Annotated in this window: 51 protein-coding genes and 1 tRNA gene (2 of these 52 only partly in view); 16 read left to right on the top strand and 36 right to left on the bottom strand. The window is 62.2% G+C overall.

Annotated elements, in window-relative coordinates; translation table 11 throughout:
* The 4 genes from EOD43_RS04265 to EOD43_RS04250 form a co-directional block, all read right to left on the bottom strand.
* Positions 1-1,595, bottom strand: partial view of a membrane-bound PQQ-dependent dehydrogenase, glucose/quinate/shikimate family gene (locus tag EOD43_RS04265; protein ID WP_127741406.1) — the 5' portion only. 781 nt of this gene lie to the left of the window's left edge; 1,595 of the gene's 2,376 nt are visible here — the first part of the coding sequence; it begins with the start codon at positions 1,593-1,595; its stop codon lies beyond the left edge, outside the window.
* Between the two features lie 23 nt (positions 1,596-1,618).
* Positions 1,619-2,206, bottom strand: a complete 588-nt coding sequence (locus EOD43_RS04260) for a nuclear transport factor 2 family protein (RefSeq protein ID WP_164857086.1) — start codon at positions 2,204-2,206, stop codon at positions 1,619-1,621.
* A 4-nt stretch (positions 2,207-2,210) separates the two neighbouring features.
* Positions 2,211-4,379: a TonB-dependent receptor gene (locus EOD43_RS04255; protein WP_127741402.1), complete on the bottom strand. Its 2,169-nt coding sequence runs from the start codon at positions 4,377-4,379 to the stop codon at positions 2,211-2,213.
* 128 nt (positions 4,380-4,507) lie between these two features.
* Entirely contained in the window at positions 4,508-5,335 is an 828-nt protein-coding gene (locus EOD43_RS04250; protein WP_164857085.1) for a helix-turn-helix domain-containing protein, read from the bottom strand.
* Between the two features lie 111 nt (positions 5,336-5,446).
* Between EOD43_RS04250 and EOD43_RS04245 the strand changes: the two genes are divergently transcribed.
* From EOD43_RS04245 to EOD43_RS04235, 3 genes are all read left to right on the top strand, one after another.
* Positions 5,447-6,553 (top strand): helix-turn-helix transcriptional regulator, encoded by a 1,107-nt coding sequence (locus EOD43_RS04245; RefSeq protein ID WP_127741398.1) that lies wholly within the window; start codon positions 5,447-5,449, stop codon positions 6,551-6,553.
* A gap of 415 nt (positions 6,554-6,968) precedes the next feature.
* On the top strand, positions 6,969-7,865 hold the full coding sequence (locus tag EOD43_RS04240) for an ArdC family protein (RefSeq protein WP_127741396.1): 897 nt from the start codon (positions 6,969-6,971) through the stop codon (positions 7,863-7,865).
* Complete coding sequence (locus EOD43_RS04235) at positions 7,862-8,575, top strand: hypothetical protein (protein ID WP_127741394.1); 714 nt, start codon at positions 7,862-7,864, stop codon at positions 8,573-8,575. Before EOD43_RS04240 ends, EOD43_RS04235 begins: the two co-directional genes overlap by 4 nt.
* A gap of 473 nt (positions 8,576-9,048) precedes the next feature.
* On the opposite strand, the gene EOD43_RS04230 is transcribed toward EOD43_RS04235, so the two are convergent.
* The 16 genes from EOD43_RS04230 to EOD43_RS04150 all read right to left on the bottom strand — a co-directional run bounded on the left by EOD43_RS04230 (position 9,049) and on the right by EOD43_RS04150 (position 24,452).
* On the bottom strand, positions 9,049-9,672 hold the full coding sequence (locus EOD43_RS04230) for a DedA family protein (protein WP_127741392.1): 624 nt from the start codon (positions 9,670-9,672) through the stop codon (positions 9,049-9,051).
* Positions 9,673-9,740: 68 nt separating this feature from the next.
* On the bottom strand, positions 9,741-10,238 hold the full coding sequence (locus EOD43_RS04225) for a hypothetical protein (protein ID WP_240653070.1): 498 nt from the start codon (positions 10,236-10,238) through the stop codon (positions 9,741-9,743).
* Positions 10,235-10,690, bottom strand: coding sequence for an MgtC/SapB family protein (locus EOD43_RS04220; protein WP_127741390.1), 456 nt, complete (start codon positions 10,688-10,690; stop codon positions 10,235-10,237). Before EOD43_RS04220 ends, EOD43_RS04225 begins: the two co-directional genes overlap by 4 nt.
* Positions 10,683-11,450 carry an HAD-IIB family hydrolase gene (locus EOD43_RS04215; RefSeq protein WP_127741388.1) on the bottom strand — a complete coding sequence of 256 codons (768 nt, stop codon included), beginning with the start codon at positions 11,448-11,450 and terminating at the stop codon, positions 10,683-10,685. The genes EOD43_RS04220 and EOD43_RS04215 overlap by 8 nt, the downstream gene beginning before the upstream one ends.
* A gap of 148 nt (positions 11,451-11,598) precedes the next feature.
* Positions 11,599-14,097 (bottom strand): heavy metal translocating P-type ATPase, encoded by a 2,499-nt coding sequence (locus EOD43_RS04210; protein ID WP_127741387.1) that lies wholly within the window; start codon positions 14,095-14,097, stop codon positions 11,599-11,601.
* The gene (locus tag EOD43_RS04205; protein WP_127741385.1) at positions 14,094-14,696 is read right to left on the bottom strand and encodes a cation efflux transmembrane domain-containing protein; all 603 of its coding nucleotides are present in this window, start codon (positions 14,694-14,696) and stop codon (positions 14,094-14,096) included. The genes EOD43_RS04210 and EOD43_RS04205 overlap by 4 nt, the downstream gene beginning before the upstream one ends.
* Positions 14,693-15,379 carry a ZIP family metal transporter gene (locus EOD43_RS04200; protein WP_127741383.1) on the bottom strand — a complete coding sequence of 229 codons (687 nt, stop codon included), beginning with the start codon at positions 15,377-15,379 and terminating at the stop codon, positions 14,693-14,695. Before EOD43_RS04200 ends, EOD43_RS04205 begins: the two co-directional genes overlap by 4 nt.
* Entirely contained in the window at positions 15,367-15,747 is a 381-nt protein-coding gene (locus EOD43_RS04195; RefSeq protein WP_127741381.1) for a hypothetical protein, read from the bottom strand. The genes EOD43_RS04200 and EOD43_RS04195 overlap by 13 nt, the downstream gene beginning before the upstream one ends.
* Positions 15,741-16,631 (bottom strand): bestrophin family protein, encoded by an 891-nt coding sequence (locus EOD43_RS04190; protein ID WP_127741379.1) that lies wholly within the window; start codon positions 16,629-16,631, stop codon positions 15,741-15,743. The genes EOD43_RS04195 and EOD43_RS04190 overlap by 7 nt, the downstream gene beginning before the upstream one ends.
* Positions 16,632-16,656: 25 nt before the next feature.
* Entirely contained in the window at positions 16,657-17,007 is a 351-nt protein-coding gene (gene fliE / locus EOD43_RS04185; protein ID WP_127741377.1) for a flagellar hook-basal body complex protein FliE, read from the bottom strand.
* Between the two features lie 53 nt (positions 17,008-17,060).
* Entirely contained in the window at positions 17,061-17,438 is a 378-nt protein-coding gene (locus tag EOD43_RS04180; protein ID WP_127741375.1) for a hypothetical protein, read from the bottom strand.
* Positions 17,435-17,923 (bottom strand): SRPBCC family protein, encoded by a 489-nt coding sequence (locus EOD43_RS04175; RefSeq protein WP_127741373.1) that lies wholly within the window; start codon positions 17,921-17,923, stop codon positions 17,435-17,437. The genes EOD43_RS04180 and EOD43_RS04175 overlap by 4 nt, the downstream gene beginning before the upstream one ends.
* A gap of 55 nt (positions 17,924-17,978) precedes the next feature.
* Entirely contained in the window at positions 17,979-21,218 is a 3,240-nt protein-coding gene (locus tag EOD43_RS04170; RefSeq protein WP_127741371.1) for an efflux RND transporter permease subunit, read from the bottom strand.
* A gap of 3 nt (positions 21,219-21,221) precedes the next feature.
* Entirely contained in the window at positions 21,222-22,391 is a 1,170-nt protein-coding gene (locus EOD43_RS04165; RefSeq protein ID WP_127741369.1) for an efflux RND transporter periplasmic adaptor subunit, read from the bottom strand.
* A complete protein-coding gene (locus tag EOD43_RS04160; protein ID WP_127741367.1) occupies positions 22,391-23,665 on the bottom strand; it encodes a TolC family protein in 1,275 nt (424 codons plus the stop codon). The genes EOD43_RS04165 and EOD43_RS04160 overlap by 1 nt, the downstream gene beginning before the upstream one ends.
* 556 nt (positions 23,666-24,221) lie before the next feature.
* On the bottom strand, positions 24,222-24,452 hold the full coding sequence (locus tag EOD43_RS04150; protein ID WP_164857084.1) for a hypothetical protein: 231 nt from the start codon (positions 24,450-24,452) through the stop codon (positions 24,222-24,224).
* A 431-nt stretch (positions 24,453-24,883) separates the two neighbouring features.
* Here EOD43_RS04150 and EOD43_RS04145 point away from each other — a divergent pair, with 431 nt between their 5' ends.
* The 5 genes from EOD43_RS04145 (at position 24,884) to EOD43_RS04125 (ending at position 30,187) form a co-directional block, all read left to right on the top strand.
* Positions 24,884-25,090 carry a hypothetical protein gene (locus tag EOD43_RS04145; RefSeq protein WP_127741363.1) on the top strand — a complete coding sequence of 69 codons (207 nt, stop codon included), beginning with the start codon at positions 24,884-24,886 and terminating at the stop codon, positions 25,088-25,090.
* A 125-nt stretch (positions 25,091-25,215) separates the two neighbouring features.
* Positions 25,216-25,686: a hypothetical protein gene (locus tag EOD43_RS04140; protein WP_127741361.1), complete on the top strand. Its 471-nt coding sequence runs from the start codon at positions 25,216-25,218 to the stop codon at positions 25,684-25,686.
* A gap of 614 nt (positions 25,687-26,300) precedes the next feature.
* Positions 26,301-26,882: an RNA polymerase sigma factor gene (locus EOD43_RS04135; RefSeq protein ID WP_240653069.1), complete on the top strand. Its 582-nt coding sequence runs from the start codon at positions 26,301-26,303 to the stop codon at positions 26,880-26,882.
* A gap of 1 nt (position 26,883) precedes the next feature.
* A complete protein-coding gene (locus tag EOD43_RS04130) occupies positions 26,884-27,876 on the top strand; it encodes a FecR family protein (RefSeq protein WP_127741359.1) in 993 nt (330 codons plus the stop codon).
* Entirely contained in the window at positions 27,836-30,187 is a 2,352-nt protein-coding gene (locus tag EOD43_RS04125; RefSeq protein WP_240653222.1) for a TonB-dependent receptor, read from the top strand. The genes EOD43_RS04130 and EOD43_RS04125 overlap by 41 nt, the downstream gene beginning before the upstream one ends.
* Positions 30,188-30,228: 41 nt before the next feature.
* On the opposite strand, the gene EOD43_RS04120 is transcribed toward EOD43_RS04125, so the two are convergent.
* The 4 genes from EOD43_RS04120 to EOD43_RS04105 all read right to left on the bottom strand — a co-directional run bounded on the left by EOD43_RS04120 (position 30,229) and on the right by EOD43_RS04105 (position 34,776).
* Complete coding sequence (locus EOD43_RS04120; RefSeq protein WP_127741355.1) at positions 30,229-31,395, bottom strand: glycosyltransferase family 2 protein; 1,167 nt, start codon at positions 31,393-31,395, stop codon at positions 30,229-30,231.
* 19 nt (positions 31,396-31,414) lie between these two features.
* Positions 31,415-32,641 carry a Rossmann-fold NAD(P)-binding domain-containing protein gene (locus EOD43_RS04115; RefSeq protein WP_127741353.1) on the bottom strand — a complete coding sequence of 409 codons (1,227 nt, stop codon included), beginning with the start codon at positions 32,639-32,641 and terminating at the stop codon, positions 31,415-31,417.
* A 125-nt stretch (positions 32,642-32,766) separates the two neighbouring features.
* Positions 32,767-34,149: a lipopolysaccharide biosynthesis protein gene (locus tag EOD43_RS04110; protein WP_127741351.1), complete on the bottom strand. Its 1,383-nt coding sequence runs from the start codon at positions 34,147-34,149 to the stop codon at positions 32,767-32,769.
* A gap of 108 nt (positions 34,150-34,257) precedes the next feature.
* The gene (locus EOD43_RS04105) at positions 34,258-34,776 is read right to left on the bottom strand and encodes a hypothetical protein (RefSeq protein WP_127741350.1); all 519 of its coding nucleotides are present in this window, start codon (positions 34,774-34,776) and stop codon (positions 34,258-34,260) included.
* A gap of 459 nt (positions 34,777-35,235) precedes the next feature.
* Between EOD43_RS04105 and EOD43_RS04100 the strand changes: the two genes are divergently transcribed.
* The gene (locus EOD43_RS04100) at positions 35,236-36,054 is read left to right on the top strand and encodes a hypothetical protein (RefSeq protein ID WP_127741348.1); all 819 of its coding nucleotides are present in this window, start codon (positions 35,236-35,238) and stop codon (positions 36,052-36,054) included.
* Positions 36,055-36,183: 129 nt separating this feature from the next.
* On the opposite strand, the gene EOD43_RS04095 is transcribed toward EOD43_RS04100, so the two are convergent.
* Positions 36,184-36,259: transfer RNA gene (locus tag EOD43_RS04095), tRNA-Thr, on the bottom strand.
* Positions 36,260-36,393: 134 nt separating this feature from the next.
* On the opposite strand from EOD43_RS04095, the gene EOD43_RS04090 reads away from it, so the two are divergent.
* The 3 genes from EOD43_RS04090 (at position 36,394) to EOD43_RS04080 (ending at position 43,143) form a co-directional block, all read left to right on the top strand.
* Complete coding sequence (locus EOD43_RS04090; RefSeq protein ID WP_127741346.1) at positions 36,394-37,635, top strand: PAS domain-containing protein; 1,242 nt, start codon at positions 36,394-36,396, stop codon at positions 37,633-37,635.
* A 258-nt stretch (positions 37,636-37,893) separates the two neighbouring features.
* Positions 37,894-42,537 (top strand): NAD-glutamate dehydrogenase, encoded by a 4,644-nt coding sequence (locus EOD43_RS04085; protein ID WP_127744614.1) that lies wholly within the window; start codon positions 37,894-37,896, stop codon positions 42,535-42,537.
* Between the two features lie 6 nt (positions 42,538-42,543).
* A complete protein-coding gene (locus tag EOD43_RS04080) occupies positions 42,544-43,143 on the top strand; it encodes a YdeI/OmpD-associated family protein (protein WP_127741344.1) in 600 nt (199 codons plus the stop codon).
* Positions 43,144-43,147: 4 nt separating this feature from the next.
* On the opposite strand, the gene EOD43_RS04075 is transcribed toward EOD43_RS04080, so the two are convergent.
* Both EOD43_RS04075 and EOD43_RS04070 read right to left on the bottom strand, forming a co-directional pair.
* Positions 43,148-43,669 (bottom strand): hypothetical protein, encoded by a 522-nt coding sequence (locus EOD43_RS04075; RefSeq protein WP_127741342.1) that lies wholly within the window; start codon positions 43,667-43,669, stop codon positions 43,148-43,150.
* A gap of 158 nt (positions 43,670-43,827) precedes the next feature.
* Positions 43,828-44,388, bottom strand: coding sequence for a YqgE/AlgH family protein (locus EOD43_RS04070; protein WP_127741340.1), 561 nt, complete (start codon positions 44,386-44,388; stop codon positions 43,828-43,830).
* 25 nt (positions 44,389-44,413) lie between these two features.
* Here EOD43_RS04070 and EOD43_RS04065 point away from each other — a divergent pair, with 25 nt between their 5' ends.
* Both EOD43_RS04065 and EOD43_RS04060 read left to right on the top strand, forming a co-directional pair.
* Entirely contained in the window at positions 44,414-45,379 is a 966-nt protein-coding gene (locus EOD43_RS04065) for a glycosyltransferase family 2 protein (protein ID WP_127741338.1), read from the top strand.
* A gap of 186 nt (positions 45,380-45,565) precedes the next feature.
* Positions 45,566-47,014: an AMP nucleosidase gene (locus EOD43_RS04060; RefSeq protein ID WP_127741336.1), complete on the top strand. Its 1,449-nt coding sequence runs from the start codon at positions 45,566-45,568 to the stop codon at positions 47,012-47,014.
* Positions 47,015-47,104: 90 nt separating this feature from the next.
* Here EOD43_RS04060 and EOD43_RS04055 read toward each other — a convergent pair whose 3' ends face one another.
* The 3 genes from EOD43_RS04055 to EOD43_RS04045 form a co-directional block, all read right to left on the bottom strand.
* A complete protein-coding gene (locus tag EOD43_RS04055) occupies positions 47,105-48,307 on the bottom strand; it encodes a GGDEF domain-containing protein (RefSeq protein WP_127741334.1) in 1,203 nt (400 codons plus the stop codon).
* 265 nt (positions 48,308-48,572) lie between these two features.
* Positions 48,573-50,432, bottom strand: coding sequence for a M2 family metallopeptidase (locus tag EOD43_RS04050; protein ID WP_127741332.1), 1,860 nt, complete (start codon positions 50,430-50,432; stop codon positions 48,573-48,575).
* A gap of 90 nt (positions 50,433-50,522) precedes the next feature.
* Positions 50,523-51,335: an SDR family NAD(P)-dependent oxidoreductase gene (locus tag EOD43_RS04045; protein WP_127741330.1), complete on the bottom strand. Its 813-nt coding sequence runs from the start codon at positions 51,333-51,335 to the stop codon at positions 50,523-50,525.
* 85 nt (positions 51,336-51,420) lie between these two features.
* Between EOD43_RS04045 and EOD43_RS04040 the strand changes: the two genes are divergently transcribed.
* The gene (locus EOD43_RS04040; protein WP_127741328.1) at positions 51,421-52,065 is read left to right on the top strand and encodes a TrmH family RNA methyltransferase; all 645 of its coding nucleotides are present in this window, start codon (positions 51,421-51,423) and stop codon (positions 52,063-52,065) included.
* 9 nt (positions 52,066-52,074) lie between these two features.
* Here the strand turns inward: EOD43_RS04040 and EOD43_RS04035 are convergent, their stop codons facing one another.
* Positions 52,075-52,485, bottom strand: a complete 411-nt coding sequence (locus tag EOD43_RS04035; RefSeq protein WP_164857082.1) for a BLUF domain-containing protein — start codon at positions 52,483-52,485, stop codon at positions 52,075-52,077.
* Positions 52,486-52,577: 92 nt separating this feature from the next.
* Positions 52,578-53,978 carry an APC family permease gene (locus EOD43_RS04030; RefSeq protein WP_240653068.1) on the bottom strand — a complete coding sequence of 467 codons (1,401 nt, stop codon included), beginning with the start codon at positions 53,976-53,978 and terminating at the stop codon, positions 52,578-52,580.
* Between the two features lie 152 nt (positions 53,979-54,130).
* Here EOD43_RS04030 and EOD43_RS04025 point away from each other — a divergent pair, with 152 nt between their 5' ends.
* Positions 54,131-54,421 carry a hypothetical protein gene (locus tag EOD43_RS04025; protein ID WP_127741322.1) on the top strand — a complete coding sequence of 97 codons (291 nt, stop codon included), beginning with the start codon at positions 54,131-54,133 and terminating at the stop codon, positions 54,419-54,421.
* Between the two features lie 26 nt (positions 54,422-54,447).
* Here the strand turns inward: EOD43_RS04025 and EOD43_RS04020 are convergent, their stop codons facing one another.
* The 4 genes from EOD43_RS04020 to EOD43_RS04005 all read right to left on the bottom strand — a co-directional run.
* Positions 54,448-55,221: an alpha/beta fold hydrolase gene (locus tag EOD43_RS04020; RefSeq protein ID WP_127741320.1), complete on the bottom strand. Its 774-nt coding sequence runs from the start codon at positions 55,219-55,221 to the stop codon at positions 54,448-54,450.
* Complete coding sequence (locus tag EOD43_RS04015) at positions 55,202-55,645, bottom strand: GFA family protein (RefSeq protein ID WP_127741318.1); 444 nt, start codon at positions 55,643-55,645, stop codon at positions 55,202-55,204. The genes EOD43_RS04020 and EOD43_RS04015 overlap by 20 nt, the downstream gene beginning before the upstream one ends.
* 323 nt (positions 55,646-55,968) lie before the next feature.
* Positions 55,969-56,574 carry a LolA family protein gene (locus EOD43_RS04010; protein WP_127741316.1) on the bottom strand — a complete coding sequence of 202 codons (606 nt, stop codon included), beginning with the start codon at positions 56,572-56,574 and terminating at the stop codon, positions 55,969-55,971.
* Between the two features lie 208 nt (positions 56,575-56,782).
* Positions 56,783-57,671, bottom strand: the 3' end of a protein-coding gene (locus EOD43_RS04005) for a hypothetical protein (RefSeq protein WP_240653067.1). The gene runs 4,163 nt beyond the window's last position; only the last 889 of its 5,052 coding nucleotides appear in the window; its start codon lies beyond the right edge, outside the window; it ends in the stop codon at positions 56,783-56,785.

The raw sequence follows: 57,671 nt of genomic DNA, 5'->3' as shown, positions 1-57,671 counted from the left end.
GGCGAGAAGGGCTGGGTCGCAGCGACGCGGTCGCCGGTGGCCGCCCCCTGCGGCACCGGGCGCTCGACGACCGGGCTGATCGGCCGGCCGGTGCGTCGGTCGAGCAGAAAGAGCTGGCCGCGCTTCGTAGGCTGGAGCAAGGCGGGGCGCACGACCCCGCCGCGCACCACGTCGACGAGCGTCGGCTGCGAGGCGACGTCGGCGTCCCACAGGTCATGATGCGTAGTCTGGGAGGTCCATCGCTCAGAGCCCGTTTCGACGTCGAGCGCAATGACCGCGCTCGAATATCGATCGTCGAGTGCGGTGCGGTGCCCGCCCCAATAATCGGGGGTCGCATTACCTGTCGGAACGAAGACGAGCCCGAGCTTTGTGTCGACGCTCATCGGCGCCCAGCTATTAGGGGTCCCGCGGGTGAAATGACGGCCTCCCTCGGGAAAGGCGTGGTCGGTCGGGTTGCCGGGATCAAACGCCCAGGCGAAGGCGCCGGTCCGCGCGTCGAACGCGCGGACCGGGCCGCCCGGCTCGCCGACGAACTGCCCGTCGCTGACCCGGCCGCCGACGATCACCTTGCCGCGCGCAACCACCGGTCCCGAGCTCACCGCGACATAGCCCGGAATGACAGGGCCGAGCCCGGCGGTGAGGTCGATGGCGCCGCTCGTGCCAAAGCTGCGGCAGGCATGGCCAGTGCGCGCGTCGATCGCCATCAACCGCGCATCGACGGTCGCAAGGTAGAGACGGGTCGCGCACGGCCCAGTCTCGGCGATCCTGGCATAAGCGACGCTGCGACAGGCGAGCGCCGTGTCCACCTTCGACAGGTCGACATGCGGGTCGAAGCGCCACCGCTCGCGCCCGGTTTCGGCATCGAGCGCGATCACCCGGCTCGCGCTCGTGCACAGATAGAGCAGGTCGCCGACCTTGAGGGGGGTGACCTCGAGACGACGCAACGCGGTCCCGGCGGGCGGTGGATAGTCGCCGGTACGGTAGGTCCAGGCGACGTCGAGCTTGCGAACCGTGTCGCGGTCAATCTCGGCCAGGCGCGAAAAGCGCGTGCCGCCCTGGTCGCCGCCATAAGCCGGCCAGTCGTCGCCCGCAGCGTCGGCGGGTAGAACGCGCCGCGCTTCCGTCGCGGGAGCGTTGATCCAGTTGCCGGCCCAACCGGCGATGCCGGTCGATGCCAGCGCGACGAGGATCGTCGCCGGGATCAGAAGCGCGGCGTGCCGCAGCCCGGGACCAGATCGCAGGTAGCGGCGCACCGCCGGGATCAGGAAGCCGCACCCCAGAACGAGCGGGCCACCCAGGCGGGTCAGCAGGATCCAGAAATCGGGACCCGCCTCAATGAGCGCCCACAGCCAAGTGGCGGCGAGGAGCGCTGTATAGACGATCACGCTCCACCGGCTCCCCCGGACGAGTAACGCGCCAGCCCCGATCAGGGCGATCCCGAGGAGCGCGTAATAAGGCGATCCGCCCAGCGTGATCAGCAGCCCCCCCCAACCGACGAGCGGCAGAGCGAGGAAGACGAGCAGCCCGGCGAAGGCGAAGGCCGGGATCCGGCCCACATGAGGGCGCGAGGCGCAGGGTGGGGCGGGAGCCGTCATGATGTCCGATCTCGAGGAGGGGCTTAGGGCGCGGTCGCGATCAGCCCTGCCCGGACACGCTCAGCGGCGAGCGCCTGGAGCCGGTCATTGCCCGTCTCGAACAGGATCACGACGTGCATGGCCGAGATCTTCCAGCCCGAGCGGGTCTTCACGAGGTCGTGCCGGTAGGTGCCCGCGACATTCCAATAAGGCGGGCCCTGGTCGGCGGGCAGATAGTGGCTCATCCAGACCTGGCTCACGACCTCGGCCCGCTTGCCCTCCACCCTTATCACGATATTGCCGATCAGGTGCTGGGTGTGGAGGAAGCCCGGCAGCGTACCCTGGCTCGCGACGACGAACTGTGCGGGGCTCACCCGCTGGCGGATGGGCGGGGTATCTCGGGTAAGCGTGCGATATTCGAGGTCGACCTGGTCGGCGAGGAGCGCCTCGACGCCGCGCCAGTCGCGACTGTCGGTGGCGTTGGCAAGGCCGACCACGACCTCCTCGATCTCCGCGCGGTCCTGGAGCGCCGCCGCCGGCGGCGACGATCGCACCGATGCGGCCGGCAGCCCTGCGGTTGCCAGCAGCGCGACCAGGATCGGCCATGGCCGCTGGCGAATACGCGCGCGCACCGCCTTAATACTCAAAGGTCAGCTGCAGGCCATAGGTGCGCGGTTCACCGTAGATCGCGGCGGGCTGCACCACCCGGAAATGGTGGACATAATAATCCTCGTTGAGAAGGTTCTTCCCAAAGGCGGCAAGCGTCCAGCGCCCGACGCCCAGCGGGATGTCGGTCAGGCTGATCCGGGCGTCGAGCAGCTCGAAGCTCTTGAAGACCAGTGCCCGGTCGCCCGTATTGGCGAAGCGCCGGCTCTGGATGCTGTAATTGACGTAGATTTCCGGGCGGCCGATTCCGGTTTCGGGGAAGGTCTGGGTAACGTTTGCCGTAAAGCTGTTCTTTGGTGCGTTCTGGAACTGGTACCGGTTGGTAACGTCGTTGCCGACCCCATCGAGGATCTCGGTATATTTGGCGTCGAGATAGGCATAGTTGAGCCCGATCGTCATCGAGCGGATCGGGCGTGCGGTCAGGTCGGCCTCGATGCCCTTGATCCGTGCGCCGCCCGCGTTGAAGGTGTCGGTGATCGTCGGGTTCGCCGGATTGGTGATCACGTTGATCTGGATGTCTTTATAGTCATATTTGAACGCTGCGAGGTTGAGGCGAACCTTGCGGTCGATCAGCGCGAACTTGGCACCGATCTCGTAGCTGTCGACCACCTCTGGGCCGAAGCCTTGCGCGAAGCGCGCCGCCGAACTCGCGCGAATGTTGAATCCGCCCGACTTATAGCCCCTGGCATATTTGGCGTAGACGTTGAGATCGTCGGTCTGCGCGTAGCCGATGATCAGGGTCGGGCTGACATTGTCGAAGCTGCGGTCGCCCGACGCGCGGGGCTGGGCCGCCGGCGTCCCGCCGGCAAGCGGGGTCAACGTCCGGTCGAACTGCGCCTTGCGGTCGTCCTTCGACCAGCGCAGCCCGCCGGTCACATAGGCGCCAGGTGCGAACTTGGGCCGATAGGTCGCCTGGCCATAGACTGCCTTGGCATCGTTTCCGATCGCGATGACGCGGTTCTCAGTCGGCGCGAACAGCGACGACTGGCGTTCGACGCTGTCGCCATCCTCGGTGAAATAATAGCCGCCCACGATATAATCGAACGTGCCGTCGGCGAGGGTGCCGAGCAGCTGGATCTCCTGCGAGAACTGGTCCTGATGCTGGAGGTTGGCGACCGATAGCACCGGTGCCGCCGCCAGCAGGCCCGGAAAATAGGCTTGTCGAACATCGTTCGACAGCTTGCGATAGGCGGTGATCGACTTGATCTGGAACGCGGGGCTCACGTTCCAGAAGGCGGTCAGGCCATGGCCCTGGGAGGTCGACCGGTTGGGCGTTAGGTTTGTGCCCGTGGTCGCGACTTTGGGGCGCTTGCCCTGCGCGGGATAGGCCGGGACCACCGCGAGATAAGGCGGCGTATCTTCGGTGTCCGAACGGTCGTAGACATAGGTCAGGCCATAATCGTCGCTCGGTGCCCAGCGCACCGCCGCGCGATAGGCGTCGCGACGCTGGTCGCCGAAGCGCCTCGACCCGATCCCGGGATTGCGCACGAAGCCATCTTTGCTCGCATGGAGATAGCCACCTTGGATAGCGAGCGTCTGGCCTACGGGAAGGTTGAGCGTAGTCCTTGAGCGGAACTGGTCGAAATTGCCGACGGTCAACTCCTGGCGCGCTTTGAAGGTGTCCAGTTCGGGAGGCTTCGTGATGAAGTTGATCGCACCACCCGTCGCGTTGCGCCCGAATAGGGTGCCCTGCGGCCCGCGCAGCACCTCGATCCGCTCGATCTCTGCGATCTCGTTGACCAGTCCCTGAGTGCGCGCGACATAGACGCCGTCGACATAGACTGCGACACTGGGATCCTGAGTGAACTGGTCGTCGCTATTGCCGATGCCACGGATGAAGATGCGCGCGGTGTTCGCGCTGTTGGGATGTGGGCCGACCTGTAGATTGGGCACAGCCCGAGGCAGGTCCGAAATGTCGAAGATGCTCTTATTCTCGATCTGCCGGGTCGAGAGCGCTACAAGCGAGACCGGGGTCTCGAGTTGGCTCTCCTCGCGGCGCTGCGCGGTCACGACGATCTCGCTCAGGCTTCCGTCGTCGTTTGCTTGCGTTTCGGCTTGCGACTGCGCCATTGCGGGCGTCGCGCAGATCGTAATGGCGCTGAGCGCGGCGCGGAACATTAGCTCGGTCTTGTGGCCCATAACATCCCCCCTCTATCGTCGGCTCTGGCCGATCGATCGAGGACAATTTTATGGGATCGGGATCGTCTAACGGCCGATTTGCGGCTTGTTCCGCTATATTGGAAATTTGTGACGGCGCGCGCGGCGCTTCAGGCGGCATCCTTCCAGCGACGACAATGGTCGTAGATGACATGGCGGGTGGTCATCGCGATCTTGCGCGCCGAGGCATCATCGCCGAGCAGGTCATTGCTCAAGATGCCGACGGCCACAGCGACGTCGGTGCCCGGGATCCGCATCGGGCAGGCGACCGAACTGACCGGCATGACATCGTCGCGGCGCGTGATCGCATAGCCGCGCGAGCGGATCCGGCGGACGTCCTCGATTAGTCCCTGCATGACGAAATTGCCCTTGGGTGCGAGACCCATCGCCTGGGTGTGGACCGCTAGGTCGATGATCTCGCTGTTCGAATGGAGTGAGAGCAGGGCGCCTGCGAAATTGGTGGCGGGCTGCCATCCGTGCTCGCCGAAGTTCACGATCGGCCAGGTCTTGTCGGTCTGCGAGGTGGGCGGGGTGCGCCAAGGACCCTGGATCTGCGCGATGCTCTCGAGCCAACAATCGTTCTGCGCGGTCATGATCACCGTGCCCCCAGTCTCAACGCGCAGCCGGTGGAGCATCTTGCGCAATCGGCCGTCGCCAAAGAAGCGGCTCTCAAGCCCGCGCATGAGTGCCATCAGGCGATAAGAGGGCGAATAGCGCCGTGAGTCCTTATTAAAGGCGAGATAGCCTTTGATCGCCATAGTCCTGAGCAATTCGTCGACGCTCGAATTGGGGATGCCGAGGCTCGCGCTGATCTCGCTCGTGCGCGCCGGGCGGCCCGTGCGGATGAAATATTCGAGCACGTCGAACGCCCGCGCCGCCGACCGGGCGGTGAGCTTCTTGGCATCGGCTGTGTTCGACGGACCGCTATCTCGATCCACTGTCCCCTCCGAACTCACCGTGTCTGCCACCCCAGGGCGGCAAACGACTCCCCTAAGCGATGATGATTGCCATGCTCGCGCGCATAGGTAACCTCCCATCTGGGAGGATCAATGGTGACTCCGATCGACGACGCTGCGCATATCATCGCGGCAATCTATGACGGGCCGTTCGAAGATGCGCTCTGGCAAGGCTTTCTTAATGCGCTGCGGCGGCGCATGCGGGCAAGCTATGCGAGCCTCATCTTCCGCCCACTCGACGGCACGCCCGGCAAGCTCATCGAGCTCTGTTCGGGCGCGGCCTCACCACCCCATTTGAAGCAGCTCTATTTCGAGCAATTGTACAAGCGTGACCCCCTGCCCTATCACCAATATCGCAACGACCAGATTTACAGCACGGCCGACCTTCTCGATCCCGCCGACCCGGTCCACCGCGCCTTCCTCAAGGATCTCTTGATCCCCAGCGGGATGGCGTGCCTACGCACGATGCGCGTCACCGAAGAGAGCGGCGTGGGCGCCTGGCTCTCGGTCGCCCGTAGCGGCCCCGATTTTCGTTGCGAGGATGATGCGTTGATCGCATCGCTTGCTCCCCATCTGCGGCGCGCACTGCGAAGCTTCGTCGCGATCGAGCGCGAGCAATTCAAGGCGAGGATGGCGGCCAATGCCATAAGGCGGCTCAATTATGGGTGGGTGGCGGTCGATGCCAAAGCGCAGATTGTCGACCAGGACCAGCACACCGCCACTTTGCTCGAGCAGGTCAGTGCATTCCGCTCGACCGGAGGCAGGCTAGCGCTGGCGGACAGCTCGCTCGACCGGCGCTTCCGCATGACACTCGACCTGATCGCCGACGATGCAGGGGCACGACCACATGCGCTTACCGTCTCGCGCGATCCTTGGATCGACATGCTTCTCGTGCCCGTCCAGCACCGCCAGATTGCATCGTCGGCACGGCCGGTTGCGATCGTCTATGTCCATGCGGATTCCCGCTCGACGGCCAATCGCAGCGAGCAGCTCACCGATCTGTTCGGCCTCTTGCCGAGCGAGGCGCGACTGGCGCTCGCGCTAAGCCGCGGGCTGTCGATCGCGGATGCCGCAAATGCGCTCGGGCTGACGGTCGAAACCGCACGGAATTATTCGAAGAAGATCTACGCGAAGACTGGCGCGCGCGGGCAGAGCGAACTCATTCGGTTCATCCTCGCCAGCACGCTCGCGCTTGCATAAGGGCGAGAGGGCTCGGCTGCCTTGGGGCGCGCTGATGGATTCAGGCACTTCAGATGATCGAGCCTTCGCCTGCCGCTGAGGCGACGCGCTTCACTGCAGTTGCGTATGGCAGCTTCCGACCCGAATGCGCGTTTCCTGCATGGCTGAGCAAACGGCAACTTTCGGGCGCGTGCGTCGAAAGGCTACATGCGCCGCCGCCCAAAACTCTCGGCTTTCAATATTCCTCTTGTTCCCAGGCAGATGTTGAAAGGAAAGCGCCTCCTTCAACATCAACGAGGGAAGCAATCGTTCAGCATATTCATTCGTGCAATTATCCCGCCAAATTGAATATCTAAAATTTCTTCTTTGGCCACTACAGTCATAAAGATCGATCTAGCTTCCACGAACCTCTCCCCGCAATGGTCGGAGAGCGTGGATGAAGGTGGACCTGTATCAACGGATCACAGCGGACATTATCGCTGCGATTGAAGCGGGTGTGGGGACATGCCGGATGCCTTGGCATTTGGGCGCTGGCATCGCAGCGCCTGCCAATGCGCTGACCAATCGGTCCTATCGCGGGATCAACACCCTGCTGCTGTGGGCCGAAGCCAGTCGTCGTGGCTTCACGTCGGGGCGCTGGGCGACTTATCGGCAATGGGCGGAGCTAGGCACGCAGGTGCGCAAGGGCGAGCGCGCGACCAGCGTCGTGCTGTGGAAGCCCATCGATGCGCGGGAAACCGATGACCAGGATAGCGACGGTGAGAGGCAGCGACTGCTGGCGCGTGCCTTCCACGTCTTCAATGCCGATCAGGTCGATGGCTATGCATCACCTGATGTCGGTCTCTCATCCTCGGCTCGGATCGAGGCGGCTGAGGCCTTCTTCCGTGCCCAGCCTGCCGAAATCTGGGAAGGCGGGGACGTCGCCTTCTACGATCCGCGCGCTGACCTCATCTCGATGCCGTCCTTCCGTGCCTTCCGATCGGCCGAGGCTTATTATGCGGTGCTCTCCCACGAGCTGGTCCATTGGTCAGGCGCCAAAGCGCGGCTCGATCGGGATCTGACGGGGCGCTTTGGTTCTGAAGCTTATGCGATGGAAGAGCTGGTCGCAGAGCTTGGTGCAGCCTTCACGGTTGGTCACCTCCAGCTTGGCTGCGAGACGCGCACGGACCATGCTCCCTATATCGCGTCCTGGCTTAGGATCCTGGCTGATGATCCGCGCGCGATCCTGACGGCGGCGAGCAAGGCGCAGGCCGCCGCCGACTATCTGATCGGGCTTGCCAGCGAGGGGTCTGGAGCTTGTGAAGGGGCAGTGCCGCAGAGGCTCGCCGCATGAGCGAGAGCCCCACCAAATATCGGCTGTCCAAGTCGAAGATCGCGGCCTTCGAACATTGTCCGCGGCGGCTGTGGTTGCAGGTGCATCGCCGCCATGTCGGACAGTTCGATCCTGAGACGCTCGCCCGCTTCCAGTTCGGGCATGAGGTCGGCCACAAGGCGCTTCTAGCGCATCCTGACGGCATCATGGTCGATGCCTTGCCCGACATGCAGGCAGCGATTGATCGGACGGCGCAGTTGCTCGCAATGGCGCAGCCTAGGCCAATCTTCGAAGCGACCTTCCTTCACGACGATGTGCTGTGCCGTGTCGATATCCTCGAGCCCGATGGTGAGGGCGGCTGGCGCGCGATTGAGGTCAAGGCATCACCCCGCGTCAAACCCTATCAGCTGGCTGACATCGCGACCCAGGTTTGGATCATGCGGAGCTGTGGTGTCACCATTTCGCAGGCGGTCATCCGTCACCTTGAGAGCGCGCCTGATTGGCGGCAGCCCGACATTGCTGCGGTTCACTTCCAGGATGCCGACGTCACGCGCTCGATCCGGCGGCAATTGGCGCGGCGTCCCAATGTGGCCGCGGATGCCAGCGTCTCAATCCGCGGGGCGGAGGTGCTTCGCGACACAGGCGAGCATTGCCACAAGCCCTTCGCATGCGAGTTCAGGCGATATTGTGCGCTCGCGCAGCGGGCGCCGCTGCTAGCGAGATTGAGCTAATTGCCCCCTAGATCACGAGAGGCGTGTGGAGATCTAGCGCCTACCTTGAGCAGAACTCTGCTTGGACGCAGCTGCGTCGAGCTCAGCCACGGCTTGAGCTGCCACTTTACAGTCGCTGCCGGTTTCTTGGCCTTGCCTACAGCTCGTTGCGACAAGCCTTGCCTGATCCGGGTGCTCGCGAAAGTAGCCCACGTCTCGCGGTGGAACCATCCCACAACTGCTCACAAAAAGCGTTGCGAGAACGACCGCAAGCGCCAGCCCGCTATTCCTCTTCATTCCGCCGATCCTCTTTTTGACCGAAACCAAGGAGATATTCCGACGCCACAGGCACGATCTAAGGCCGAGCGATCAGCACGCTCGCATGGGCGGATCTCAGATCGAGTGCGAGAGGCGAAATATCGCACCGCCATGTTCAGTACATCGGCAACCAACACACCCGCCGAGATGTCGTTGGTTACAAGGTATATGAGCACTCATTTTCGGAGCCGATCGGACTGACGCTGTGAGCGTCCGAAGGTCGCGACCCGCCAAAGATACACCATACCGGCTATCACGATTAGAACGTTACTGACCGGCTCAACGATGCTCGCCACCTGGCTATATCGCTCGCCCAACTCATAGCCGGCGAGCACCAATATCACGGTCCATATCGCCGATCCGACGAAGGTTGAGAGCAGGAAGGGTACCAGGGCCATCCCGCTAACCCCCGCTGGAACCGAAATCAGAGTGCGGATGCCAGGAAGCATTCGTCCAAACAAGACAGCCCAATGACCATAGCGGTCGAACCAACGATCCACGTTGTCGATCTCACCCGGCGTCAGTGTCAGCCACCGACCGTGACGCGATGCGAATTGCTTCAACCGACCGATGCCTATCCAACGGCCGATATAATACCACAACAGTGCCCCTGCCGCCGATCCGGATGTGCCAGCGACAATCACCACCCACAGGGGGTCACGTCCCTGCGCCGCGGTGTAACCCGCGAGCGGTAGTATCACCTCCGATGGAATCGGCGGGAAGATATTCTCCGCCAACATGAGCAGGAAGACGCCCAAACCACCGAGCGCCGAGAGGACCGATGTAATGAAGTCGAACACGAGATGCCTCCCAACGGGTTAGCCTTCACGACACGACACGACACGGCTCGGCGTGGCGCAGCTCGGTTTCAATAAAAATGGTTTTCGACGATCCAATAGAGTGCCGCGCAGAAGACGAACACAAAGACCACGGCAAGCCCTACGATCTGATTTTCCAATCGGGGACGAGCGACATTTCTGACGCGTATGGCGACTTGCCATGCCGGACGCACTGGGCACCGTCGCGGTCCGGAGGCGATCCGATCAAGTTCTGCGTCTGACACCCCAAAGAACGCTTTTGCTTCGCGTGGCGATCGCCCAGCCAATCCCATGATCCGAAGGACGATATCGTCACACGCAATATCGATCGCATTCGGCCAATCGGCCATCGTTCCGCCTTCATCACCTCCGGCCCATGACGGCGGCAACAACCCGATGACCTTGTGAGGATTACGCTCCAGAACCGTCGCCCAGCGCAGCAGCCGGACCTGGCGATCCCAAGTGGTGATACGCTTGCGCCGCGACCAGCGCTTGGCGAATGACGGGACAGACCACGGACGGCTCACGGATGACACGCGTTGGTTCATCGTCTTTCCGATATGGCACTGCCATCATGGGTGGCTCGTTTGAGTGGGCGAGAACAGCGCAACGTCAGGAACGTGGTGACACTCAGGACGATGGCGATGTCATATAGACCATAGCCGACCGCCGCCCCCAACGCGCCGGTGGCCCATAGACTGGCCGCTGTCGCAGTGCCGGAAGCTTTGCCACCATTCTTCAGGATCGCGCCACCCCCGATGAAGCCAACGCCCGTGATCAGACCCTCGAGCAATCTGGCTTGAGCAGGAGACGTGCGTCCGAGGATCGCGATCCCCACCAGCACGAAGCCACAACTCGCGATGGCGACCAGCGGGAATGTCCGGATCCCCGCACTGCGCTCATCTTTCTCGCGGTCCCAACCCACCGGCAGGGCAAGCACATAAGCCGTGGCGAGGCTGACGATGTGGGTGACACCCTCCCACCACGAGCTTTCAATCATGGTGGTTTGCCCGTTCTCGCAGGCAAGCGACGATCGCGGCAATAGCGGCGGTGGTTTCCCCGATATTGTGGACCTTCACCGTGTCGAGGCCAATTTCAGCAGCGGGATAGTCATTTCCACCGGGATAGATCGCGTCCCCGATGAACAGCATATCGTCGAGCTCAATCATGCTTTCGTTGCTAAGGCGTTTGAGGCCGTAGCCTTTGTCTACACCGGCGCGGGTGACATCGATCGACGTCGTACCGCCGAGATTGATCGACAGGTCCGGCAGGGCTCGACGGAGCCTCGTCTGCAGCGCGGTTCGCTTCTTGCGATCCGGATCCCACGCCTCCTTTTCCTTTAGGGGCGCCGCCTGCCCGAGGCCAGAGAACGTGATCTGGCTACCGCGGTCTTCGATCCGCTCGCCCCATATCTGCTCTTCCGACAGACCGGTATAGGAAAGCGCATCATCGAAGGCTGACAATATCGCCGCCCTCTCTCCCTCGTCGAAAAGCTCAGCATATATCGGGCGCCATGCCGCATCGATAAAGCGGTAGAGCTTGGTACCGGTGGTCGGCATGAGCCACAGGCGCTCGATCGGGCTATCGTTGGGAAGCCTCGAAGCGACTTGCTTCTCAAACTGCGGCCAATCCCCACCAGAGATGACGGCTACGTCTACGACCGATAGAAGACTCGCGAGCGCAGCGCTCATCTCGGTCGATAAAGGCTGCTTGCTTTGGGCAAGCGTGCCATCGAGGTCGAAGGCTACAAGCGACTTCATCTGATCTCTCCGGGAGATTGTTCCGCAAAATCGATCGCGGCGGCATGCCTCACCACCCTGCCCCGCCGACGCCAGTGGGTAAGGTAGATCGCAACCCTCAACGTCTGAGGACTTGGGTGGAGGCCTCGCATATGGCGGCGCTTCGACGTCATGCCGCCTTCCCCACTGGATCACGGTAAGCCAACAATCTCAGCGCATTGAAGACCACCAGCAGGGTTGACCCCTCATGGACAGCAACTGCCGGCCCGATGCCCAGGCCAAGGATTGTCGCGGGCACGAGGAACGCCACGACGCCCAGGCTCACAAAGACGTTTTGGAGAATGATGCCGCGGGTATGACGGCTCAAGCCTACAGCGAATGGGAGATGCGCTAGATCGTCGGCCATCAGTGCAACGTCGGCCGTCTCCAGCGCGACGTCCGAGCCCGCCGCCCCCATCGCGATACCAACCGTGGCGCTCGCCATCGCCGGCGCATCATTTACGCCGTCACCGACCATCGCGACCTTGTCTTCGCCTGCCAACCTCTTGATCGCGGCGACCTTGTCCTCCGGCATGAGGTCACCCCAGGCCTCGTCGATCCCAACGTCCTTGGCGATCGCTTCAGCGACTTTCTGGTGGTCGCCCGAAATCATGATCATCCGCGACACGCCCATGTCGTGCAGGCGGCGAAGTGCGATCTTCGCTGCTTCGCGGGGCGTATCCATGAGGCCGATTGCACCCAGATCTCGGTCGCCTTTGCGCACGACCATCGTCGTGCGACCACCCTCGCGCAGCTGTGCGATCGCATCCAGAGCGCCTTGACCCAGCGCCGGTATGCCTTCGTTACCGAACATCTCGGCTTTACCGATCCAGACAGTATCGCCGTCCACCGTTGCTGTGACGCCGCGACCGGTAAGGCTCTTGAGATCCCCGGCGGCTGGCAAGTCTCGTCCGTTCAGGCGTTCGCGCCCATCCTTGACGATCGCCTGTGCGAGCGGATGGTCGCTCAATGCCTCGACCGCAACGGCAAGCGCCAACAACTCATTTTCGTCGGCGCCGTCGACAGGAACGACATCGGTGATACGCGGTCGACCTTCAGTCAGCGTGCCGGTCTTATCGAACGCGATCGCCTTCAGCGAGCCAAGGTTTTCGAGCGGAGCGCCACCCTTTACCAGCACGCCCCCGCGTGCCGCACGCGCAACACCGGATAGAACTGCACTTGGCGTTGCAATCGCGAGTGCGCACGGGCTTGCGGCGACCAACACCGCCATGGCTCGGTAAAAGCTGTCGCGGAACGGCTCATCGACCACAACCCACGCAAACAGAAGTATGAATGCCAGTGCCAGCACTGCCGGGACGAACACGCGCTCGAAGCGATCGGTGAAACGCTGCGTCGGCGATTTCTGCGTCTCGGCCTCGCTCACCATCTTTACGACCTTGGCGAGCGCGCTTTCATTGGAACGTCGCGTCACCTCGATCTCGATCGCGCCGCCGCCGTTGATTGTGCCGGCAAAAACCCGGCTTTCCGCTTCGACTGCGTCGGGTTTGGCGCGGGCCGCTGCGGCGTCCGCGACGGGAATTTTGTCGACGGGAATGCTCTCGCCTGTCACCGGGGCCTGGTTGATTGCACTCGAGCCTTTGATCACAAATCCGTCGGCTGGCAGACGCTCATTCGGCCGGACGATGGCCACATCCCCAACAACCATTTGCTCGACGGGAATCTCGCTCGTTTGTCCATTGCGGCGTACGGTGGCGGTTTCCGGAGCGAGTTTGGCCAGCGCTTCAATCGCCTTCTTGGCTCGGCCCATTGCGTAATGCTCGAGCGCATGGCCAAGACTGAACAGGAACAGAAGGAGCGCGCCTTCGGCCCAAGCACCGAGCGCTGCGGCACCGGCCGCTGCGACCAACATCAAGGTGTCGATCTCGAACTTCTTCAGGCGAAGATTGTCGATCGCTTCACGCAGCGTGAAGAAACCACCGAAGAAATATGCCGTGACGTAACAAGCCATCGGCAACCAGCCGGGCATGCCCGTAGCTAGCTTCTCAACCGCATAACCGAACGCAAGCAAGGCCCCGCAAGCGAGCGCAAAGATCAGCTCAGTATTAGGCCCCAGAAATTCCGCATGCGAATGGTTATGTCCGTCGCCGGGACCATGCTGTTCCTCACCTGCGCTATGTCCACCAGGACCGTGATCATGCCCTGCATGCTCGTCCGCGGCGACGCGTTTACCCACACGAACCTTGAGTTTGCGAAGTGCGCCGCGGATATCCTCCTCAGTGGTCTCGTGGCGATCATATTCGACCCGTACAGATCCGCTAGTGCTGGCACTCGCCTGTACCACGCCAGGCATGGCCGACAGCGCGTCGCTGACAGTGCGTGCACGGCGTTCATGATTGATGCCGCTCACCTGCCAGATCGCATGCCCGTAGCGTTCGGTAATCTCAGCGCCTGCGGCGCGGACCATGTCACGCAGGCGCGGCAGCGGGAGTTTTCCGGCATCGAAGTGGATGCACAATGCTGCGGGCTCACCATCAAGGGCGATCACATGAGCTTTCTCAACGCCTTCGCGCTTCGACAAAGTTGATACTAGACGATCGAGACAGGCATCGGCCGCGTCGGGCAGGTCCGGCAACAACACCGGGATATCGAGTTCGAGCTTGTCGTTCATGACGCCCTCCTTTCGCTTTTCTTTGTTTCGGCGCGCGCGTCGCGCAGGATTTCGACACCGCCCTTGATGGCGATGATGGCGGTGGCGAAGCCGACCAACAGGTCAGGCCAGTTGCTACCCAACCACAGCACCATCGCCCCGGCGATCAGGATACCGCCGTTGGAAATGAAGTCGTTGAAGCTGAAGGTGGTGGCTGCGCGAAGATTGACGTCGGGATCCTTCAGACGCTGAAGCAACCAAAGGCAGAAGTAGTTTACGACGCCGGCGACCGCGGACATGACCATCATGGTGGGTCCGATTGGTTCGCTACCCTGCATGTAGCGCCGCCCGACATCGATCAGAATGCCGCCGGCGAAAATGAGCAACATCACGCCCGAGGCAACCGCAGCGCGCCTCTTCCATATCTGGCCTCGAGTCAGCGCCACAAGGCTTAGTCCATAGACGGCTGTATCGGATAGATTATCGACGCCGTTGGCGATCAGGGCACTCGAATCCCCCAAGATGCCCGAGGCGAAAAAGGCCGTCGCAATTGCGGCGTTTAGCCGCAGCACGATCCACAATGTCTGGCGTTCATCGAGCATGGAAATAGCCGACGTCATCCAAGAAGCTCCTCGATCGTTAGCAGGGCAAGAAACCCCACGAAGAACATGCTGCTGATCACGGGCGTGTCGGGCTTCTCATGGGCCTCGACCAACAGCTCCTCGGTGACCAAGTAGAGCAATGCCATCAGGCCAAAGCTCAGGAAGCCGACGATCACGACTGGTGACATATTGGCGACGGGCAAGGCCGCCACGGCCCCCAGCGGAAACAATAGGGCAAGCTGAGTGATGATGACTGCGGTCCGGAAGCGTGACTTCAGCGTTTCGGTCAGTTCCGCGCTCAGCGTGACCCCCAGGAACAGCACTTCCAGCGTCAGCGCCACCGTCAGAAGAATGCCGGCTTTGGTGCCCGCGACGAATGCGAGACCGAGCACCAGCCCATCAACGAAAAGATCGACAGCAATAGCTGCCAGAAGCGCGACCGGTCCGCGAAATCGAGCTTCGAAACTTTTCAGCCCGAGCATCACCATGACGCCAAGCGCTCCGCCAATCAGAGTGGCCGCAGGGTTCGCTTCATGTTTGATCTGCGGCAATATTTCGGTTGCGGCAGCCGCGAACACCACGCCGGCCGCAAGGTGTTGCATCATGCTCAGGAAGGCCGGGCTCGGACGCCTCATCAGCGCAAGTGCTGCCCCTGCAATGACGGCCAAGGTGGGAACGATCGTGTAAACTAGCGCCAGCATGAGCGGTGCCCCCAGGTCAGGTGCTCGCGCAAACCAAACTGACCAATCTGATCGATGTGCAACGGCAAATTGTCCGCCACGCCTTCGAACCTGCCGGGCGAGTTTCGTACGATCTTGAGGCGCCTTGAAAGAACTCCGACCCGACCATTTTTTGCGTTCGTCATACGCACGACGAGCCCGGCTTGCGTGCCAACCAAGTCCACGCGGGCGCCACCATCACAGCGGAAGGATTTGCGCAGACGGTCGATGCTTAGCGGTGCCGGCGGCGCTGGCCAGCCTTTCGCGGCCCACGCGTCACTCGATGCGGAGAACACAATCACGACGAGGGATGCGGCGGCTAAGCGCTGAAAACTGTTGAATTCTACCATAGGACGCCCTGCACCGGCGTGAGTGGATCGGGAGCTGGCCGACCCAATGCCTGCAACAGATCGATTTCGATCGTTCGACACATGGCGCTCAGCGGAACGTCGTGAACACCGTTGGCGAACGGGTCCATCAGATCCTCGCCGATGCTAAGTGCTGCAAGAAACACGAGGCCGATGAGGGTGGAACCGATGGGGGTCGCAATGCCCAGGGACTCCACGAGCGCGATCGGCAAAAGCACGCAGAACAAGCGCGCAAACAAATTGGGGAAGAATCGGAAGCCGTTGGGCAGCGGCGTATTTCGGATCCGCTCCATCCCACCTTGCGCGTTCGCGATATCTATAAGAACCTGTTCGACGACCGACTGCTGGATGAGATTGATCTTTCCCGCGGCGAGCGCGTCGGCATAGATCACGGAAATCGTTTCAAGCAGTGCATTTGCGGGATTTCGGCGCCCCTCAATTTCGGCTGCGACATCCTCACCCACGATACCAATGATGTCCTCGCGAGGATCTTGCCCACGCAATTGACAGCGCAACGCATGCACCAACGCCAATTGCCGCAAAATGATGCTTTCAGACATTCCGCCGGCTGAGGAAGAACGCGCGCGAGTAAAACTAAGCGTGATGCGCGCCAGGCTGCGCGATGAATTGATGAGCGCGCCCCAAAGCGTTCTTGCTTCCCACCACCGGGCGTAAGCGGCGTTGGTCCTGAAGCCCAGGAAGAGCACCAGCGCGGTACCAAAAAGCGCCAACGGTAGCGGTGGCTCCTTGATAGGGACCATGAAATGGAACGCCGTGACAGCAACGTCCCACACGAAGAGGGCCGTGAGAGGCTTCCAAACCTCAACAATGATCTGACGCATTCTGCGCGATGAACCGACAATCATTCCCAGAACTCTCGAAGTTTATCTATCAGACGGGCATATTCATTATGTCTTTATAGGCAGATAATAATTTGTTTCGGATCTGCACTGTTGCCTCGAAGACGACTTCCGACCGATTTTGCATGAGAGAGACAGTGGCGATGTCGTTCGTTTCGCCGCGCTCATAGGCCTCCGTAACGATATCTTCTTGCTCTTGTATTGCGTTGACCTTGGTCAGCGCGTTGCTCAGAGTTTCGCCAAATGTCGGAGCCGCCGCGGCGAGTCCCGTTGCGGCCACGGGCTGCAAGGCGGTTGTTGAGGCAGCGTTTCGAATGATCTCGTTGCGCGCCAAAACCTGAGCCCGGATCGCTAGGACGTTCGAGATGGTCGTATCCGACATAATGTCCTCCCAAGTCCGATCGCCCCGTCCGAACGGACGGCTCGCGAAGCATGTTAGTTGACGCTTGCTCGCATGCAGGTGCGATCGCCCACGCCGGCGCCCGCGAGGATGAGCTTGGCTCCTGCGAGCGTTGCCGTGCTGGCGTCTCCCACATATTGAAGCCCTTGGGCTGGGGCGCTCAGCGTGATGGAATTTGCCATCTTCGGCCCCCGCAAACTGATCTGCAGGCCGTTGTCCTTGAACTCGACGAGCAGCGGCTTGCCATCGCTGCAGCGATAGGGATGCCAGCCGATTTCCCCGGATTCCATTCCGCTATCGATCGAATGGACCTGTGCCTCGCTTGGGGGCGGTGGATCCTTCGGCTTTGAACATCCGCCGAGCGCCGGCGTCATGGCGGCGAAAAGAGCTAAGGCCTTCAGTGCCACAGTCATCGAGATTTCCTTCCATGCCGCGGTGACGATTTGGTCTTTCCTGCTGCGTGGGGCGTTTGAGCCGAGCGCCAGCGCAAATATCGACTGAGCCGGTCATCGCTTTCTGCGAGCATCTTCGCGAAGTTCCGGCGAACAGCGGCGACAACGAGCCGCGCAAGTATGCCGCGGAATTCCAGGCTATGCGTCAGATATGTCCCGGCACCGTCCTCTTCGAGCTCGTAGATTTCGCGGACGGTAAGGACAAACCGTAGCCCGCACGACCATGAGAAGGTCTTCGGCTTTTCGAGGACATCTACGGATGCTTCGCCAGCTGGCGGCTTTTTCCAGTTATGCAGCCGGAGCTTATACTGCGTAATCCCAATTTCGATTGGGTCGGTTAGCTGAAAGATCGGATGCCAAGCACGGCGCTGGCCGCCGTCGACCAGCGCCGTCCAGGTTCGAAGCGGTGAACCAGGTATTATGGTTGCGGTTCTGATCCTCACCATTGGACGTCCTTGTCATTATGTCGGAGGGGCCAAAGCCCCTCCGGAGGTTGCAAGGTCAGTGCTCAGCGAAAAGCTGGCGGTGGTCGTCGCCTACTTGTTGCTCGTCGAGATGGTCGGTCGCCGCGATGCTCTTCTGGCCAAAGCGCGCATAGAGCGTGGGCAGGACGAACAGGGTGAGCAGGGTTGCCGAAATCAAGCCGCCGATCACGACGGTTGCCAACGGCTTCTGCACTTCGGCACCCGCGCCCGCACCCAAGGCCATCGGCACGAAGCCGAGGCTGGCGACCAATGCCGTCATGACGACAGGGCGCAGCCGCTGCATGGCGCCGACTTGAGCGGCTTCGTCACGTGTCATGCCTGACCGGATCAGATCTTGAATCGAGCTGACCATGACGAGTCCATTAAGGACCGCGATGCCCGACAGGGCGATGAAGCCCACCGCCGCCGAGATCGAAAAGTCCATGCCACGCACGAAGAGCAGCAGCACGCCGCCCACCAGTGCGAATGGCACACCGGTGAAGACGATCGCAGCGTCTCGCACCGATCCCAGAGCGCCGTAGAGAAGCAGCAGGATCAACACGAAACAGGCCGGAATGACGAGTTGCAGCCGCTCGCTCGCCGACTTCAGATTCTCGAACTGACCACCCCATTCGAGATAGCTGCCCGAAGGTAGGCGCACCTGCTTGGCGATCGTCGCCTGCGCATCGGCGACAACGCTGCCGACATCGCGGCCGCGCACATTGGCCTGGACGACCACGCGACGCTTGCCATTCTCGCGACTGATCTGATTGGGTCCGTCGACGACCTTGATGTCAGCGACACTGGACAGCGGCACATAAGATCCGCCCGCTACGGGCACCTGCACCTGTTGTAGGAGGCCAAGGTCAGCGCGTTGCGTTTCCGACAGGCGGATCACCACCGGGAACCGGCGATCGCCTTCGAAGATTTGGCCGGACGTCCGTCCGCCCAGCGTGGCCGTTACGGTATCCTGAACGTCCTGCGCCGTGACGCCGAGGCGTGCCATCGCGTCGCGATTGACGCGAATGTCGAGCATGGGAAGCCCCGTCGTCTGCTCGACCTTAACGTCGGCCGCGCCCTGCGTTTTACGCAATGCGCTCGCGATCTGTTCAGCCGTCTTGTTCATCTGGTTGAAGTCATCGCCGAAGACCTTCACGGCGATATCGCCGCGAACACCCGCGATCAGCTCGTTGAAGCGCATCTGGATGGGCTGGGTGATCTCGTATGCATTGCCCGGGATCTTGGCCAACTCACCTTCGATCCGGCTCACCAGTTCTTCCTTCGGAAGTTTGGGGTTCGGCCATTGCGCGCGGGGCTTCAGGATGACGAACATGTCGGTCGCATTAGGCGGCATGGGATCCGCCGCCAGTTCGGCCGTGCCCGTCTTCGAATAGACGAACTGGACTTCTGGCTGGCTCGACATCATCCGCTCGATCGGCACCTGCATCGCCTGGCTCTGCTGGACCGATGTCGCAGGGATACGCAGCGACTGGATCAGGAGATCGCCCTCGTCGAGCTGCGGCAGGAACACCGAACCGAGCGTGGTGAAGGCGAGTGCTGCGACGACGAGGCTGGCAATGCCCGCACCAATTGTCACGCTGGGGCGCTTCATCGCCCGGTCGAGACCCGGTTCGTAGCGCTTTTTTAGCCACGAGATGATCCGACCGTCCTTCTCCTCCACTTTCTTCGACAGCCAGATTGCGATCATGGCCGGAACGAAGGTGAGTGAGAGGACGAAGGCGAAGGCGAGCGCAATGATGACGGTAAGTGCCATCGGCACGAACGTCTTGCCCTCCACGCCAGTGAGCGTGAGGAGCGGCACGTAGACGAGAATGATGATCGCCTGCCCGTAGACCGAAGGACGGATCATTTCGCGCGCTGCCGATGCTACCGTGGCAAGGCGTTCCTTGATGGTCAGCAACCGCCCTTCATGATGCTGCTGCTCGGCAAGCCGTCGCAGCGCATTCTCGACAATGATGACCGCACCGTCGACGATCAGGCCGAAGTCCAGCGCACCCAGGCTCATCAGGTTCGCCGAGACACCCGCTCTGAGCATTCCAAAGCCTGTCAGCATCATTGTGATCGGAATGACGAGCGCCGCGATCAAAGCGGCCCGGAAGTTTCCGAGCAGCACGAAAAGCACGACAATCACGAGCACCGCGCCTTCGCTCAGATTCTTCGCGACCGTCTTGATGGTCGAATTGACGAGTTCGGTGCGATTGAGCACGGGCTGGACGATGACGTCGGGCGGCAGCGATGCGTTGATCGACTTCAGCTTCTCAGCGACGGCCGTAGACACGATACGGCTATTTTCACCGATCCGCATGATCGCCGTACCCACGACGACTTCGGTGCCGTTTTCCGACGCCGAACCCATGCGGATTGCCTGACCGGTCTGAACGGTCGCGACTTGTTCGACCGTGATCGGCACGCCATTACGTGTCGCGATCACGGTCCTGGCCAATTCGCTGGCGTTGCGTACGAGCGCATCCGAGCGAACAGCCAGACCCTCACCATTCCGATTAACGAAGCCGCCGCCGACGCTGGTGTTGTTGCGCTCGAGCGCATTACCCAGCTCGGTCAGCGTAATTCCCAGCGAAGCCAGCTTCTGAACATCCGGGATAACGAGGAATTGTTTCGCATAGCCGCCGATCGAGTCGACGCCGGCGAGGCCTGGCGTGTTCTTGAGAAGCGGTGTTACGATCCAGTCCTGAGCCGTCCGCAGGTAGGTCGCCTTATCTTGTTCGGAAGTTAGACGTTCCCCCTCGGGCGTGATGTAACTGCCGTCAGGCTGCTGCCCCGGCTCGCCGGGCTTGTGCTGGTCGTCGGCGCGATGCTGGAGCCGAACGGTGTACATGTACACTTCGCCCAGGCCCGTCGCGATCGGACCCATTTCAGGGTTTACGCCATCGGGTAGATTTTCCTGCACGCCCTGCAGGCGCTCCCCCACCTGCTGGCGAGCGAAATAGATGTCCGTGGCGTCAGAGAAGACCGCAGTGATTTGCGCGAAGCCGTTGCGGCTCAGAGAGCGCGTATATTCGAGGCCGGGCGTGCCGGCGAGCGCGGTCTCGATCGGGAACGACACCTGCTTTTCGACCAGTTCGGGCGAAAGCGCGGGCGCGCGGACGTTAATCTGGACCTGATTGTTGGTGATATCCGGCACCGCGTCGATTGGCAGCCGGGAGAGCGAAAATGCGCCGATAACGGCGACAATGGCGGTAAGCAGCAGGACAAGCCAACGCTTCTCGACCGCCCAAGTGACGATGCGCGCGATCATGGCTTAGTCCTCATCGCTCGCTTCGCTCTTGCCGAGTTCGGCTTTGAGCGTGAAACTTCCGGTCGTCGCGATCTGCTCGGTGCCCTTGAGGCCCGAACGAATGATGACGGTATCGCCCGACGCATCGCCGAGCTCTACCGGGGTTGCCTGGAAGCCCTTGGGTGTTCGTACGAACACCACCGACTTGCCCTCATCGCTCTGTACCGCGGTCGTGGGCACGCGGATCGCACCGCTGCCGCCACTGCCGGAAATCTCGACTGCAGCGGTTACGGGTTCACCGACACGCCACTGCCCCGACCGATTGTCGAGCGTCGCGATCGACGGCACGAGCCGTGTCCGTGGATCGAGCGCCGGCGACACGAAGGTGATCTTCGCGGTCGCCTGACGACCGGCAGCCTTCACCGAGACGTTATTACCGGGGCGAATACGACCCGCATCCTCCGCCTTCAGATTCAGGGCGATCGACACCTGTGCGAGATTCGCGATGCGGTAGAGCTCGGCATCCGCCGCTACGGTCTGACCCAGTGTCACCGGACGCGCGATGATCTGGCCCGAGATGGGTGCGGAAATTCCCAGCCTGTTGAGCCCGCCTCCGCCGACACCGGCAGCCGAAACCGTGCTTCGCGCCTGCGTCAGCGCGATACGCGCTTCAGTGGCCGCCGTGCGCGCTGCGATGAGATCCTGTTCAGGCGATACCTTTTGCGCGAACAAGCGTTGCTCGCGCGCAAGATTGGAATTGGCGAGTTCCAGACGCGCGCGCGCTGCCTCCACTTCGCCCTTGATCTGCGCTGCTTCGCGGCTTTCGATGACAGCTATGGTCTGTCCGCGCCCGACCGATTGGCCCAAGTTGCGGGTTAACGCCACAACACGGCCAGCTATCGCGGCCGAAATCACCTGCGTACCTTGCGGATCGCCCTCAATGATCGCTGGCAGCTCGATTGTTCCAGCACCACCTCGGATCGGACGGCCAATCTGGATACCGGCTGCCGCAATCTGATCGGCGGTCAGCGTGATGGCGCCTTCATTGGCATGCGCTACACCCTTGCCGCCCTCCTTTTCGGCGGCTGCGGACGTTTCGTTGGATGCGGTTTCAGCGCCGGCATCATTGCCGCCACTGCAAGCCGACAGGAGCAGAGCAAGCGACGCGACGCCTGCTAGATAGAGATTTTTCATTATTGCTGTCCCCCATTGGGCACGGGAGCGGTCAGCCGCTCCAGCCGTGCGCGGGCATTTTGATAATTTGCGAGAGCGTCGATCGCGGCGACACGGGTATCGGCGAGCGTGCGTTCTGCATCGAGCAGCTCGAGTTGACCGAACTTGCCTTCGCGGTAGCCGATCCTGGCGATACGGGCGGCTTCCTGGGCCGCAGCCAGCGCAGGTCCCGAAGCAGCCCTCGCCGAAGTTGCCGCATTGGCCGCTTCCGCCTGTGCCTCCGTCACCGCCTGCTCGATATCGAGCCCTGTCACCCGGCGTTGTGCTTCGGCACGATTGCGTTCAGCCTGGGCCTGCGCCACGGCAGCGCGGCCATTATTGAACACCGGGATCGGGATCGAGACGCTGAAGACCGCGACCGTGTCGTTGGTTGCAGACAATCGCCGCACCGCTGGCCCGACGTTGATGTCGGGCACGCGGTTCGCGCGTGCCAGCCGCACGCCAGCATCGGCAACCGCCAAGTCGCTATCGGCTGCTGCGAGAGCAAGCGTTCCAACGATTGGCAGCGGAGCCGGCGGCCCCATCACCGGTGTTGGTAGCCGATCAAGGAGCGTTATTTCCAGATCACCCACCATCGGTTGCCCGATCCGGCGCGCGAGATTGGCGCGAGCCGCTTCGGTGAGCCGGATCTGCCGTTCGACATTGGCATCGGCGTTGATACGCGCCACATCCGCCCGCTGCTGTTCGAGCGGGGATGCCCGACCGGCTTGGACACGGACAGTTGCAGCTCTCAGCGCATCGCCTGCGATACGCGCTTGGTCGCGCGCAGTTGCCAGCCTGCGCTCGGCTGCCACTGCCTCAACATAGAGCTGAGTGACCTGCAGGCGAACATCTGCAGCAACGATAGCTGCTTGCAATTCGGCGCGAGACAATTGCGCCGTTGCGACCGCAACACGGGCACTGCGCTTCCCACCCAACTCGACCGGAATTGCGAGACCAGCGGTGCTCTCTGCGCTGCGCAGGCCTCGGTACACGCCCGAGCCAGCAATATTCTCGATCTGACCTTGGGCAACCGGATTGGGCCGGAGACCGGCAACGGTACGACCGGCCAGTGCCGCTTTCACACCGGCATTGGCGGCCTCGACAGCGGGAGCCGAGCCACCTGCCGCAGCGACGGCCTGATCAAGCGTAAAGGCGGGACCTGCCTGCGCGATCGGCGCCGGCAAACCCGTTTGCGCCTGCGCCATACTGGCGCACGACGCCGCGGCCAGCATGGCCGCGAACAAATTTCGCATGTTGGACAATCCTGACGAACATCATCGAGCCGGCGAATGGCCGGCTGGCGGAGTTCGTCAGGCTGCTGGAGGCCTTAGACCGGGTTCGACCGGACTGGACGGGATACCAAGATCCGCGGCCGAGCGAAGACGCATATCGCGGTCATAATGCGCGAGCGAAATGGCTTCGGTCGCGGGAAGGTTCATGGCCTGGCCGTGACAGCTGCCATGGTGATGCGGGATCGCTTTGTCCGAGTCGCCTTGCGACTGATCTGCGTCACCTTCACTGTGCACCGCGCCGCTGCATTCCACGGTAACAGGCCCCGGAATCTCTCGCGCATGCACCGTCGCCGTCATCACGAGGGATGACGCTAGGAGGGCAAGTACAAGGGTCAAAAACCGCGATACCATCACCGGCCACTTAGAGCAGATTGCGCCGATTGTCATGACCGACTTTCGTATGAGCCATTTTCTAGTCGATGCCCGATAGTTGATCGATGCAACCAAAGTGCTTGATCAATCAGGCGATCGCCCTCTCCGCTACAAGCGCTGTGCCGCTGCGTGATTATGCCCGCCATTAGTCGACGGTCATCCAAAGGATCGGCCAGAAACTAACTGTGAGCAGGAAAGCGAGCCCTGCTGCTATTTTTTGAGGACATCCGCAGAGTGCTAACATCCACCACAATATCGATATTGGCAGAAGATATGTTGCCGCCTGTTTGATGATCCAAAAGCCGAAAATCCACCAAGCAACGGGGATCGATACCGAGCTAAGCTTGGCCTGCTTGACAGAGGGCGTTTCGAGCATCTGATCCAAAAAACCTGCGTGGTCGTTGGCGCGCAGGAAGGGTTATCCTGCCACCACGCCCTAAGACGTCGCGCAGCACGCCAACCTCAGCTGCAATTTCGCGCTGCGCATAATCTTTGGTCGCGAACGATCAGCGCGCCCCCTCAATCTCTCCGGTAACGCCATTGGATGCTGGACCTCTGATTTTTGACCCGTGCGGAAGGACCGAGGGTAGCAGATGCTACGCCCGATCGTGCTGGCGGCCCTCAAAATAAAATTTGGAATCCAACTGAGGCTTTGCCGTCGCATTGGCGTCAATCCCCATACGCTGGGAGATATTAGGTGCGCTGCTCGACGATTACGCCTTTGCCGTTGGAAAAGTTGCACCGCCCAGAGAGCCGCATCATCATTTGGTCCCAGCAATGCGATGACCTACGGCTGGCGGCAATGTGATGCGCCCACGTCGTCTTTGGGTCCAACTCGTCGCGATCATCGTTGAGCAAGCGATCGTCCTGCTCGTTCCAACTTTCGTGACTTGGTGGATCATGTGGCAGCTCGGCTGCACGCACATGATCGCCGCCTTATTCGCTTTCTTTATCGGATTCGTCATCTGGGCTGCTGTGTGGAGCGCTGGAGAAGTCAGCGATCAACGTGAATAGCAAGCCAGCCGCTTTGCAGAACGTCGCAAGTTGCAGCGCTAGGCAGCAATCGAGCCACTGTCGACGAGGTCAGCACGCCTGCGCAGACCTCGTCGACAGTCTGGTGGCCTTTGATGGAGGCAATCATGCTCATCGAAACCAGATTTCTCATCGACGTCGATGAGCGGCAGCCTTGGCGCGCGATCTCGACGATCGAGGCTATGAATAGCTGGAACGCCTTCGTACGATTGAAGTCGCTCGACGCTCGCGGCGAAGCGATAAGCTATCAGCTCACACTCAATTCTGTATGGGGCAAGCGCGCCGAACTGCTTGGCGTTGTGGAGATCGAGCGCAATGACCAGCAGGTGCGATTGCTATGCACTCTTCCAGGCCTTCGTCTGAGCGAGGTTTATGCGATCAAGCGCCTCCAAGGCCGGCTGTGGCTGACCCATTCCCTGTGTGTGACCGGTATCTTCGACCGTGTCTTTGGTTGGCTCGTAGAGCGCCGACTGCAGCAGATTATCCACCTGCAGAACCATGCTTTTGGCGATTTTTTATCAAGGACGCGTAAGCCTGGGGGGCTTCGATCGGTTCCCGGTGGAAAGCACTTTCAATGATGAAGCCATTCGTCCACCGACGAGGAATATGGGGCTTCGGGCTGCTGTTAGCCTGCCTGGCTCTCAGCTCACTCTACGCGCTCTGGTCGGCCGAACAGCGAGATAAGCAGTGGCAGCACGGTGCTTCGGAACGGTTTGGTCATTCCGCACTCCAATTTCTCCTCAGGCCAGGCGAGGTTCGTGAAGCGACTGTCGATTTATGGCCCGGCCAAGTTGTCCGCTATTTTTGGACGACCAATGGGGTCCGCATCGAGTTCGAGGTTCACGGTCCGGATAATCGGCGGCTGGGATTCGCCAATGGAGATGCAGCGTCGCGAGAAGGCGCGCTGAAAGCTCAGCAGGCCGGCCCCTATAATTGGCGTTGGCGCAATCATGGCCTGTCTGCCGCTATCATAACTGTTGAAGCCACCGGCCGTTTTCGAGCTTTCGGATGCTATGATCTAGAAAATCGTGAGCGATCGCCACGCGCGTCCCCAGACTTGAAGTCAGCCTCTGCCGCCACGCACTACGGGACTGCGGTTTATTCTCAGCGTGCCGTCTAAAATACAAATGATCGAACTTTCCCTCGATGCGCACCATGAGCCTGCGCCTTGGATGCCTTTTCGAACGGGCGCATGGGTTCGATTCACGTCAGTTCACGCTCGATGATCCGCCAGGCTGGCATGGGCAAAACCCCGTTGAACGGACTGGAGGCTGTTTACCACGCTGAACGACCGAAGATTTTGCGGCTTCTCTGCGCTCGAACCGGAAGCGACGCAGAGGCTGAAGACATTCTGCAGGAGCTTTGGATTAGGGTACGCCAGCCTTCTCAGGGGCCCATCGCCAATAGTCTTCCCTATCTTTACCGAATGGCGCAGAATCTCGTTGTCGACAGGCAGCGTGAAGTTCAGCGTCGCGCCAAGCGCGAGCGTCAATGGCTCGACCAGCACTCGACCGGTGCGGCAAAGGGAGGGGAACCGGCTGACAGCTCGCCCAATCCCGAAGACGCGATCCTTGATCGCGAGGAAGGCGCACGACTGGTTGCAGCATTGGAAACTTTGCCTCCAGGGGCACACCAAGTGCTCACCTTGCATAAGGTCGATGGGCTGAGCCACGCTCAAATTGCAGATCGGCTTGGTATCTCCAAAAGCGGCGTCGAGAAGCATATGGCCGTAGCAATGAAATATCTGCGTAGATCAATGCTGGGAGGGTATTGAAATGCGCTGGTTCAGATCTGGCCGCGACCGGCAAGAACGTGGCGAGCCCCTGTGGGAACGCGATGACCCCATCACGCAGCAGGCAGTCGCCTGGCATGACGCGCTAAGGCGCGACGACGGCGATTGGGATGCTTATATCCTTTGGCTTGAGGCCGACCCCCGCCACAAGGAGGCCACTGACCAAATCGCGCAACTTCACGCTATCATGGACTCGCATAAAGATAAGTTGGCACAAGAATTTGATATCGAAGCACCGCGCATTAAACGGCCGACTATTGTACGTTCAGGGATGGTCGTTGGGGCACCGGCGGTTGTGGTGGCTTGCCTTATGTGGGTGGCCAATCCTTGGCTTGCGCCGCGTGACGCAATTTATGCAACCGGTCCAGGTGAGACGAGCAAGATCGTCCTAGCTTCGGATATGGTTGTCGAGCTTGCACCGGGCAGTCGGCTGGTCGTGAACGAGAACGACCCGACCAATCTCGAGTTAAGCGGCGGCGAGGCCTTGTTTCGCGTAGCGCACAATCCCCATAGAATGTTGGCAATCCGGCTGGGTGGTTTCGTCATTCGCGACATCGGCACCGAATTTTCTGCAAACGCCGCGCAAGGCGCAATCATGGTCGCCGTGGCCGAAGGCGATGTCACCGTGGCACGCGATGGCGCAGACACGTCGGTCGCACTCTCAGCCGGACAGCGCCTCGTCGCGCAGCGCAAAGGCAACGCCGTCATATCCAACATAGATCGAGCGCACGTCGGAGCGTGGCGGCGGGGACAGCTTGTTTATGATCGGGCGCCACTGTCTATCGTGGCGGCAGATATTTCGCGCTACTCAGGCCGTGATGTCGTCGTCGCCGATTCCCTTAAGCCGCTTCTCTTTTCTGGTGTTCTCGCGATCGGCGACGGATCGAAGCTGGTGCATACGCTCGCTGGCCTCATGGCGCTGCGGTATAGCGTTGATGGCAATCGCGTCCATATCGATCCCGCTTCCGGGAAATGATGGTTGTGCTGCCGCCAATCTCGAAGCACCTCCCATCAGCATTCCCGCAGGTCCATTGCGGACAAGCCTGGATATATTGGCGCAGCTGACTGGAGCATCTGTCGGCGCCAGCGGTGCGTTGCCATCTATTCGAACCAGACAGGTGACCGCCGCGCGCAGCACGGAACAAGCGCTAAATATCATGCTGCGCGGCAGTGGTTATCGCGCAGTCGCAATCAACCCACAGGCATTTCGCATAGAAAAGGTCCCGCCGCGGAGACAGACGGATTTCGCCAGCCGTGCTCAGGCCGCGGCGGACCAAGCCCCGCGCGACGAAACCGCACCCGAAAGATCGACCATCGTCGTCACAGGACAAAAACGGCTTCAGCAGATCAACACGCTTCCGGTCTCGGTGGCGGTCCTGTCGCTTGATCCGGACAAAGATCCCCGACGGATTCTGGATAGTCGCGATGTCGCACTTGCGATCGAAGGCCTGGCATTGACCAATCTTGGGCCGGGCAGGAATCGCCAGTTCATCCGGGGCGTCGCCGATAGTCCCTTCAACGGGCCAAGCCAATCGACCGTGGCAATCGTGCTCGACGGCGCCCGCATCAGCTTCGACTCCCCCGATCCCAACCTGCGCCCCATCGATCTGCAACGGATTGAGGTTTTAAAGGGGCCGCAAGGACCGCTTTACGGCTCGGGAGCGCTCGGAGGCATCTACCATCTGGTAACCCGCAAGCCTGATCTGTCCCGGGCTACAGCAGATCTGCGAACGACCGCGCAGATTGCCCGTGGATCGCCTGGCGCCGGCATCGAGGCAGTGGCCAACCTACCCGTCGTCGAAGACCAATTTGCCGTTCGAGCAGTCGCCTATGCACAAAGTGAGCCGGGGTGGATCGACATTATCGATGGACGTCGCAACGCCAATCGGACCTGGACACGCGGCGGACGGCTGGCGGGACGGTGGCAAGTAGTTTCCGATTGGACAGTTGACCTGACCGGCGTCGGGCAATCCATCCGGGTGAGCGATGCGCAATATGTCACGCTCGCCGATACGGCAGATGACGACGATGTCGATCTGGAGCGTCCGCTGAAGGAACCATCGCACAGCCGCTTCCTCTCAGCGGCAATGCGGGTGGAAGGAACTTTGGGTCGATTCCGCATCGTTTCATCGACCAGTTGGGCCGATCAACATCTCGGAGCCCGGCTCGACGCGACATCCGCGGCTGATCAGTTCGGCCTGACGGGACGAGCTACGTTCGACACAACCAGCAAATATTCGGTGTTCAATCAGGAGGTCCGGATCACGCCTGGCGACAATGGGCGATGGATTGCCGGCATTTCCTATTTAAGCGCGCAGAGCCATGCCATTGGCACGATCATGGCGTCGGGCAACGCTCCTCAACTCGTCGATCGCGCCGACCGCAATGTCAATGAACTCGCGGCCTTCGCTGAGGCGACTGTTTCGGTAGCCTCTCGTCTGGATCTGACTTTGGGCGGCCGCATCTTTCGCACCAAAGGGCACGACGAGCTGCTGGAGAAAGACGATGCTCGATCAGAGCCGATAGCGGAGGTCGCCATCTCACCGAGCCTTGCTTTAGCCTGGCTACCCAATGACCATAGTGTAATCTTCGCGCGCTTCGCACAATCATTGCGCCCAGGCGGGCTTACCTCTCTGAGCCAAAGCAACAACGGGCGCTTCAAAGCCGACGAATTGACGACATTTGAATTGGGTAGCCGTTGGCACCCTAGCAACCGAAAATCACTGTCCGCGAGTATTTTCCTAACCGAATGGCACGATATCCAGTCCGATTATCTGCTTCGCAACGGCATCGTCTCGACACGGAACGCCGGTGACGGGCGTATCATTGGAGCGGAGCTCTCGGGTGAATGGCCTTTGAGCCGCCGCGTTTCGATTTCGTCGGGAGCAAGCATGCTCGACGCCGAACTGGTTCGATCAGCACTCGGCCCCTTGGCTAGAGATCGGCGCCTCCCTGTTACCCCTTGGCTGACCGCGCGAACGGGCGTGCGTGTTGATCTGCCGATTGGACATTGGCTAGGAAATCTGGCGGCCCAGGCTAACTATACAGGTCGATCCCGGTTGAGCTTCGATGAGGAGCTTGATCGTCGGATGGGAGGATATTTCCAAATGGCGCTGGCTGCAGGCCTGCGCCGCGGGTGCCTGAATATCTCTGCGCGGATCGACAATCTGTTCGACAGCGAAGCCGACACCTTCGCTTTTGGCAATCCTTTCGCGATCCGCGAGACCCGCCAATATACGCCGCTTCGACCGCGCACTTTCTCCTTGTCGCTCGCTCGAGAATGGTAGCCTTGCCGCGCCGACTTGACGGTGATCGTTGCGCTGGATCCTCAAGAATGTTGGTAAGCGCGCCTTCGTTCCACACCGTTTGTCAGAAACAAACAAAACCCCAGAACAAGCCACCGACCCGGCTTACCCCTGCGCAGATGGGCACGGTTTAGATCTCCGAACGACATCGGGGAGACCGCTTCCATCCGCGCGCGAAAGCTTTGTAGGCGGGCAATTATCGTCCCCCAGCTGTCACGACCCAAGCGCGTGCTCAGCATTCGCCAGCAGATCTTGGTGAACTCTTTCGCGCAAAATTGCGCCATCCAATAATATGTGGTTGGCCCAAGATCGGGCAAGGAGGTGCGCACTGCGTTCGTGAAGCCGGTCAGCGCCATCGCTATGTCGCTGTTCTTCTCATCGTCGAACCGACCGCGGGTACGGGACATGATCCCCGTAATGCTGTTCGGTCTTACACGGTAACGAATCCACGAGCTCGGGACATAATAGAAGCTTCGAGCGCGCAATAAGAGAAGTGGCGTTGTCGCCATGTCTTCGAAGCAGCGGCCGACGGGAAATCGCAGATCGTCACCCCACAAACCTCGCCGCGCAATCTTCGACCAGCTATGCATCCGTCTGCTCGCAAAAACGCCCAGAAGCAGGGCCTCTTGGTCGGTCGAAAACGCGCGCTCGGTACCGACGAACGAGCGAATATCCTTCCCCGACTTTCTGTAGTCGCACAGGATCAGATCAGGAGAGCAGAGTTCGATCAACTGGCGCAATTCGGCCAGCGCTCCATCCATGATTTCGTCGTCGGAATCGACGAACCAGACATAGTCGCCGCGGCTATGATCCAGCATCGTGTTGCGCGCCGCGCTGAGCCCGCAATTGGCTTGGTGCCGGAGAAGCCGGAATATGCTGCCGCGCTCGGCGCAAATCCGCTCACACAGCTGAAGCGACCCGTCGGTTGATGCATCGTCGAGCAGAATGACCTCAACCCCGCCGTCCGGAAGCTGCGACGCAAGCGAGGCGATACAGTCCTCGAGATAAGCCTCCACATTGTAGACCGGGATAAGGATGCTGAGCCAGAGCCGGGTTTCAGCAACGGAGTGAACGCCACTCTCGTCGATCGGCATCATCAAAGATGGAGAATGGTTGAGGGTCTTAGATGCAGCGGTCAGAGCCACCGGCACTGAGGTTCTACCAATACCCCGTTGAGCATTGTCTTTCATCGGTCCGCAGCCAGCGAAATCATGTCATCGAGAACTGTTGAGAGCGCACATCGTAAGTCGGTTCTGGCCGGCGCACCTTGCAAGGCATCTCTGCGTAAGACGCCAATGCCATCGAGGCTCGCTCCACCGAGCTCAGCTGAGGATTGTGGTCCATCGTGTATCCAAAGAGCCTATCTTGTGTCGGGCGATAGCTCTCCGCGCGCTCTCGCCACTCGGGCAGAAGCGAAGTCAGGCTTCTGATCGTCTGGCAAACATCGCCATTTTCCCAAAATTCATAGGGCAGGCGCGCACCGACTTTTGTCTGTCGTGCCGCATCAAGAAAAAAGCAGGCACCTCGCCGATGAAGGAACTCATAGACCTGGCTGCTCACATCTCCGATATAGACATGAGCCGATCGCGTGTAGCTCATGTCGAAGAGGTTCTGTCCATCGACATCGACGATAATATTCGACGCTGCTAGATATTTATTGGGAATATCAGGTCGGATTTTCCCTATCTTATATTCCAATGAGAAATGAAATTTTTTCCGGAATAGCATGACGTGTGGTGCGAAAATAAGATTGTATTGCGGATTTTGAGAGAAATACTCCAATATTTCGATACCCACTTTGTACCAGGACGACAAAAAGGGGTCGAAATGAGGATTGTATAAAAAGACCGGCCGATCGTTATCGAAAAAGCGCCGCCACCCTGCGTTCGGGACGGTGTCGAATTTGGGATAGCCGATGATGCGGCACTTTGCGGCTGGCACAATCCGATGACGCACCATTTCATCGACCAATTTCTGCCCGCTAAGAAGCATCAGATCGAACTCAGCAAGATGGGGATGATAGGCGACATTTCGGTCCCCCGAACCATGCGGGACATAAACGAAACGTGGCGCTGCATCGCGAAGTTGCCGGCGCACCCGCAGACATGTCCGCTCGGTCGAGACAACGACGTCCACGCCCGCGAAGAGGTCGAGATTGTACCGCAATCGGGCGAGCCGAAGCACAGGCGCCACTTTGTTGATGGATGTGAGCCTGCGCTTCACATTGTTCGGGATCTCAAGCGAACGCCATTCGATCGCCTGATGCGCTTCGGGCGGAACCATTGCCGCGACAGCGTTTCGAATAGCCTCGACACCCGTTGCGATGACGACTTGGATGTGCGGCGCCTGTAGCACCAACTGTCCAGCGATCCCCGCAATATGCGCTGCTTGATGCGCTGCGTCATGGTTGAAGAGAAACAATATGCGCGTCTTCATCGGGCCGTGATCTCCCTGGGCAGCAGCCCAGGTCGGCAGTGGACGAGTTGTCCTCGCACCACCGATCTAGCACCCATGCCTGGTCCGGCCCTAAGACGGCACCGCGCGAGCGCACCGCAGTCGCCTCAGGAAGATTTGCCCTCGCGTAAGATTGCAAGACTGGCGCCAAACAACAGGAGCAGCCCGAAGGTTTCGGCGGCAAACTTCGCCCAAGCTGCGCCAATCGCGCCCATTATCGGCAGCATAAAGTATGTGGCAGCAATCAATGCCGCTGCTCCGGCGAACCTTATCAGGATGAGGGAGCCCGCCCGCCCACTCGCCATCAACATAGGCTCGCAATTGGCTGTCGCCATCTGAAGGCATGCCGCCAAGCTGAGAATGACAAGAAATGGGTAGGCGCCGGCAAATTCCTGCCCGGATATCAACAGCAGGACGGGTTTACCGAGTAGGACGATGATCGGCACCACCACCAGAAAGAGCAGGAGCATGATCTTCGTGAGACGCGTGTATAGTGGGATTACCCCGCGGATGCCCTCGCGTGCATGGGCATTTGCCATCTCGGTGTAGCTGGCAAGGCTAACGAAACCAGCCAAGAGAGTGATCGATTGTGCAACCTGATGTGCGAGCCGATAAAGGCCGACCTCTGACGCACCAGCGAAAAATCCCACCAACAACACAGGCAATTGCTGCGTGACAGTATAGGTGACGGTGCCGAAATTGCTTGCAAACAGCAATGACGGCAGTCCGTCATTTTCGGACCATGCAAGCATCCAATGCCGAGCCGAGACCTTGCCATGAGCGAGACGGAACGATCGGCATGCAAGCCACCAGAAAACCAGCGTACTCGCCATCTCTGATCCGGCCCATATGAGCAGAAATGCCGGAAGGGACGGATCGGTAAAATATGCCGCAAGACAGCCAAGCATCTTGAGCGTCGGCACGACGGCTTCGGCGAAAAATGCCCACGAAAATTGGGAATGGAGCCGTAAGACGCCACGCGGCACGTTGCGGATCGAAAACAGGAAGATGCCGGCATAAGCGAGCGTTGGCAGAACCAAATCAGGCGCCAAGCCAAAGAGATTTGCACCAAAATAGAGAAGCAGAGCTGCCAGCAATAAGCTCGTCGTGGCCATCGCCAGATCGGCGATCGTACAAAATCTGATCAGACGCGCGAGCCCGACGGCGTCGCCGCGGTGGATATGCTCCTGTCCATATTTGACCAGCATTTGCCAGATGTTGAAGTTGAGCAATGCCTGGAGGATCAGCGTGGAGCTCAGGATCAGGGCGAAGGAGCCATAGGCCTCCACCCCGAGCGCGCGGGTGAGGAGCGCGAGATATAGCAGGCTCAATATAGCGCCATATCCTTTGCCGCCCACGATCCAACCGAGGTGCGTGACGATCCGCGCGAAAGCGGGCATTTTGCCCGGACGAACGGCCTCTGCCGCCTCATCTGTCCCGCTGCGGTCCGGTGCAGTTTCGCTACCGCGCATGAATGGGGCCGGGTCCATGTGATATTCCTTGGCCCCTAAAAATCGGGAGAGAAACCCGCTCTAGCGCGGTCGCAAATAGGTCGAGACCAAGGGCGCCAACCCCTGTGTCGAAATGCGTGGCTCGCATTAGCCCCGCTTACAAGGCGCAGCGGTATCGGGTGATGGAACGCCGGTGGCGGCTGCAATGAAATCCAGCGTGAAAAACGCATAGTCCTCCGCAACCAACGCCACAGTCTCATCGACGAAAAACTCTTCAGCGCAGCGTTCTAATCGGTCGATATGCTGTCCAACATCCGCGCCATCGGCTGAGCCAGACCGAAGCGGCTCGAGCGCAATCAAATATCCCAACAGCGCGCCGATCGACGGATTGATGGAAAGCCTGCGTGCCAACAAATTGAGCGCCTGATGGAGGACCGCCTCCCGGTCGCTCAGCGACGGCAGGGCCTCAGATCGATGCCACCCCCATGCGTCTTGGAAGGAGAGTGTCAATTCATTCTGCGACACTCCCGCCTTGGAACAGAATGACGGACTAAACATGACCGGTCGCCGCAGTTCGAGCGCGTTCAGGTTATGCAGCAGTTTAGATTGTCGAGGCGCAATCCGTCGCAGAATGTCGCGGAAAGCGTTGAGAGGCTGATATGTCATCGATTGAAACCGGCTAAACTGGATTGGCCCCTTGTTGGCGAAAGGGGAATGATTTGGATGCCGTAATATGACGGCGACACTCTCCGAGAACCGCAGCTTGGATTCATCCCGATCCTTTCATTCGGCGCTCGCATTCCCGATGAATGAAACACAGCTCTCCAGCCAAATCGCTAATTTGAATATCTAAACAGCCATTCTGGCTTGATCGACCCGGCACGATCTCATCGAGACGGCAATGAACGCCGTCAAAATTCTGACCGCGGCCCGCAGCCTATTCTCGGTACATCGACAACCTCTACAGAGGTCAGCTGTCGGATAAGCAGTCGCCAAGCCAGCGTTGCGACCCGCATTCTCGACGACAACTCCGTGTCTCAAAGCCGCCAAAGCGGATCATCATCGCCATCGCCAGATGCCGCCATTCTAAATACATTTGTTGGGAGATCTGACCGATGAACTTGTTTGGCATTGCAGCCCGAATGCGTTGAGCTTCATATCGCGTATATCGGGGCGGAGAGAGTTCGCGCATATCGCGAACTAGACCCGTCACTCGGTAAGCCCATTCTGGTCGTTTTCAGCGAATTAAGCTCCGCCACGCAAGCCTGGGCACAAGATCAGTATGACATTGAAATTTGGGACGTCGACATTCTGCGAGAGCGGGCGGCGCAGTTCCCGGAGTTGGCCAACCGCTTCGAGGCTTTGACAGGGTCCGTCACAGACGAACCTGTGCCACAAAGCGCAGAGCCCATCACCCACAAGCTCCAATCAGAATTGACTGAGCATGTCCGCGACAACGTGCTCACACCAACCCAATATGAAGAATTGTGCATGCGCGTTTTCATGCATCTGTTCGATCCGGATCTGTACGGCTTTGCGAAACAGGCATCGACTAGCGATGGTGCAAATCGGTACGACTTCATTTGCCGCATTCGGCCCGGAAACCCGTTTTGGGACGGGCTGCGTGCCGATTTCCGAACGAAGGCGATTCTGTTCGAATGCAAAAATTATGAGGGGCAGATATCCGCTGATCAGGTCTACTCGACCGAAGGCTATCTGTTCGTTGGCGCGTTGCGCACGGTCTGCCTGCTCATTTCGCGGCTACCGGCGAAGGACTCTGCAATACGCGCAGCCCAAGGCGCCATGCGAGAAAGCGGAAAACTCATCCTCCTGCTGTCTAATGAGGATCTGATTCAGATGCTCGAGTTGCGATCGCAGGCCGGAGCCGCAGAAAATTATCTGGATAAAAAGATCTGGGATTTCGTCATCAGCCTACCGCGGTGAAGCAAAAGTGGCGCCGCCCGCTTGCATGAGCACCGTGACCGCCAACTGCGACATGCGGGAGCGAATGAGGGAACGGAAAATTATCAAACCTGATTTATCGTTTAAAAACAATAACTTATCAGGGGATAATGGTGCCGCTTACAGGACTCGAACCTGTGACCCCCGCATTACGAATGCGATGCTCTACCAACTGAGCTAAAGCGGCCCGGGGACAGGGGGCGGCCATTAACAGCGGTGGAGCGCCCGCGCAAGCGCCCACAGGCGTTGCCCTGCAGTTTACCAATCCTCAACCCGATCCGAGTCATCTGGCCGGCAGAGAATCGCCGGGGAATCGGGACTATGGAAGATTATCGTTCGTGGGGCGCAGGATCGGCCGAGTGGGATTTCCCGGTCGCAGACGAGCCGTGCATGGACGTGCCCCCGATGATCGGCACCGATGAGCGCCGCATGCATGTGCGCGCCTACGAACATTGGGTGTCGCTGCTCGACGGGCGGTCCTATCCCGCGATCACCGATCTCGACGCCGCGATGCTGGGCGAGTTCGGGCCGTACAGCACCCTGCTCGATTTCTCGATCGACGCCCGCAATCCCGCGATCACCTTCCTTGGCCGCGCGCTGCGCGAAGAAGGCGATCTGGACGGCGATCTGGAGACGATTTCGGATGTGCCCGCCGGATCTTTGCTGTCGCGGCTGACCGATCATTATGACGAGGTGCTGCGCAATCGCGCGCCTGTCGGCTTCGAGGCCGAGTTCACCAACAATCGCGGCGAACCCACGCTCTATCGCGGCATCCTGATGCCCTATTCGTCGAGCGGCGAGACGATCGATTTCGTCCACGGCGTGATCAACTGGAAGCTGGCCGAGGAGACCGATCTGCCGGCCGACGTCGTCGCCGCCGTCACCACCGCCTTTGCCGGCCCCGCCCAGCCGCTGCCCGAACCCGAAGAGGGCGCGATCGACTGGGCCGATTTCGATGCCGAGGATGACGAGATCGAGATTCGCATCGAGGCGCTCGTCCAGGATGCGCGCGATCATGCCGCCGCCGCCCGTGAGGGCGAGGAGCGCGGCCGCGCCTCGCTCTACCGCGCGATCGGCCTCGCGCACGATATCGCGCTGGCCGGCGACGCCGAGCCGGAAACGCTCGCCGCTTTGATCGAAAGCGCGGGCATCGCCGCCCAGGCGCGCGCGCCGATGACCCCGATCGTCAAGCTGGTGTTCGGCGCGGACTATGATCCCAAGCGCGTGACCGAATATGCCGCCGTGCTCACTTATGCCCGCCGCGCCTGCCTGGGGGCGGGCATGGTCGAGGCGTGGCTGACGCAGTTCGAAGGCGGCATCAAGGGCGTGGTCGCGGCCGAACGGCTCGAACGCCGGCCTGCACTCAAGACCGATCGCGCCGGCCTCGTCCGCCAGCGGCTGCGCTCTGCGGCGCCCGTCGCGACGGTGGAGATCGATGCGGAGGGCGGGGATTTCGTCCTGCTCGTCGCGCGGCGCGAGGCGAATGGCACGCTCGCCGTCGTCGCCCCCGCTCCCGCTTCGGCCGCTCTGGTCGATCGGGTGCTGCGCTCGATCGACGGCTGAGCACTCCATCCTTCACGTCACCCCGGACGATCCGGGGTGACAAACCATAACGCCCGCGAAATGTCGCGCGACGCGTCTCTGGCCTAACAAGCTTTCGCAATGCCTTAGCCGCGCGCACGACCGTTGCGAAATGCACGGTTCGCCCCACGCGAGCTTGTTACGCCTGTCGCACGGGTCCATATGGAACCCCTTCGAACGCCAGCGCGCTTAGATGCGCGGCTTTCCGAGGAGTGGACCAGCATGGACGTTGCCGAACCGATGACCCGGCCCCAGGATTCCGCACTTTCTCCCGAACTCGTCGCCCGTTTCGCCGCCCTTCTGGGCCGTGGCGCGCTGCCCGGCGAGACCGAGGGGATGGGCGAGGCGGAGATGAACGCCGCCGCCGCTTTCGCCGCCGAAACCGCCACGCTCAGGGCACCCGGCGTGCCCGCCATAGCGGTGCAGAGCGTATCGGGCAGCGCCACCGATCGCGCGATCCGCATCGTCATCGTCAACGACGACATGCCCTTCCTGGTCGATTCGGTCGCCGGCGTGCTGACCGCGCACGACATCGAGATTCGCCGCCTGCTCCACCCCGTCATCGCGGTGCGCCGTGATGAGGCCGGCCGCCTGACCGACATCGTCGACGATGCGGCGGGCGAACGCCACGAGTCGGTGATCTATATCGAGGCCGATCGCATCGATGCGCGCAATCGCCGCAATCTGGTCGGCGAACTCGAAACCACCCTCGCCGAAGTCCGCGCCGCCGTGCGCGACTGGCAGGTGTTGCAGGTCCGGCTGCGCGACGATGCGGAGCGGTTGCCCGATGGCGAGGGTGCGGCGCTGCTGCGCTGGTTCCTCGACGGCAAGATGACCCTGCTCGGCCACCGGATCGAGGGGCGCGACGGCAAGGCGGCCGCCGATGCGCAGGGCGTGCTGCGCGTCAGCGATACGGTGCTGTGGTCCGACAGCGCGCGCGCCGATGCCTTTTCGTGGTTCGAACGCGGGGGCGCCGCGCCGATGCTGGTGAAGGCCGATGCCGTCACCAACGTCCACCGCCGCGCCGCGCTCGACATGATCGTCGTGCCGGTGCGCGACGGCGGCACGATCACCGGCCTGTCGATCCATGCCGGCCTGTGGACCAGCGCCGCACTGCGCGCGCCGACCGAGGCGATCCCCGTCCTGCGCGGCACATTGAAGGCGCTCGACGAGAAACTGCGCTTCGATCCGCGCGGCCATGCCGGCAAGGCGCTGCGCCATGCGATGGCCGAACTGCCGCACGATCTGGCGCTCACCTTGGCGCCAAGTGCCACCGAGCATGTCGTCCTCACCGCCATGTCGCTGGCCGATCGCCCGCGTCCGAAGCTGGAAATGGTGTCGTCCGCACTCGGCCGCCACCTGATCGCCTTCCTGTGGCTGCCGCGCGACCTGCTGACCACCGGGCGGCGCGAACAGATCGGCGCGATGCTGGCCGAAGCGACCGGCGGCGCGCTCGCCAGCTATGCGCTCCAGCTGGGCGACGGCGATCTCGCGCTGATCCGCTACACGCTCCATTTCCCCGAAAGCTCGGTCCTGCCCGATGTCGCGGCGCTCGATCAGCGCATTGGCGAGATGCTGCGCGGCTGGGAACCGGCGGTCGAGGCGCGGCTGGCCGAGTTCCTGCCCGCGCGCCGTTCGGCGCGTCTGGCGATCGATTATGCCGCCGCCTTCCCCGCCGCCTATCGCGGCACGGCGACACCCGCCGACGCCGCCGCCGATATCGCGCGCCTGATCCAGCTGGACGACGAAGCCGGCCGCAACGTCCGCATCTATGATGACGAGACCGAGGGTGACGCCCGCCTGCGGCTGAAGATCTACCGTCGCGGCCCGCTGATCGCCTTGTCCGAAGCGGTGCCGGTGCTGGAGAATTTCGGCTTCCGCGTGATCGAGGAAATCCCGACCGCGCTCGAGGGCATCGGCCATATCCACGAATTCCGCGTCGAGCTGCCGAGCGTCGACACCGCCATCGCCTTGCTCGACCGCACCGACATGGTCGAAGGCGCGATCGCCGCGACGCTGGAGGGCCGCGCGGAGAATGATCTGTTCAACGCGCTGATCGTCACGATCGGCCTCGCCCCGCACGAAGCCGTGCTGTTCCGCGCCTGGTTCCGCTATCTGCGCCAGACCGGCTTTGCCTATGGCCTCGCCACCGCCGTCGAGGCGCTGACGATCGCGCCGCAGGTCGGCCGCGACATCATCGGCTATTTCCGCGCGCTCCACGATCCCAAGGGCCGCGACGACAAGAAGGCCGAACAGCTTCACGATGCGATCGAACAGGGGCTGAAGGGCGTCAGCGCGATCGACAATGATCGCATGCTCCGCCGCTTCCGCGCGGTCGTCCGCTCCACCCTGCGCACCAACGCCTTCTCGCCCGCGTGCGAGGAAGCGCTGGCGTTCAAGATCGATTCCAGCGGCATTCCGGGCCTGCCCCAGCCGGTGCCGTGGCGCGAAATCTGGGTCTATTCGCCGCGTGTCGAGGGCATCCACCTGCGCGGCGGCCCGATCGCGCGTGGCGGCCTGCGCTGGTCCGACCGGCGCGACGACTTCCGCACCGAAATCCTGGGCCTGATGAAGGCGCAGGTGGTGAAGAATGCCGTGATCGTGCCGACGGGCGCGAAGGGCGGCTTCTATCCCAAGGCGCTACCCCCCGCGTCCGATCGTGACGCCTGGCTGGCCGAAGGGACCGAAAGCTACCGCATCTTCATCCGCGCGCTTCTGTCGGTCACCGACAATATCGAGGCGGGCAAGGTCGTCCATCCCGACAAGGTCGTGATCCGCGACGGCGACGATCCCTATTTCGTCGTCGCCGCCGACAAGGGCACCGCCACCTTCTCCGACGTCGCGAACAAGATCGCCACCGATCGCGGCTTCTGGCTGGGCGACGCCTTCGCGTCGGGCGGCGGCTATGGTTACGACCATAAGGCGATGGGGATCACCGCCAAGGGCGCGTGGGTCTCGGTTCAGCGTCACTTCGCCGAAATGGGCGTCGATGTTCAATCGGACGTGATCCGCGTCGTCGGCTGCGGCGACATGTCGGGTGACGTGTTCGGCAACGGCATGCTGCTGTCGAAGACATTGAAGATCGTCGCGGCCTTCGATCACCGCCACATCTTCCTCGATCCCGATCCCGATCCGGCCAAGAGCTGGGACGAGCGCAGCCGCATGTTCGCGCTGCCCCGGTCGAGCTGGGCCGATTACGATACCAGCCTGATCTCCGAAGGCGGCGGCGTCTTCCCGCGCGACATGAAGGAGATTCCGATCTCCGCGCAGGTTAGGCAAGCACTCGGCATCGACGCCGACACGCTCGATCCCTCCGCGCTGATCGCCGCGATCCTGAAGGCGAAGGTCGACCTGCTCTGGTTCGGCGGCATTGGCACCTATGTGAAGGCCAAGAGCCAGACCAATGCCGAAGTCGGCGATCGCTCGAACGATCCGCACCGCGTCGATGGTGAGGATGTTGGCGCGCGCGTGATCGGCGAGGGCGCCAATCTGGGCGTCACCCAGGCGGGCCGCATCGCCTTCGCTACCAAGGGCGGGCGCATCAACACCGACTTCATCGACAATTCGGCCGGCGTCGATTGTTCGGATAACGAGGTCAACATCAAGATCGCGCTCAACCGCGAGATGCAGGAAGGCCGCCTCGAGTTCGAGGATCGCAACCAGTTCCTCGCCAGCATGACCGACGATGTCGCGCATATCGTTCTGGAGGATAATCGCCTCCAGACGCTCGCCCTCTCGCTCGCCGAACGCGGCGGCGCGGACGCGGTCGCGGCACAAACCCGCGTGATCGACACGCTGGAGGCCGCGGGCCGCATCAACCGCGTGGTCGAAGGGCTTGACGGCAACGATCTGCTGCTGCGCCGCGCGCAGGACGGCCACGGCCTCACCCGGCCCGAACTGGCGGTGATCCTGAGCCACGGCAAATTGTCGCTGCAGGACGCGATCGAAAATAGCGACGTGCCCGCCGATGCCGCGCTGACGCCAATGCTCCACGATGCCTTCCCGCAGCCTATGCAGGATCGCTTCGCGGCCGCGATCGACGATCATCGCCTGCGCCCGCAGATCATCGCGACCAAGCTCGCCAACCGCGTCATCAACCGGCTCGGCCTCGTCGGCCCGTTCGAAATGGCGGAGGAAGAGGCGGTGTCGATGGCACAGGTCGCCGCGGCTTACGTGACCGTCGATCGCCTGTTCGATATCGAAGCGATCTTCGAGGCGATCGAGGATGCCAAGCTCGACGAGCAGCCGCGCCTGACCCTGTTCGAGGTGCTGGGCGCCGCCGCGCGCGCGCATGTCGCCGATCTGCTGCGCAGCCTCGATCCGGCGGCCGAGATCGGCGCACGCATCGATCTGCTCAAGCCCGGCCTGTCACGCCTCGACAAGGAACGCGACACGCTGCTCAAGGCCGAGGCGGTCGATCTGTCGCGCAAGCTGCGCGAATATATCAGCGCGGACGGCGTCGATGCCGACCTCGTCGAACGGATCGCCCGCCTCGCCGAAATGGAAGGCGCGATCGGCACGGCTGCGCTCGCCAGCGAACTCGCGGTCGACGAACTCGACGTCACCGATGCCTATGTGACGCTGGGCGAAGCGCTCGGGCTCGACTGGGCGAAGGCGGAGGCGGCGCGCTTCCGTTCGGGCGACGCTTGGGATCGCCTGCTCGTCGCCGGGCTGGTGCGCGAATTCGGCCAGTTGCGGCTCGATTTCCTGGGCAAGCATGGCCGCAAGGATCCGATCGGCGCGGTGCGCGAATGGCTGGGCACGCATGGCCCCCGCGTCGCGCAGTTCCGCGAACTGGTCGACCGCGCCCGCATCACGGCCTCGCCCAGTGCTGCGATGCTGGCGCAGATCGCCGCGCAGGCGCGCCGCCTGCTGGCGCGGTAGGGGATCGTGCCGGCGTTCGTCGTAAACCCCGACAAGGTTCGCGAGTTCGCCGACGCGCAGTCCTTCTACGATTGGCTCGCCGGGCATCATGGCAGCGAGGACGAACTGTGGATCAAGATCCACAAGGTCGCCTCGGGCCGCCCGTCGATCACGCCGAAGGAGGCGATCGACGTCGTCCTGTGCTGGGGCTGGATCGACGCGATCCGCAAAAGCTTCGACGCGACCAGCTATCTCCAGCGTTACACTCCGCGCACCCGCAAGAGCATCTGGAGCCAGATCAACGTCGATAATGTCGCGCGCCTGATCGCCGAAGGGCGGATGACCGAACATGGCCTGCGCGAAGTCGAAGCCGCCAAGGCCGACGGCCGCTGGGACAAGGCCTATGGCAGCGGCAAGGACTTCGTGATCCCGCCAGACCTTCAGGCCGCGATCGACGCCGATCCCGCCGCCCGCGACATGCTGGGCCGACTGACCGAGAAGAACCGCTTCGCCCTCGCCTTCCGCATCCACAATGTGAAGACCGAGGCGGGGCGCCGCAAGAAGATCGCGACCTTCGTCGAGATGCTCGCGCGCGGCGAGACCTTCTACCCGCAAAAGGCGCGCTGACGCCTTACTTCGCCGCCGTCACCACGGCCGACGTGCCCGCCGATGCCCCCGCCGACGCCATCGTCTCGCATCGCCCACCGGGCAGACGCGGCGCGATGCCGGCGCGGTCGGCGAGCAGCAGCAGCCCTTCTTCCGAATTGGCCATCATCGCCGCCTCGGTCGCCAGCGCACGGGCTTCCTCGCAGGTCGTGCTGTTTGTCTTCGACGCGCCATAAGCGTTGGCGAGCGAGGTGGTGAAGCGATCATAGGCGCTCTGCCCGCCCACCGGCCCTTCGCCGCGGATGAAGAAGGTCTTCAACCGTGTGTTGATCGTGCCGATCACGGTGCGATTGCCGCCGACGAAAGCGTTATATTCCTTCGTCAGATCGACGTGGATCACCTGGCATTTCAGCGTGCTGACCATCAGCTGGCTTTGCAGATCGCGGATCCGCGCCGCGGCCGTCTGCTCCGGCGACCAGCATGCCGCCCCGGCTGGCGCACCCGCCAGCATCGCGACCGCAACGGCCGCGCCTACAACTTTACGCATGTACAAACCCCCGCCACTCGGCCCACCACGCGGCGCGCCCGATGCAAACGATCGTTTACAACGGTTAATGGCGTCCTGCCTGTAACGGTGAAATTGCGACGAAGCGTTTGTTTTCGTGTTGGTTTGTCGCCTAGTGCACAGCCTGGATGTTCACCAGGTCACGCCCGGCCGCTTGTCGCCGCCAGCAGGCTCGGATCGATACCGGTCGATCGCATCGCCGCCTCCCATCGATCGCCCGGTGAGCAGCCGAACAGGATCGAATCGTCACCCCGAGTCGCGAGCCAGCCGTGCCGCCGCATCTCGCCATCGAGCTGCCCTTCGCCCCATCCGGCATAGCCGAGCGCGACGAGCCACTGGTCCGGGCCGGTCCCTTCCGAAATCGCGCGCAGCACGTCGAGCGTGGAGGTCAGGCCCCATCGATCGGCGACGCGAATCGTGTCGCCGCCATCCCAGTCCATCGAGTGCAGCACGAAGCCGCGCTGCGGCTCTACCGGCCCGCCGACATGGATCATCGCATCGGGCGCCACGCCCGGTTCGATGTCCACCTGCTCCAGCAGACCGTGCAGCGTGATGCCCTGAATCAGCCGTCCGACCCCGATTCCCAAGGCCCCGTCAGTATCGTGGGCGCACATCGCGATCACCGCGCGTTCGAAGCGCGGATCGCCGATGCCGGGCAGAGCCAGCAGATATTGGCCCGCGAGAGAGGCTGGCGCATCCATGATGTCGATTTTATAGATAGGTCCAATGGGGACGCAAATATCGGACGCCGGGGAGGCCGCTGCGGGGACGCCTGCACTGTCGGTCATCGTCCCGGCCTATGGCGTGACGACGATGCTCGCCGACGCGCTCAATTCGCTGCGCGCGCAAACGCGTGACGATTGGGAGGCGATCGTCATCGACGATGGCGATGCCCGCGTGGCTGAATATTTCGAACCCTTTTCGGGCGATCCGCGCATCCGCCTGATCCAGACCGACAATGGCGGACTGCCCACTGCGCGCAATCGCGCTATTGCGGAGGCGCGCGCGCCTTTGATCTCGCTGCTCGACGGCGACGACACCTATATGCCGCATTATGTCGCGCGGATGATCGCGGCGATCGAGGCATCGGCCAAGCGCGGCCTCGTCAGCTGCGACGCGACCTATTTCGGGGAGGATCGGGTCGGCGAACGCTTCTCCGCCTATGTGCCGCAAAAGCCGCCGGTCAATCTGGGCCGGCTGATCCGGCGCGAGTTCAACGTCTTCATCTGCGCGATCATGCGGCGCGATGCGGTGCTGGCGGTCGGCGGCTTCGATCCCACGCTCAAATCGGCCGAGGATCTCGACCTGTGGCTGCGCCTGGCGGAGGCCGGCTGGGAGGTCGGCTATGTGCCAGAAGCGCTGGCCCGCTACCGCCGCCGTCCGGGGCAGATGTCCAGCAACGTGCCGGTGATGCTCAAATCGGCGCTGACCGTCTATTCGCGCGCCGCCGAACGGCTGGGCGCCCGGCCCGAGGCGGGCGATGCGCGCATTATGTGCCGCCAGACCGAACAGGCGATCGCTGCCGAAGAAGGGCTGGGCCGCATCCGCGAAGGCGCGACGGTGGAGGGCGTCTCGATGCTCCGCAGCGCCGCCGTCCACGAACGCAGCGCGCGCTGGCGGATCGCGATGGTCCTGATCCGCGCCCTCCCCTTCCTTGCGGGTCCGCTGATCCGCTTCCGCGACCGGGTGTGATGCCGCCCCCGTCCGGGGGAGGATTGATCGACGGGCTGACGCGCGCCATATTTTCGTGTAAGGAAAATTCTCACGACGATGCGCGTGTTCCGCAAATCGTCGCGATAATCCGTCAGAGGAGTTCGGCAAGCCGGCGACCGCAGGTCGATCCGAACCCCTCGGCGCAAAAGCAGAACAGGAGTTTTGATGGCATCAGATAAAGCTACCCACATCGTCGCCCAGCTCGACGACCTCTACCGGCAGTCGGTTTCGCGGCTGCGCGCGGCCCTCACCCTCTACATTCGTGAAGGCCAGCGCCCCGATCCCGAAGCGCGCGCCAGCGGCGCCTTCACCTATCCCGAAATCCGCATCAGCTATGATGGCCTGCACGATCCCGGCCCGCTCGGCCGCGCTTATGGCCGGCTGTCGACCGCGGGTGATTATGCGATCAGCGTCACGCAGCCCGCTTTGTTCGGCGACTATCTGGCCAGCCAGATCGACATGCTGATCGACGATTTCGGCGTCGAGGTGACGGTCGGCCCCAGCGCCCACGAGATTCCCTATAACTTCGTGCTCGACGCGGGCGACGATCTCGATCTGACCGGCGCCGCGCCAACCGAGCTTGCGCGCATCTTCCCGTCGACCGAGCTTGCCGCGATCGGCGACGAACTCGCCGACGGCCTGTGGCTGCAGGATCCCGATACACCGCGCCCGCTCGCCCTGTTCGATGCGCAGCGCGTCGATTTCAGCCTCGCGCGCCTGCGCCACTATACGGGCACGCCCGCGGGCCACACGCAGAACTATATCCTGTTCACCAACTATCATCGCTATGTCGACGAATTCGTCAGCTGGGCGATCGATCAGCTGAACGAGGATAATCGCTACACGATGCTGTCGGGCGCGGGCGGGGTCGAAATCCGCCCCGGCGATCCCGATCCGCACCGCGTGATCGCCGACAGCGCGTGGCGCAAGCATCAGATGCCGGCCTATCACCTGATGGCGGACGATCATTCGGGCATCACGCTGGTGAACATCGGCGTCGGCCCGTCCAACGCGAAGACGATCACCGATCATCTGGCGGTGATGCGCCCGGCGGCGTGGCTGATGATCGGCCATTGCGGCGGCCTGCGCCCCAGCCAGCGGATCGGCGACTATGTGCTCGCCCATGCTTATCTGCGCGACGATCACGTCCTCGATGCCGTCCTGCCCCCCGAAATCCCGATCCCCGCGATCGCCGAGGTGCAGAACGCGCTGACCCACGCGGCGGAGATCGTGTCGGGCGAAAGCATGGAGCAGTTGAAGCTGCGCATGCGCACCGGCACCGTCGTCACGTCGGACGATCGCAACTGGGAACTGCGCTACACCGCCTCCGCGCTGCGCTTCAGCCAGAGCCGCGCGGTCGCGATCGACATGGAGTCCGCCACGCTCGCGGCCCAGGGCTATCGCTTCCGTGTCCCCTACGGCACGTTGCTGTGCGTGTCGGACAAACCGATCCACGGCGAGATCAAGCTGCCCGGACAGGCCAACCGCTTCTACGAGCGCGCGATCGCCGAGCATCTCCAGATCGGCATCGCCGCAGTCGATCAGCTCCGCGGCGAAGGCGCCCGCCTCCACAGCCGCAAGCTGCGCGCGTTCAACGAACCGCCGTTCCGTTGATCGTCATCCCGGCGGAGGCCGGGATCTCAGGAGAGATGCGCGGAACTAGAGACGCCTGAGATCCCGGCCTCCGCCGGGATGACGGAAAAGTTAGGCGATGTCGCCGGTAAGCGCCTTCGCGCCGCCGGCGGCTTCTTCCATCACCTCGGCGCAGGTCACGCGGTCGCGTCCCTCCACCTTCGATCGATAGAGCGCACGATCGGCGCGGGCGAACATGCTGGCCAGCGAGGTGTCCCCCGGGCGCAGCCCGGTGACGCCGAAGCTCGCGGTCAGCGCGATCCCCTCCGGCCCTGCGACCGGCATCGCCGATACGTCGCGGCGGATGCGTTCGACGACGTCGAGCGCGTCGCTGGCATTGGTGTTGATCAGCAGCAGCGCGAACTCCTCGCCGCCCACGCGGCCGACAAGGTCGCCGCGGCGGACCATCCGCTCCATGCGGGTCGCGAAATGCTTGATCGCGCGGTCGCCGGCATTGTGGCCGTAGCGATCGTTGACCGCCTTGAACCGATCGATGTCGGTGACGACGAGCGCGAGCGGCTGGCGCTGGCGCTGCGCGTTGCGGATCGCGCGCTCAGCCGCTTCCTCGAACCCGCGCCGGTTGAAGATGCCGGTCAGCAGGTCGGACACCGCCAGCGAACGCATCCGTTCCGCCAGATCGGCGGCGACGAGGAACACGGTCGCCAGCCCCACGCCGACGAAGGCAGGCGGATAGAGAAGGATCAACGTGAGCCGGAACGCCGCCAGATCGCCGCCGCCGCCGTCGACGCCCTGGCGCAGGCCCATGCCCGCCACCACGAAATCGAGCGCGGCAAACAGCACCAGCATCACCACGGTCGCGCGCTCGGGCGTCGTCGCGGTGCGGATGCTGCTCGTCACATTCGCCGCGCTGACCGCCAGCATCACCCCGCTGAAGCACAGCCACGTCGCGTCGCGCAGCCCGCGATGCGGATAGACGACCGCGAACGCCACCAAAGCCGCCGTCGCCAGCGTCAGCCCGGCATAGATCGGCACCCACGCGCGCTCATTCCCCGCGCGCTGCAAATAGCCGACCGCGATCAGCGCGTTCGACGTGCAGGTCAGGATCGCGATCGCGGTGAAGAAATAGGGATTGGCCGTGAAAAAGGTCAGCATCACGAAGTTGACGAACCACGCGACGAAGGCGACCCCATAGGCGCACGCCCATACGGCCGCATGTTGCGGACGCGCAAAGTTGCGCCAAGCTACCGTAAGTATCGCCGCCAGAACCACTGCAATGAATTGCAGGTTCACGACATTGATTTGTGCCGCGTTCATGCCACCCTTCGACCGCTGCCGGACGTCCTGCTCGTCCGGCTCCCCCGCCCGTTTCGGCGCAACTTTATTAGAATGCGCGCCGCCCTGCCGATGTCCAAACAAAAAAGCAAGGCCAATTGGGATCGAATCGACGCCTTTAGTGCAAAGGTTCGATCCGCTTCCGTTCCGGATGTAAAGAAAGCCGACAAGTCTGTGCCAAAGCCGCACAGACTTGTCGTTCGATCAGTTTACAATTTCGACTCGATTCAATCGAACCGAATTGGATTCACCATCCGCACTGTTGGCCTTTGTTCTGTTCTTGCAGCCACGTCATCAGCGGCTGGAAATAGGCGATCATCGCCGATCCATCCATTTCGCGGGTGCCGGTGAAGGCCTCCAGCGCGTCGGGCCAGGGCTTGGATGCGCCCATTTCCAGCATGGCGTTCAGCTTCTCGCCGACCTGCTTGTCGCCGTAGAAGGAACAGCGGTGCAGCGGCCCCTTCCAGCCCGCCTGATCGCATGCCGCCTTGTAGAACTGGAACTGCAGGATGCGCGCCAGGAAATAGCGCGCATAAGGCGTGTTGCCGGGGATATGATATTTGGCGCCCGGATCGAAGCCGGTGTCGCTGCGCTCGGCCGGCGGCGTAATCCCCTGATATTGCAGGCGCAGGTCGGTCCACGCCTTGTTGTAATATTGCGGCGGCACCGCGCCGGAGAACACGCCCCAGCGCCACTTGTCCATCAGCAGGCCGAACGGCAGGAACGCCACCTTGTCCATCGCCTGGCGCAGCAGCAGGCCGATATCCTTGTCCGCGCTCGGCACCTTCGCCTTGTCGAGCAGGTCGATCTGAACGAGATATTCGGGCGTGATCGACAAAGCGACGAAATCGCCGATCGCTTCGTGGAAACCGTCATTCGCGCCGTTCATGTAGAGCAGAGGCTGCTTATTATAGGCGCGCTGATAATAATTGTGGCCCAGTTCGTGGTGGATCGTGACGAAGTCGTCCGAATTCACCTTGGTGCACATCTTGATGCGCAGATCGTCCTTATTGTCGAGGTCCCACGCCGATGCGTGGCAGATCACCTCGCGGTCGCGCGGTTTTACAATCTGCGATCGCTTCCAGAAGGTGTCGGGCAGCGGCGCGAAGCCCAGCGACGAATAGAAGCCCTCGCCCGTCTTGACCATCTTGACCGGGTCATAGCCCTTGGCGGTCAGCAGATCGCCGATATCGTAGCCGATGTCGCCCGCGCCCTTGGGTGCCACGATGTCGTAGATATTGCCCCATTCCTGCGCCCACATATTGCCGAGCAGGTCGGCGCGGATCGGGCCGGTCTTGGCCTGTACCGCATCGCCATATTTCGCGTTGAGCTTGGCGCGGGTGTAGCAATGGACCTGATCGTAGAGCGGCTTCACCTGCAGCCACAATTTGTCCATCATCTTCGCGAAATCGTCGGCGGGCATGTCGTAACCCGCGCGCCACATCGCGCCGACATCCTTGTAGCCGAGTTCGACCGCGCCCTTGTTCGCGATGGCGACCATCTTGGCATAATCGTCGTGCATCGGCGCGCCGACATTGTCGTGCCAGCTGACCCACATCTCCTTCAGCTGGGCGGGGTTCCGGTTGGTCCCCATCTCCGCCTCGATGTCGGATCCGTTGATCTCCTTGCCGTTCAGCGTGCCGCGGCCCTTGCCGTACATCGATTGGATGCGCGTCGCGATGTCGTTCAGTTCCTTGGCCGCACCCGGCGTCGACGGCGCGGGCAGGACGAGGCCCTGCTTGAGGAAGTCGAGCTTGCGCTTGGTGTCGTAGCTCAGCCCCTGGACGCCGTCATATTTCGCCGCGCCCTTGGCGAAGCGCACGCCCATTTCGGTGCCCTCGGCGCCCACGCGCGCGGCGACCGCATCGGTATCGTCGGTGATATAGGTCGCGTTGATCCACGCGACCTGCGCGCCGTAGAGCGAGAAATCGCCATATTCCTTTTCGACCGACGCGACATAGGCGTCGGCATCGGCCGCCGTCGGCGCGGCTTCGGCGGTCTTCGCCGGCGCGGCCTCATCCTTCTTCTTGGCCAGTGCCGGCGTGGCGGACGCGAGAATGGCGGCAAGCGCCAACGCGGACGACGCCGCGCGGATCGCGATCTTCATGGAAACCCCTTTGCGAAAATATCTTGATTGCAGCGATGTGAGCAGGGGGTGACGCGCGGGTCAAGTGCGGTGTGTTAAGACAGCAGGGCGCTAGGTGTTTTCCCTGAACACCGGCACCACCCCGACGGTGAGCCCGCCGTCGATCACCAGATCGAGCCCGTTGATATAGCCCGCCTCGTCGCTGGCCAGATACAGCGCGGCATAGGCGCTGTCCCACGCCGTCCCCTGCCGCCCCGTGGGCGACGCCGCATGCCGCGCCGCGCGATACGCCTCCCCGCGCTCGCCCATGTTGCGATACGTCATCGGCGTATCGAGCATCCCGATCGTCAGCACGTTGGCGCGAATACCCTTGGGCGCATATTCCCACGCAATCTTGCGCGTCATCTGCTTCAGCGCGGCCTTCGACATCGCGTAGGAGAAAGCCTGCCCCCGGTCGGTCGCGACATTGCCGTGGTGCGATGATACGGTAAGGATCACGCCCCGCCCCTGCGCCAGCATCGGGGGAATCGCCGCGCGCGATGCATGCCACGCGCCCTTCATGTTGACGTCCATCACCCGATCGAAATCGGCCTCCGCCTCGGTCAGCAGATCGCCCCGGCTGGCAATGCCGACGACGTGGAGCAGCACATCGATCCGCCCGTGCGCGGCGATCGTCTCGGCCACCGCGCGCTCCATGTCGGCGGCGACCGCGACATTCGCCGCGATCGTCAGCGGGCGCGTGCCCGTTTCCGCTTCGATGATCGCGGCGGTCGTGGCGGCGGCATCCGGGTCGATGTCGGAAATGACGACACGCGCCCCCTCTCGGGCGAACAGCACCGCAGCGGCCTTGCCGTTGCTCCAATCCTCGCTCTTGGCGCCGCCCCCGTTGATCAGCGCCACTTTGCCGTCCAGCCGTCCCGCCATCGCTCTCTCCTATTTTCTTGGAGCTTGCTTAGTCCAACGATAGGAGCACAGCCAAATCACCGCACGTTATCGACCCGAGGAAGGCATGGAAGAAATCGTCGAAACCAAATCATCCGCGCGCAAACGCGCCGACGAGATCAAAGCGTTCCGATGCAAGAACCTGATCGCCGTGCTCGAATGCCCGACCGACGTGAAGAATATCGGAACAGTGATCCGCAACGCGAACGCACTTGGCGTTGAAAAGGTGTATGTCGTCGATCCTCGGCACGCGCTGCCCGACGACTGGCAGGATTTGCGCGAAGCAAAGTCGGTCTCCAAAACTTCGGTATCTGCCGTAAAATGGACGTTCGTCCGCCGTTTCGATAGCACCGACGATTGTTTTGACCACCTTGAGAAGAAGGGGTTCAAATCGATCGTCACTTCGCCGCATGTCAAAGGCAAGACCAGCATTTTCCTCCATGAAGGCGATTATACCGAACACCATAAACTTGCGGTTTGGTTCGGCAGCGAGGCGATTGGCATCAGCGATCGTGCAGTCGAACGAAGCGAGATGTGTGTCAGCATCCCGATGTTTGGGATGATCGAAAGCCTGAATCTCGGCACCAGTTCGGGCATCGTCCTCTACGAGGTGACCAAGCAACGCCGCGAGTATCAGAGCCGGTACCGGCTGCGCGATAAGCGAGGCGAGCGCGAGTTTGCGTTGCCGACCGTGATGGCTCCACAGTCCTGATCGACGTCGCTAACCGACGAACTCCACCATCAGATTCGCAAGCGCCTTCGCCGCCTTCGCGCGGGCTTCGTCATCGGCCGCATCGAGCACGCGCATGACGTAGCTCGCCACCCCGGTCGACGATCCCGAATAGGCCATGTTCCATCCCGCGCAGCGCCGCATAGCGATCGGCCCGCGCTGGACGACCTGCAGATCCCGGTGGCGGGGGTCGGCGTGCAGTTTCGCGAGCAGGGCGTCGACCGCCTCCTCCTCGCCTTCCAATATCTGCGCGAAGTGCGTGCCGGTGAACAGCAGCGCGCCGGTAATATCGACCGTGGGGTTATGCGCGCGCGATGCCGCCGCGATGCGCGCGACCTCATAGGGGGCGTCTTCCACCGTCATCGTGCTGGAACTGATATAAAGCAGGGACATCAAGGACATTACGACACCGTCGAATCTGATCATCCACCTCAGGCGCCACCTGATCAAATCTACACCGCTATGCTACTTCCCATTTGGGGATCCGTGCGACTTTAGGCGAGCGCGGAGCGACGAATCGAATATCCAAAGTAGATAAGGCACGCCGCCGCGATCCATCCTGCGAACAGGGCATAGGTATCCTGCGGCAATCCGACGATCAGGTAGAGGCAGAAGCCCGCGCTCAGAATCGGCAGGATCGGATAGAGCGGCACCCGATATCCGCGCGGCAGATCGGGCCGCGACCGGCGCAGCAAGATCACCCCGATCGAGACGGCCGCGAAGGCGATCAGCGTCCCCATGCTCGTCAGGTTGATCAGCACGTCGAGCGGGAAGATCGCCGCGAGCAGCGCCACGCCCGCCGCCACGATATAGCTGTTCTGCCGCGGCACCCCGCGCCGCCCGTCGACCCGCTGGAACAGCTTGGGCAACAGCCCGTCGCGGCTCATCGCATAAAGGATGCGCGTCTGGCCGTAGAGGACCACCAGCGTCACGCTGAAGATCGACGCCATCGCGCCCAGCGACAGCAACACCGCCGGCCACGCCGCGCCGGTCAGATTGTGGAGGATGACGGCCAGCCCCGCCTCCTGCCCCGCAAAGGCTGTCCACGGCTGCGCCCCGATCGCGGCGATCGCGACCAATATATAAGCGGCGGTGACGATCAGCAGCGACAGGATGATAGCGAGCGGCAGGTTACGCCTGGGATTCTCCACCTCCTCGCCCGCGGTCGAAACCGCGTCGATCCCGATATAGGAGAAGAAGATCGACGAGGCCGCCGTCCCGATCCCCACCATCCCCTTGGGCGCGAAAGGATGGAAATTGTCGGCCGAAAAATGCGCGATCGCGATCCCGACGAACAGCGCCAGCACCGCCAGCTTGGCGAACACCAGCACGGTATTCGCCGTCGCCGATTCCTTCGCACCGCGCAGCAGCAGGATCAGGCACATGCCGATCAGCAGGATGGCGGGCAGATTGAAGATCCCCCCGCTCCCCGGCGGCTTCGCCAGCGCATCGGGGATGTGCCAGCCGGTCGTGATCGCGAACAGCTCGTTGAGATATTGCCCCCACCCGACCGCAATCGCCGAACAGGACACGCCATATTCGAGCAACAAGCACGCCCCGATCAGGAAGGCCGGCAACTCGCCCAGCGTCGCATAGGCATAAGAGTAGGACGACCCGGCCACCGGCACCGCCGACGCGAGTTCGGCATAGCAGAGCGCGGTCAGCGCGGCGGTGATCCCCGCAATCACGAACGACAACGTCACCGCCGGCCCCGCCTCGGGCACTGCGGTGGTCAGCGCCACGAAGATGCCGGTCCCGATCGTCGCCCCGACCCCCAGCATCGTCAGATGCAGCAACCCGATCGACCGCGCGAGCTGCGGCTTGTCCGGATCGTCCTCGACGATGAAGCCCGTGATCGGCTTGGCGCGGACCACGGCGGCAAGGAGCGATGCCATCGTCATAATGTCTGCGATTCCACCTTGTCTGTTGCCGTCCGGCAGCCGCCACTCAAGCAGCACCTCCTATGCGGATCGAATGGCTTTGGCGAGCAGGGCGGTGCTTGCAAAAGCCATGTCGCCACCCGACCTCTTCAAAAGAAGGAGACGTCATGGCCGAGACAATGGTGGAACGCGTTGCGCGCGCTCTTGCACAGGCAAATCCGGAACCCCGCGATCCGGACGCGCCCCAACCCAATGGCGAACCGACCTGGAAGCTGTTTGCGCCGATGGCGCAACGGGCGATGGAGGCGATGCGCGAGCCCACCGACGGGATGAAAGAAGCCGGCGCCGAGGTCACTCGCTACATCGGCACCAACGAAGCCATCGACGCCTATGAAGGGGACGCGGCGAACGTCTGGCGGCTGATGGTCGATGCAGCGATCGGCTCAGCCCTCGAGTGACGGGCTGAAATCCGCCTCGCGGGCGATCAGAACCAGTCCGCGATCGCGTCGCCCATGTCGGGGAGCGTGACGGCGCTCATGTGATTGCCGGGGATTTCCACGAACGTTGCGTCCGGCAACGCGTCGGCGAGCGCCTTCGCCGATCCATTGTCGTGATCGTCCGAACCCGTCAGCACCATAATCGGCATGTCGAACCCGTCGAGCGCCGCGCGCGGGATTGCGGGAAAGCTGTCCATCAGCAGGAGCAGAGCTTCGGGATCGCCGCCCGTCGTCTTCAGGAAAGCCTCGGCCATCCACTCGGTCGAAAATTTCTGGTGCGTGCCGCGCCCTTCGAGGACGCCGCGATAGAAATCGGCGCGGTTGGCGAGGTCGAGCAGCCCTTCGAGGCCCATGCCCGACAGCATCGCCTTGCCCGGCTTCGCTCCGCGCGTCAGCATTCGCGCGGTCGTGCGTCCACCCAGCGAATAACCACCCAGGTCATAATCGCCGGGGCCGAAGCCGAGCTGTTCAACGAGGCCCAGATTGTCGTCCGCCAGAATATCGGCCGTATAATCGGTCTTTTCGTGACTCCGCGCGCTTTCGCCGTGAGCGCGCAGATCGGGCATGATCACCCGCCGGCCCTTCGCCGCCAGCTTCGCCGCATGGCCATATTTCACCCAGTTGGTGAAGGCGTTCGAAAAGAGTCCGTGAATCAGGATCAGCGGGCGTCCGTCCGCCGGCCCCATTTCGTGCCACGCCATCTGGTCGCCATGCGCGCCCTTGAAATGGTGGGTGCTCAGCTCAGTCGGGGAGTTTGCCAACGGTCTTCATCCAGCGATCGACAGTGGAAGGATTCTGGTCGATCCGGTAGCGGGGCAAGTCCGCCGTGTCGATCCAGCTTTCGTGCATCGTCTCGACCCCGAAATGATGTTTGGGCACGAAACGCGAAGGATCGTCGAAGCTGCCGACGGTCAGGTCGATATTCTCGCTATCGGGATAGACGAAGCCCAGCGGCGTTCCGCAGGCCGAGCAGAAGGGCCGCTGCGCGATCGGCGAACTCGCATACCAGTCCGGCTCGTGCGCCCACGCCAGATCGGCCTTCTTCAGATTGACGAACGCGATCGAAACCCCGCCGGTCGCGCGCTGGCACATCCGGCAATGGCACAGATAGGCATCGTCGCTGGCGATCGTCGCGCTGTACCGCACGCGCCCGCACTGGCAGCCGCCGGTCATGGTGGTGGTCATCGGTGGAGCTTAACATCTTAATCCTCCCCCGCCAGGGGGAGGTGGCGCCGAAGGCGACGGAGGGTGAGGACACGAAACCTCCAGTTGGCCGTCGCCCTCCCCCTCCGTCAGCTTGCGCTGACACCTCCCCCTGGCGGGGGAGGATGAAATACGGCCAGAAAAGGAATGGCCCCCGCTCCGGGGGCGAGGAGCGAGGGCCTACCTGGCGTTCTTCACGCGAGGCGGGACGCGATGGTATCCCGGACAACAGGGGGAATTCCGGGCACCGCGACCGCATGAACATCTCTAGACGGGCGTTCCTGTCGCCCACATGAACGGGGCGATTATTTACCGAGGCTGCGCGGGCGCGGATCGTCCCATTTGAACGTTCTGTCGCTGATCGGGGTGCCATAGGCCTGATTCGACAGCCGCACGGTCGATCGGCCGTTCTGCGCATCGAGCACGGTCCACCCCTGCAGCGCGAGGCCGCCAGGGCCGTTGCCCTTCGAAAAGACGATGCTGATCGTGCCGAATTCGGGGTGCTTGGGATCGCGCCCCTCAACCATGATCGCGCCCGGCACCGGCGACGGCACCGGCTTCACATAACGCGCGATATCGCGCTTCGGATCGATCAACACCGACAGCGGCGATCCGCCCACCGGCCAGCGCGACACCTGCCGCACCGAATAATCGATCATCGTCAGCCACTTTCCGTCGCCGACGATCAGCAACGGCACGCCTTTCTCATATTGGAATCGGACGCGGCCGGGCTGGCGCAGGCTGATCTTGCCCGACACCGCCTTGCCCGCCTTGTCGGTCTGCACGAAATCGGCGGTCATCGTGGTGATCCCGCGCAGATGCGCCTGGATCTGGTCGAGCGTCGGCTCCGCTGCGGCGGCGGGCGCGGCGATCGACAAGGCGGCAACGACAGGCAGGATGAAGGGACGCATGGGCTTCTCTTTTGTCAGGACGCTGCCCCTATGCCGGGCGCGGGCTGAATTGGGAATGAAGCCGTAACGACGAGAGCCGAGATTGTTTCCTCTCTCCACACGTCACCCCGGACTTGATCCGGGGTCCAGCTGCCTCCTCCAACGCTGGAAGAGAAGGAAGAAGCTGGACCCCGGATCAAGTCCGGGGTGACGGTGGGATTGGGGTGCCTTACCGCCCCCCCCCCTTCGCCTTGCCGCCCATCGTCGCGATCGACTGCTGGTCGAACTTCAGGCGCAGCGTGACGTACGGTCCCTGCTTCAGATATCGATTGTCCTCGAAATCGCGGTCGCGGAAGCCCTTCGCGTTGTAACCCACGCTGATCCACAGATTGTCCGCCGGCGATACGCCCACCGAGGGACCGAAGCTGTAGGCCAGAGTCTTCTGCGTCCAGCTGTGTTGCACGTTGACGCTCAGCCCCACGTCGACGCGATGCCCGATGTCGCGGCGCAGATCGAAGCCCGTCACGTCGATGAGACCATCGAACTTGTCGTCGTCGAACTTGCCCCGCACATATTTCACGCCGCTGTAGAGGGTCGCCTCCCACTTGCTCGGCCACGCCTCCAGCCCCGAGCGCCAGTTGACCGCCAGGTTGTTGACGATCCGGGTCGACAGCGCGTCCTGCCCGTTGGCCGTGCCCACGCCCAGGACATTGCCCGCGCCCACGCCCGCGTCGCCGCGCTCGTGCCGCACCTCCAGCCGCTCCAGCACCGCCCAGCGGCTGTCGAGCGGCCGCCACGCCACCGCGACATCGCCGGACATCAACGCCGCCACCGAACCGTTCTGGTTCTTGATCCGGTAGGCGCGCAGGCTGGATGCGATCGTGCGCCCTTCGCCCAGCCGGCGCATGACGTTGCTGGAAATGCCCCACCGATCGGCGCTTTCGCCCTTGCGCCCTTCGATGCGGCCGTTCCACGACCATTGGCCGTACTGGAAGCCGGCGCCCAGGCTGATCGAGTCATAATCCTCGTTCAGCCGGCCGTCCTGCCCGATCGACCCGATCGTCGATACGGGCTGGAGCGGATTGACGATATCACCCTCAGCGATCTTGCCCTTGATC

Origin of the sequence: Sphingomonas crocodyli (assembly GCF_004005865.1) — a bacterium.
GTDB classification, from domain to species: Bacteria; Pseudomonadota; Alphaproteobacteria; order Sphingomonadales; family Sphingomonadaceae; genus Rhizorhabdus; species Rhizorhabdus crocodyli.
The sequence above is the reverse complement of the archived record's forward strand: the minus strand, read 5'-3'. Positions and strand labels throughout refer to the sequence as shown.

Excerpts from the sequence above, each read along its gene's own strand:
- EOD43_RS04255 (WP_127741402.1), bottom strand. The coding sequence starts at position 4,379 with ATGGGCCACAAGACCGAGCTAATGTTCCGCGCCGCGCTCAGCGCCATT.
- EOD43_RS04245 (WP_127741398.1), top strand. The coding sequence starts at position 5,447 with ATGGTGACTCCGATCGACGACGCTGCGCATATCATCGCGGCAATCTAT.
- EOD43_RS04240 (WP_127741396.1), top strand. The coding sequence starts at position 6,969 with ATGAAGGTGGACCTGTATCAACGGATCACAGCGGACATTATCGCTGCG.
- EOD43_RS04235 (WP_127741394.1), top strand. The coding sequence starts at position 7,862 with ATGAGCGAGAGCCCCACCAAATATCGGCTGTCCAAGTCGAAGATCGCG.
- EOD43_RS04225 (WP_240653070.1), bottom strand. The coding sequence starts at position 10,238 with ATGAACCAACGCGTGTCATCCGTGAGCCGTCCGTGGTCTGTCCCGTCA.
- EOD43_RS04220 (WP_127741390.1), bottom strand. The coding sequence starts at position 10,690 with ATGATTGAAAGCTCGTGGTGGGAGGGTGTCACCCACATCGTCAGCCTC.
- EOD43_RS04215 (WP_127741388.1), bottom strand. The coding sequence starts at position 11,450 with ATGAAGTCGCTTGTAGCCTTCGACCTCGATGGCACGCTTGCCCAAAGC.
- EOD43_RS04210 (WP_127741387.1), bottom strand. The coding sequence starts at position 14,097 with ATGAACGACAAGCTCGAACTCGATATCCCGGTGTTGTTGCCGGACCTG.
- EOD43_RS04205 (WP_127741385.1), bottom strand. The coding sequence starts at position 14,696 with ATGACGTCGGCTATTTCCATGCTCGATGAACGCCAGACATTGTGGATC.
- EOD43_RS04200 (WP_127741383.1), bottom strand. The coding sequence starts at position 15,379 with ATGCTGGCGCTAGTTTACACGATCGTTCCCACCTTGGCCGTCATTGCA.
- EOD43_RS04195 (WP_127741381.1), bottom strand. The coding sequence starts at position 15,747 with ATGGTAGAATTCAACAGTTTTCAGCGCTTAGCCGCCGCATCCCTCGTC.
- EOD43_RS04190 (WP_127741379.1), bottom strand. The coding sequence starts at position 16,631 with ATGATTGTCGGTTCATCGCGCAGAATGCGTCAGATCATTGTTGAGGTT.
- fliE (WP_127741377.1), bottom strand. The coding sequence starts at position 17,007 with ATGTCGGATACGACCATCTCGAACGTCCTAGCGATCCGGGCTCAGGTT.
- EOD43_RS04180 (WP_127741375.1), bottom strand. The coding sequence starts at position 17,438 with ATGACTGTGGCACTGAAGGCCTTAGCTCTTTTCGCCGCCATGACGCCG.
- EOD43_RS04175 (WP_127741373.1), bottom strand. The coding sequence starts at position 17,923 with ATGGTGAGGATCAGAACCGCAACCATAATACCTGGTTCACCGCTTCGA.
- EOD43_RS04170 (WP_127741371.1), bottom strand. The coding sequence starts at position 21,218 with ATGATCGCGCGCATCGTCACTTGGGCGGTCGAGAAGCGTTGGCTTGTC.
- EOD43_RS04165 (WP_127741369.1), bottom strand. The coding sequence starts at position 22,391 with ATGAAAAATCTCTATCTAGCAGGCGTCGCGTCGCTTGCTCTGCTCCTG.
- EOD43_RS04160 (WP_127741367.1), bottom strand. The coding sequence starts at position 23,665 with ATGCGAAATTTGTTCGCGGCCATGCTGGCCGCGGCGTCGTGCGCCAGT.
- EOD43_RS04150 (WP_164857084.1), bottom strand. The coding sequence starts at position 24,452 with ATGCTCGAAACGCCCTCTGTCAAGCAGGCCAAGCTTAGCTCGGTATCG.
- EOD43_RS04145 (WP_127741363.1), top strand. The coding sequence starts at position 24,884 with ATGCGCCCACGTCGTCTTTGGGTCCAACTCGTCGCGATCATCGTTGAG.
- EOD43_RS04140 (WP_127741361.1), top strand. The coding sequence starts at position 25,216 with ATGCTCATCGAAACCAGATTTCTCATCGACGTCGATGAGCGGCAGCCT.
- EOD43_RS04135 (WP_240653069.1), top strand. The coding sequence starts at position 26,301 with ATGGGTTCGATTCACGTCAGTTCACGCTCGATGATCCGCCAGGCTGGC.
- EOD43_RS04130 (WP_127741359.1), top strand. The coding sequence starts at position 26,884 with ATGCGCTGGTTCAGATCTGGCCGCGACCGGCAAGAACGTGGCGAGCCC.
- EOD43_RS04125 (WP_240653222.1), top strand. The coding sequence starts at position 27,836 with ATGGCAATCGCGTCCATATCGATCCCGCTTCCGGGAAATGATGGTTGT.
- EOD43_RS04120 (WP_127741355.1), bottom strand. The coding sequence starts at position 31,395 with ATGAAAGACAATGCTCAACGGGGTATTGGTAGAACCTCAGTGCCGGTG.
- EOD43_RS04115 (WP_127741353.1), bottom strand. The coding sequence starts at position 32,641 with ATGAAGACGCGCATATTGTTTCTCTTCAACCATGACGCAGCGCATCAA.
- EOD43_RS04110 (WP_127741351.1), bottom strand. The coding sequence starts at position 34,149 with ATGGACCCGGCCCCATTCATGCGCGGTAGCGAAACTGCACCGGACCGC.
- EOD43_RS04105 (WP_127741350.1), bottom strand. The coding sequence starts at position 34,776 with ATGACATATCAGCCTCTCAACGCTTTCCGCGACATTCTGCGACGGATT.
- EOD43_RS04090 (WP_127741346.1), top strand. The coding sequence starts at position 36,394 with ATGGAAGATTATCGTTCGTGGGGCGCAGGATCGGCCGAGTGGGATTTC.
- EOD43_RS04085 (WP_127744614.1), top strand. The coding sequence starts at position 37,894 with ATGACCCGGCCCCAGGATTCCGCACTTTCTCCCGAACTCGTCGCCCGT.
- EOD43_RS04075 (WP_127741342.1), bottom strand. The coding sequence starts at position 43,669 with ATGCGTAAAGTTGTAGGCGCGGCCGTTGCGGTCGCGATGCTGGCGGGT.
- EOD43_RS04070 (WP_127741340.1), bottom strand. The coding sequence starts at position 44,388 with ATGGATGCGCCAGCCTCTCTCGCGGGCCAATATCTGCTGGCTCTGCCC.
- EOD43_RS04065 (WP_127741338.1), top strand. The coding sequence starts at position 44,414 with ATGGGGACGCAAATATCGGACGCCGGGGAGGCCGCTGCGGGGACGCCT.
- EOD43_RS04060 (WP_127741336.1), top strand. The coding sequence starts at position 45,566 with ATGGCATCAGATAAAGCTACCCACATCGTCGCCCAGCTCGACGACCTC.
- EOD43_RS04055 (WP_127741334.1), bottom strand. The coding sequence starts at position 48,307 with ATGAACGCGGCACAAATCAATGTCGTGAACCTGCAATTCATTGCAGTG.
- EOD43_RS04050 (WP_127741332.1), bottom strand. The coding sequence starts at position 50,432 with ATGAAGATCGCGATCCGCGCGGCGTCGTCCGCGTTGGCGCTTGCCGCC.
- EOD43_RS04045 (WP_127741330.1), bottom strand. The coding sequence starts at position 51,335 with ATGGCGGGACGGCTGGACGGCAAAGTGGCGCTGATCAACGGGGGCGGC.
- EOD43_RS04040 (WP_127741328.1), top strand. The coding sequence starts at position 51,421 with ATGGAAGAAATCGTCGAAACCAAATCATCCGCGCGCAAACGCGCCGAC.
- EOD43_RS04035 (WP_164857082.1), bottom strand. The coding sequence starts at position 52,485 with ATGTCCTTGATGTCCCTGCTTTATATCAGTTCCAGCACGATGACGGTG.
- EOD43_RS04030 (WP_240653068.1), bottom strand. The coding sequence starts at position 53,978 with ATGGCATCGCTCCTTGCCGCCGTGGTCCGCGCCAAGCCGATCACGGGC.
- EOD43_RS04025 (WP_127741322.1), top strand. The coding sequence starts at position 54,131 with ATGGCCGAGACAATGGTGGAACGCGTTGCGCGCGCTCTTGCACAGGCA.
- EOD43_RS04015 (WP_127741318.1), bottom strand. The coding sequence starts at position 55,645 with ATGACCACCACCATGACCGGCGGCTGCCAGTGCGGGCGCGTGCGGTAC.
- EOD43_RS04010 (WP_127741316.1), bottom strand. The coding sequence starts at position 56,574 with ATGCGTCCCTTCATCCTGCCTGTCGTTGCCGCCTTGTCGATCGCCGCG.